Source organism: Bacteroidales bacterium (genome assembly GCA_026418905.1).
GTDB lineage: Bacteria > Bacteroidota > Bacteroidia > Bacteroidales > DTU049 > JAOAAK01.
Genome location: JAOAAK010000029.1, coordinates 1 through 57,671, shown reverse-complemented (window position 1 = coordinate 57,671; position 57,671 = coordinate 1). Strand labels below are relative to the sequence as shown.

Here is a 57,671-nt window from a genome sequence, read left to right as displayed (position 1 = left end):
CGTAAGAATCTTAAGTGGTTTTTATGGACTACTAAGACCAAAAGATACAGTGTTGCCTTATCGACTAGAGATGCATGCACCTATTCCTCAGCAAAAATTTAAAACTCTTTATGAATTTTGGGGTGATAAATTGATGAAAAGACTTGAAGAAGAGCTAAAATCTCATAGTGAACCATTGATTCTCAATCTTGCGTCAACGGAATTTGCTCAAGCTGTAATTCCCCATTGTCCACCAAATGTGAAAATTATAACTATAAATTTTCTCGAATGGCGTAATAGTAAGTGGAAAATTGTTCCAGTAAATGCTAAAAAAGCACGTGGTTATATGGTTAGCTATTTAGTGAAGAATAAAATAGACAAATTGGAAGGGGTGAAGGATTTTAAAGAAATGAACTTCGAATATTATGCTGCTGAATCTTCTGACAACGTAATGGTTTTTAGAATGAAACAAACTACCACAAAATAATTGCTCCTTAATACTCGTTTTCCCAAAAAAAACTTGGTGAGAAAATATTTTTGCTTTTTTTCATGTTTCATCTTCTTATTAATCAGGGGGCAAAACTATGTTACCACTGACATTGTACCTTATTTGGAGAAAATATCCATCGATCATATTGCTCAAGTTTTAACGTATCGTCTGGAAGTTTTAGAAACCACCATCGTCGATCAAATTTCAGAACAAACTTTTCAGTCTTTACAAGATACGTTTGCCTTATTGGAGCAACGACTTATGATCCAAAAGAAACCTTGGGTTTATGTATATATTTTCCCTTTCAGAAAGACTCCTGATGGTAAAATAGAGAAACTTGAAAAATATCACTTGCAAGTATACAAAAGCAATCAAATGCCTTCTGAGTTGACGGTTAAAACAAAAGTTTATGCAACGCAAAGTGTATTATCGAGTGGAAAATGGTATAAAATAAGCACAACAGACGGTGGCATACATCGCATTACTTACCAAGATCTTGTGTCGTGGGGAATAAATCCTACTACCATCAATCCAAAAAATATACGTATTTACGGAAATGGTTCTCGGATGTTACCTGAGAGAGTTGGTGAACCTTGGATTGATGATTTATACGAAAATCCTATTTATGTTTATGGTGAAGAAGATGGAAAGTTTGATCCAGGTGATTACATCTTATTTTTTAGTGAAGGCTTGTCTTATTGGAAATACAATGGAGCAAGGAGTTTTAATCATGAAACAAATCTTTATACTACCAAAGCGTATTTTTATCTGAATTTTGACAAGGGAGTGGGTAAAAGAATACAGATACTAGATGAAATGAACTTGCCCGCTAATAAAATTGCTGAAACTTTTTACGATTTTACCTTATATGAAAAAAACCAGTATAACTTGATCAAAAGCGGGAAAAATTGGTATGGCGATATTTTTGAATATCCTAATTTTTCTAAAAATTTTGTTTTTTCTTTTCCGAACATTTGTTTGGATTCGATGGCGATGGTTAAAGTTGCGATGGCAGCACGTTCAAATATTACTTCACAAGTAAAGGTTTCTGTCGGGTCATACCAGTCTACTATAGCTTTTTCTCCAGTGGGTGACTACACTACAGATTACGCTAAGACTAACATGGCTGTTTTAAATTTTATGCCTTTGGGTTCTAACGTAACTGTTCAAGTTCAATTCCAGAACAATGGTAATCAGCAGGCTCAAGCATGGTTGGACTATATTGAAATTTTTACTTGGCGAAAATTAATTATGAGTGGAACACAAATGGTATTTCGAAATCCAGATTTGGTAGGGGTGGGTAATGTTGTTGAATACCGTATTGGGTCTTCGCAATCAATACAAGTCTGGGATATATCCAATCCTCTTTTCCCAATGGAAGTCAAAGGTCAGTGGGTGAATGGTGTTTTTTCTTTTCGAGTTCAAAACGATTCTTTAAAAACTTTCTTGGCTTTTGATGGAACACAATTCCATAAGCCAGTCTTTGAAGGCGAAATACAAAATCAGAATTTGCATGGGCTTCCTCAAGTAGACTATATCATAGTGACACACCCTATGTTCTATCAGTTTGCACGTGAAATAGGGGAATATCATTTCTTGCATGATGGACTTTCATATGTGGTGGTTACGCCTCAGCAGATTTATGAAGAATTTTCTTCAGGAAAGCAAGATATTTCAGCTATTCGGAATTTTATTAAGATGTTTTATGACAGAGCACAGAATGCAGATGAATTACCCAAATACCTTTTGCTTTTTGGCGATGCATCCTATGATTATCTTGACATAACTTCAGGTAATACAAATTTTGTTCCCACATTTCAGACTCAAAATTCCTTGAGTCCTACATCTTCATATTTAACAGATGATTTTTTTGGGCTTTTAGATGATGGAGAAGGTCAAGACGCATTAGGTTCGTTGGATATTGGAATAGGTCGTTTTCCTGTAAAAACTGTGGATGAGGCCAAAGCCATGGTAGATAAGACAAAGAGATATTTGTTACGGGAGAAGTTGCCTTCTACTAATGGGAATTGTACAACTGCTGGATGTCCTGTTTCCAATTTTGCAGAGTGGAAAAATTGGGTTACTTTTGTTTGTGATGATGGTGATGGTAATTTACATTTTAATCAGTCTGAACGTTTGGCCAGGTATGTCGATACAACATATCATGTTTTTAATCTAGAAAAAATTTATTTACCTGCGTACCCACAGATCAGCACTTCGGGCGGTGAACGTGCTCCGGAAATGAATGAGGCTATCCGTCAGCGAGTTGAAAAAGGCGCTTTAATTGTAAATTATACCGGACACGGAGGTGAGGTAGGATGGGCGTTGGAGCGCATTCTTGATGTACCTACCATTCAAAATTTTGGGAATCGTTGTAATTTACCTTTATTTGTCACTGCAACTTGTGAATTTAGTCGTTTTGATGATCCTCAACGTACGTCTGCCGGCGAGTATCTTTTTTTAAATCCGAATGGGGGAGCGGTAGCATTGTTTACGACCACACGACTTGCATTTTCTTCCTTTAATGAAGCATTGAATAAATCTTTTTTTAAAAAAGCTTTTCAATTCCAGCAAGGATCTTATCCAGCTTTGGGTGAAATCATGATGTTTTGTAAAAATGATAATGGTAGTAGCAGTCCCCTGAAAAATTTTACGCTTCTAGGAGATCCTGCGGCAAAGCTAGCCATTCCCACAAATCGAGTTGTTGTTACAAAAATCAACGGAAAAGATACTTTGACGTTTAACGATACCATTAAAGCATTATCAAAAGTGTCGATCGAAGGTAAAATAGTGGATGCACAATGGCAGAATCTCTCAGATTTTAATGGTATTTTGTACGTGACTGTTTTTGACAAACCATCTACCTATGTAACACAATCGACTGAGCCTGGAGATTATCCTGCTCCATTTACTCTTCAGAAAAATTTGCTATATAAGGGAAGAGTCGAAGTCGATTCTGGAGAATTTAAGTTGGATTTTTTCGTACCACGTGATATCCAATATCAGTTTGGTTCTGGCCGTATGAGCTTTTATGCGGATGATGGACAATATCGTGAAGCAGTTGGGTGGTTTGAAAATTTTATTATCGGTGGCTCAAACGACACCATTATTGCCGATAACGAAGGACCTTCTATTGAGCTTTATTTAAATGATACCCTCTTCAGAGAAGGGGGTATTACAGACGAAAACCCGGTTTTATTGGTTCACTTGTTTGATGAACATGGAATTAATACTACAGGTAATGGCATTGGGCATGATCTGGTCGCTTACTTGGATGGTAATAGATCGGAGCCAATTGTTCTCAATGATTACTTTGAAGCTGATTTAAATACATATAAATCTGGTATTGTTCGTTATCCGTTACATGGTTTGTCTTTTGGCTGGCATACTATTACTGTTAAAGCTTGGGATAATCTAAATATTTCTTCGGAAAAACAGATTTCTTTTCAGGTAACTTCACAAAATAAATTGCTTATTTCCACGTTAAGTAATTATCCAAATCCCATGAATGATCATACGACTTTTGTGTTTGAACACAATCTAACTTGTTGTACGTTTAGTGCAATGCTAAGGATTTTTGACATGTATGGAAGACAGGTAAAGGTTTTTTCTGGTTCATTCCCAGTTCATGGCTATCGGACAGTTTTTTGGAACTGGGATGGCACTTCGGATTACGGGGAAGTTCTCCCTTCTGGACTATATCTGTACAATTTAACACTTGAAAATGAGGATATGAGAGCAAGTCGTTCGGGTAAGCTGGTTATCATCAAATAAAATTCGTAATATTGCAAAAAAGTTCAACATGAAATATTTTCCCCTTCTTTTGATTCTTTTTGTGAATGTTTTGATGACGAATGCCCAGTCCAATAGCAATTTGGTTCAGCAAGCATATAAACTAAACACCATCACCACGGCTGTTCCTTTTTTACTCATTGTTCCGGATGCTCGAGGAGGGGCAATGGGTGATGCTGGAGTCGCTTCAACTCCAGATGCAGCTTCTACTTTTTTTAATGCAGCTAAACTTCCTTTCATTACTCAACAACTTGGTTTTGAGGCTACATATACACCCTGGCTCAATCAATTGGCAAAAGATATTAACTTGAGTTATCTGACAGGCTTTTACAGACTTGATGATCAGCAGGCACTTGCAGGTTCTGTTCGATTTTTTTCATTAGGGGTGGTGAATTTTACCAATGAGCAAGGACAGGATATTGGTTCTTATAAGCCTAACGAATTTGCTGTAGATGCTTTTTACGCAAGGAAATTTACTGATCATTTTTCCATGGCAGTGGGTTTACGATATATTTATAGTAATTTGACCGGAGGTATTTATGTAGGGGGAGCTCAAACCAAGGCAGGCCAATCGGTTGCAACGGATGTTGACTTTTACTACACAACCGAAACTGAGTGGTTTAAAGTTCCCGTGGAAATTGGTCTCGGAGCAGCTATAACCAATATCGGAGCTAAAATTACATATACAGAAAATTATGAGAGAGCTTTTCTCCCTCAAAATTTGCGTTTAGGTCCTGGCTTTAAATTTAAACTGGATGATGTAAATATTTTGCTTTTTACTTTAGATTTGCATAAATTGCTAGTTCCTACTCCTCCCATATATTTGAAAGATTCTCTGAATCAAAATGTTTTGGATGATAATGGAAATCTGATTATTGAAAAAGGAAAAGATCCTGACAGAAGTATTGTTAATGCCATTTTCACATCTTTCTATGATGCTCCGGATGGATTTAAGGAAGAGTTTCATGAAATAAATTATTCGGTTGGACTTGAATACTGGTATGCCAATCAGTTTGCTCTGCGGGGAGGTTTCTTTTACGAGCATCCAACTAAAGGAAACCGAAAATTTTTTACTTTAGGAGCCGGTTTAAAATATAATGTGTTCGGACTGGATTTTAGTTATCTTATCCCTATTGAACAAAGGAATCCACTTGAGAATACGTTGAGATTTTCGCTTCTCTTCTACTTTGAGAAGGCAAAAAAATAATGAAGTTTAATTATCGCGTAGGTTTTGGTTTTGATTTACACAGGTTGGAAAAGGGTAGACCTCTTTGGTTGGGAGGAATTTTGGTGTCATCAGATAAAGGCTGTGTTGCACATAGCGACGGAGATGTTCTCATTCATGCTACTTGTGATGCTCTGTTAGGTGCGTTAGCTTTGGGAGATATCGGTATGTATTTTCCTGATACTGACATTGCCAACAAAGGAAAGGAAAGTTCTTTTTTTCTTCGAGAAATCTTAAAAATTCTCAGGCAAAAAGAAGCAGAAATTATTAATATTGATGCAACTATTATTTTAGAGAATCCATCGCTTAAAAATTATAAGTCAGAAATAGCCAAAAACCTAGCCGAATTGCTTGATATTCCAATGAATTCTATTTCTATTAAAGCTAAAACACATGAAAAAATAGGTGATCTTGGAAAAGGCAATGCTATAGCAGCTTATGTTATAGTCCTTGTATCAACCAAAATAAATTAATAATTTTACTAAAAATTTTTTAAATGAAAATAAAAATTATTCTGATCGCATTAATTGCATTATATTTCTACGTAGGAGGACAAACGGTCATACCGATAACTTCCAGCAATCTAGGACTGTACGATCAGTTGTTTATCGAAAATAAAGGGCAATGGGATCCTGATGTTTTGTTTTTTTGTCGAGCAGATGGTTGTGACATATGGATCACAAAACATGGGTTGAACTGTTTATTTTACCAGATCAAAAATCAAGAAGGCTCTTCAGAACTTGAGCGTTTAAGGACCAATCCAAAATGGGGAGATTCATTGCCTTTAGTGCAAAAGGAGTTTATAGGACATCGGATTTTGCTTACCTTTCATAATATCAACTCAAATTTAGTCGCCGAAGGATCTCAGAAAGTAGAAACGTATTTTAATTTTTTCACTGGATCCGATTCTACGAAACATGTCACCAAGGCAGGAGTATACAAAGAAGTAGCCATCAAGAATATTTTTGATGGAATAGATGTTCATTATTTTTTTAAGGGAGACACTTTGCATAGTAGATTTATCATACGATCCGACGCCAAATCAAGTGATATTAAATTTAATTTAACAGGCCAGGTTTACGATAATATTAAAGGAAATAAGCTATTTCTTAAGTTATCTTTCAAAGAAATTCCTTTTCTTGAATGGAATGTACTTCAAGATCAACAAAACATGACTTGTGAGTTGAAAAAGTCTGTGAATGAATATTTACTTATACCGCGTTCATACGAAAATGATAAATCCATTCAAGTGGATTTAACTTTTAGCCCACTCAGGGTAGAACATAGTATTGTTTTACGAGATATACATTTTAACAATGGTTCGTTATATCTCTGTGGTCATGGGCTTGCTATCATGTATGGCTCCAAAATAGGTTCGTTCACGCTCAGGGATGGAAAATTTTATGATACATATGTTTTAAAAATGAATTCAGTAACGAGAAAGATTGAGTTTGCAACTTTTATAGGAGGGGATGATCAAGAAGAAGGAAATGCATTGACTATTGATAAAAATGGAAATATTTATGTAACGGGAATCAGTTTTTCAAAAAACTTTCCAGTTACAGCATTTGCTTTTCAAAAAAAACTTGTGGGATTTAATGATATTTTCCTTACAAAATTGAACTCGACTGGATCCCAAATTTTGTTTTCTTCATACGCAGGAGGAGGATTTAATGATGAAGCCAATGATATCGTAGTTGATGGGTCTGGTAACATTTATTTAACAGGAATAACTACTTCCTGGAATTTTCCGGTCACAACGAATGCTTTTCAACCTAAACATCAGGCATCATTTGCAGATGCTTTTCTTATCGAATTTAATCCAGAGAACTTATCAATTGACTATGCCACCTATCTCGGAGGAGTGTTGAGGGATGATGCGATGGCCATGGCAGTAGATAAAAATGGTCGTTTGTACGTGGTGGGAAAAACCCAAGCTGAGGATTTTTTGGTAACACCAAATGCATATCAAAAACAAAAAAAATCCTATGGGGATGATATTTTTCTTACTGTCTTCGCAGATAATCATCAAGTCTTATATTCAACCTTTCTAGGAGGAAGTGGAGATGATGTTCCTTTGGATATGTTTGTGGATGATAGTGGGTACGTGTATGTTGGAGGTTACACATCTTCTTTGGATTTTCCCATTTTTGGTAAATGTTTCCAGGAAAAATTTGGAGGTGGTGAATACGATGGATTCTGCATTAAATTTCATCTAGAAAAAGGTTTGGTTAGTTCGACTTTTATAGGAGGTGAAGGCAACGATAGGGTAACGTCTCTAAAAGAAAATTCACAAGGTGAAATATTACTTACAGGACATACCTCTTCTTCGAATCTTGTTGCTATTTTAAAAGGAGGCCAACGTCAGAAAACTAAGGGAAAGGATGTGTTCGTTTTAAAGACGAATTCAAATTTTTCAGAAGCACTTTACACAGACTGCTTGGATTTTGAAAAGGTAGATGTATCAGCAGGAATGGTACTTGATCTTCTTGATAGAATTTTTATTTTGGTAAATTCCCATCCCACCTCAAACTTTTAAAAAGTTGGTTCAATTTGGCAAACGAAATAAGTTGTCGAACTTAAATTGATAAAAAAATCGATAAACATTTTCCCTCTATTATTATCATGCCTGCTATTATGTTTAACTGTTGTTGGTCAAAGGAATAAACGTGCCAAAACTACTATAAACCCAGTACCAGTAATTTTCTTTCCATGTATGATTCCATAGCATATCTAACACCTTCCCGCCCGAATCCACTGTCTTTCATGCCACCGTATGGCATGTGATCTACACGGAAGGTGGGTACATCGTTGATGATAACACCACCGACCTGTAATTGATCGAATGCCATTTGAATTTCATTCCAAGCATTGGTAAAAACTCCAGCTTGTAGGCCATACCTGCTGTTGTTAACATAACTTAGAGCTTCTTCAAATGTATGATATGGTTCAACGGTTACAACTGGTCCGAAGATTTCGAGCTGACAGACTTTCATTTCGTAAGAGGTGTTTGTAAGAATAGTTGGAGGAAATAGCCCTCCTTGACGTTTTCCACCTAAAAGTAGCTTGGCACCTTGATCTAGAGCTTCTTGAACCCATTCTTCGACGCGAATGGCATTATCCTCGTCGATCATGCTTGTGAAGTCTGTTGAAATATCCTGTGGAGGTCCTATACGTAATTTTTTCGATGCTGAAACAAAGTCGCTGATAAATGACTCGAAAATTGAATTATGCACATAAATCCGCTGTGTGTGAATGCAAACTTGACCTGCATACGAAAATGAGCCACTGACAATTTTGGGTATAGCTTTTGCTAAATTAGAGGATGGAGTAACGATAACACCAGCGTTTCCTCCTAACTCAAGAATAACTTTTTTCTTGCCTGCCATGGATTTCATTTTCCATCCAACTTCAGCACTACCAGTGAATGATAGTACTTCTGGTCGGGGATCTGTTACGAGCATTTGACCAATTGTAGCGGTTGCAGGAACAATAGAAACGACTCCTTCGGGCAATTCGGTTTGTGCCATTAATTCTGCCAAAAATAATGTACTAAGTGGTGTTTTGCTAGAGGGCTTAAGAACGATCGGACAACCTGCAGCAATGGCAGGTGCTATCTTATGAACAGCTAAGTTGAGTGGAAAGTTAAATGGACTGATACCTCCTACAACTCCTCGAGGGAACCACTGAACGATACCGGTTTTGCCTTCTCCAGCTGGTGTCCAGTCCAAACGTACATATTCACCCCCGATACGTTTGGCTTCTTCGGCAGCAATGCGAAAAACTTGAATAGCCCTGTCTACTTCTGCTAGAGCAAGTTTTAAAGGCTTAGCTGCTTCGCAAGCAATAATCATAGCGGCGTCGTTACGTCTATTCTCTAGTAAATGAGCAATGTTCATGAGAATGGTATATCTTCTATATGATGGAGTTTTCTTAAACACCTCGAAAATCTCAAAAGCTTTTTGAATAGCTTCATCCATTAGATCTTCCATGACAAGACAGGTTTCCCCTACGGGAGATGTATCGTAAGGATTTCGAATGATGATACGATTGCCGCTTTCGACAAATTTTCCCCCTATCCAGGGTTTAAAAAGTTTTATCATATTTAATCGAATAAGCCTGGTTGTACATTTTGTTTTTTTCTACCGAATAGAGCAAAAGCCTTATTGGTGGCTTCTCTTCCTTTTGGGGTTCGGTGTATAAAACCTTGTTGTATCAGATAAGGTTCATAGACTTCTTCAATGGTACCTGGATCTTCGGCTACAGCGACAGCTATAGAATTGAGCCCTACAGGACCCCCATTAAATTTTTCGACAATGGTGGAAAGTATGCGCACATCCATTTCATCCAGTCCATTAGGGTCAATATTGAGAGCTTGCAAGGCCATTTCAGTAATTGGAAGTGTAATAATTCCTGTGCCTTTAATTTGAGCGAAATCACGAACACGCCTAAGCAATGCATTAGCAATTCGAGGAGTACCTCGACTGCGACGGGCGATCTCAAAAGCTGCATTTTCGTCGATGGGAACTTGAATAATGTTGGCTGCCCGAATAATAATTTTTTTCAATGTTTCAGCATCGTAATAATCAAGTCTTGCTTGGATTTGAAAACGAGAACGCAACGGAGCAGTTAAAAGACCACTGCGTGTTGTAGCTCCGACCAAAGTAAAAGGATTGAGTTTTATTTGGACTGATCGTGCATTTGGGCCTGAATCAATCAAAATATCGATGCGAAAATCCTCCATGGCTGCGTAAAGGTATTCCTCAACAACAGGATGCAGGCGATGAATTTCATCGATAAATAAAATGTCGCAAGGTTCAAGTGAAGTAAGCAAACCAGCTAAATCACCTGGCTTTTCAATGACGGGTCCACTTGTAATTTTAATGTTAGTCCCCATTTCACGAGCCAAAATATGACTTAGAGTGGTTTTCCCAAGACCAGGAGGACCGTGTAAAAGTGTGTGATCCAATGGTTCACCTCTTTGCTTGGCAGCCTGTACGAAAATGATCAGATTTTCGACCACCTGTCTTTGCCCTAAAAATTCTTCAAATGAGGAGGGACGAATAAGCTTTTCAAATTCTCTTTCAGAAGCACTTAGTTTTGAAGCATCAGCTGAGAAAATGCGATTCATAGAAATTACTTTGCTTTTTCGATTTCATCGAGAATAAAATAATAATCATCCGATTGCATAGGGTATCGGTAACCACCAGCTCGAGATTTGTGAAGGGCACTCAAGACTTTTTCTCGGTCATATTGATGAGAAATATTAGCTTCTTCAAAAGTCACAGGTGATTCAATACAACGAAATAATGATTTAAAATATTCTATAATACCTTTTTTGCTTTGGACGTTAAATAGATTATTACTCAATTGCTGGACACGTTCTGGATCTTTGTTGTAAACCCAATTCAACCAAGCAGGATAAACCAATGAAAGTGTTGCACCATGAGGTAAATCGTAAAGTAATGAAAAAACATGGCCTATGCTATGAACGCCCCAATCACCGTATTTTCTACCAAGTAAAGTAAGTTGGTTAAGTGCTATGGTGGCTGTAAACATTGCTCTTGCTCTTAGTTCATAATTATGCAAGTTTTCTAGCAAATCAGGACCTATGGTTTGGATTTCTTGGATAATGTCAATAATCAACTTGTCCATTAAAGGTGAATCTCCAACGCCAAACCAAGCTTCTAATGCGTGAGCAACTATATCTGATAAACCATAAGCCGTGTAGTTTCTGGGAACGGAGAAAGTAAATTCCGGATTGAGTATACTTACTTTTGGATAAACTGCAGAGTTTTTAAATGAAGTTTTAATACCTTCTTCTTCATTCTGAACAACACTGAAGCAATTCATTTCACTTCCCGTTGCAGCAAGTGTAAGAACGACAATGATGGGTAAGGCCCGAACGGGAACATATTTTCCGGTAAAAAGATCCCAAGGATCCCCTTCATATTCAAAAGCTGCAGCTACAGCTTTAGCACTATCTATAACACTACCGCCCCCTACTGCAAGAATAGCATCTACCTTTTCTTTTCTTCCTATTTTTATGGCTTGGCGGACTTCATTAATGCTAGGATTTGACTTAATTCCCGAATAATCTATCCATTCGCATGAGCTTTCTTGAAGTTCGATGAGAATTTTTTCCAGGATGCCATTTTTTTCCACAGAACTTTTCCCACGAAGAAGCAAATATTTTTTTCCATATTGAGGCAAGATTTTTTTTAAGTTTTGATGGGCATCTTTCCCAAAATATAATTTTGTAAGGTTTTCCCAGACAAAATTTTCCATGTTGTTTTTTCGCAAAGTTAATCAAAATTAAAGTGCTTTCACATGTTTAATAACAGTTTTTAGTAATGACGTTCTGAAATGGATTAACTTTGTATGAAAATTGATGCTAGTATGACTGATAATGAAATATTAGCGAACATTGAACAAGCAGAATACAGGTTTGGCTTTGAAACGCCTGTGGAAATGGAGCTTTTTCCAAAGGGACTCAACGAAGACATTATCCGAAAAATATCTCAGAAAAAAAATGAACCTGATTTCATGTTGGAATTTAGGTTAAAAGCTTTTGAGATATGGAAAAATATGCCTCTACCCAATTGGGCGCATTTGAAAATTCCGAGTATTGATTTTCAAGACATTCGTTATTTTGCTGCACCAAAAAAAAATCAAGCAAACAGCTTGGATGAAATTGACCCCCAGATTCTTGAAACATTTAACAAATTAGGTATACCTCTAGAAGAACAAAAAATGTTGGCAGGAATTGCAGTTGATGCTGTATTTGACAGTGTTTCTGTAAGAACAACTATGCAGGATAAATTGAAAGAGTTGGGTATCATTTTTTGTTCCATTTCGGAAGCAATCAGAGAACATCCTGAACTCGTAAAGACTTATTTAGGCATGGCTGTTCCTTTACAGGACAATTTTTATGCGGCATTAAACTCAGCTGTGTTCAGCGATGGTTCATTTGTTTATGTTCCTCCAGGTGTTAAATGTCCCATTGAACTGTCTACATATTTTCGTATTAATGCACGAGAAACAGGACAATTTGAAAGAACGTTGATCATAGCAGATAAAGGTAGTTATGTTAGCTATTTAGAAGGATGCACAGCTCCCATGCGAGATGAACATCAATTGCATGCGGCGGTAGTAGAAATCATTGCATTAGATGAGGCTCATGTGAAATATAGTACCGTGCAAAATTGGTACCCTGGTGATAAAGAAGGACGAGGTGGTATTTTCAACTTTGTGACTAAGCGTGGATTGGCTAAAGGTTATCGAAGTAAAATTTCATGGGTTCAAGTCGAAACAGGTTCGGCCATTACATGGAAATATCCCAGTTGCGTCTTGATGGGGGATGAGAGTGTTGGCGAATTTTATTCCGTGGCTTTGACCAATCATCACCAACAGGCTGATACAGGAACGAAAATGATTCACATAGGAAAAAGAACACGTAGTACCATTGTCTCCAAAGGTATTTCAGCAGGATACGGAAACAACAGTTATCGGGGCTTGGTCAAGATTACAAAAAATGCAACTGAGAGCAGAAATTTCACCCAGTGCGATAGCCTCCTCCTAGGTAACAAATGTGGTGCTCATACTTGGCCTTATATTCAAGTGTTTAACAATTCCTCTATTGTTGAACATGAAGCAACCACTTCGAAAATATCTGATGAACAGTTATTTTATTGTCAACAACGTGGAATAGATAAGGAGTCAGCAGTTAACTTAATTGTGAACGGATATGCAAAAGACGTATTAAATCGTTTGCCACTCGAGTTCGCCGTTGAAGCACAAAAGCTTCTTGCCATCAGCCTCGAAGGAAGTGTAGGTTAAAAAAATTTTATCATGCTAATCATTAAAGATTTATTTGTTACAGTTGAAGAAAAAGAAATCATCAAGGGTTTTTCCTTGGAAGTAAAGGAAGGTGAAGTACATGCCATCATGGGCCCCAATGGCACTGGAAAAAGCACACTTGCCAATGTTATTGCAGGTAAACCTGGTTACGATATTAGAGGGACAATATTGTACAAAGGAAAGAATTTACTAGAAATGGATGTTGATGAAAGGGCCAGAGAAGGAATATTTCTAAGTTTTCAATATCCAGTCGAGATTCCTGGTGTTAGCATGATGACCTTCCTTAGTACTGCATTAAAAGAAAAAAGAAAGGCAGCTGGCTTACCACCTTTTTCTCCTTCTGAATTTCTTACATTTGTGAAGGAAAAGCGAAACATCATTGAAATTTCCGACGATCTTCTCAAAAGAAGTGTAAATGAAGGTTTTTCCGGAGGTGAAAAAAAACGCAACGAGATTTTTCAAATGGCAGTGCTTGAACCTGATTTAGCCATTCTCGATGAAACAGATAGTGGCCTCGATATAGATGCGCTTAAATTGGTGGCTTCAGCAGTTTCTAAAATGCGTGATGGCAAAAGGGCTTTTATTATTATAACGCACTATCAACGACTGCTCGACTACATAAAACCCGACTTTGTGCATATTATGCATGATGGCAGAATTGTTCAAACAGGTGATTATTTATTGGCACAGGAACTTGAGAAAAAAGGATATAACTGGATCCTTCAACTATCAAAATGATTGCCTATGTATCGCTTATTCGAAGATATAAAAAGGTGGACCGAACAAAATGGTGAAAATTTATTTGCCGGCACCGAACAAATACAGGCTTATCATACATTTCTTTCTCTTGGATTTCCAAATGCCAAACACGAGCAATGGAAAAATTTCCCTTTGGATGCAGTTTTAGATAAAGATTACCAAATAGCATTACGAGAAGAGCACAAAAAACTCAACCCTGCTGAATTTTTTTCTTGTAAGGTACATCATTTTGAAACTTTTCTGTTTTCGACTTATAATGGGGAATTTGCTTATGAGCATCAACCTCTTACTGTCTTTAAAAATGGGATTATAGCTGGTAGTTTAATGGAAGCTTACAAACGATATCCTCATCTCGTAAAACCTTACTTATTTCAGATTGCTCGTAACATGCATTCTCCTTTTGTAGCATTGAATTCTGCTTTCTTTCAGTCAGGTTTCTTTTTATATGTACCAATGGGTGTCAAAATTACTAAGCCTTTTCAGTTGGTAAATATCATTAATTCTTTGAATCCTGAAATATATCATTTACGCAATCTCATTATAATTGGGAAAGGTGCTGAAATAGAACTTCTGCAATGTGATGATAGTGTCCAAGATAAAAACAATCTAGTTAATGTTGTAAATGAATTTTTTATCGACGAAAATGCTAGTTGCAAGTTTATTAAACTTCAAAACAAGGATCTTGAAACCGCTCTTATTACAACTAGTTTTATTCACCAAGAAAGAAATTCGTATTTTCATTATGATCTTGTAACTTTCAATGCCGGAATAATTCGAAATGAGATGATTGTTGACCTCAATGCTAATAATGCTAAGGCAGAGTTAAATGGACTTTATTTGTTAGATAAAAAGCAAATTTTGGACACACATCTTTATGTCAATCATAATGCAGCAGGTTGTTATAGTCGTCAGAATTTCAAAGGAATTCTGGATGAAGAAGCTCGTGCTATCTTCAGAGGGCATATTAAAGTGGCTTCAGAAGCTCAACAAACCAATGCTTATCAGAACAATAAAAATATTCTCTTAACCCCTACGGCTCAAGTTTTTTCAGAACCTTTTCTTGAAATCTATGCCGATGATGTAAAGTGTTCGCATGGCTCATCTGTGGGCAAACTAGATGAAGAAGCTATTTATTATCTTAAGCAAAGGGGTATTTGCGAAAGAGATGCTCGGCTTATTTTGATGTATGCATTTGCTCATGAGATCATTGAAAATGTTGAGCCAGAAGTATTAAAAACTCAGCTTGAAAGAATGGTAGATAAAAGGCTTAGAGGTGAACTACATCCCTGTTCACTTTGTGTATTACATTGTGTCGAGAAATCTTTTGAATTTAGGATTACTCTATAAAAGAGTAAAAAATCTGTGTGAAAAAATTTGTCTAAAAAATTTTTTCATTAAAATATAACTTCTATAAAATAAATTTTAATATTTTTGCGTGGGGTGTCACAGGTGAAGCCGTATCACCTAAAAAAAACGGGGCGTTTCCTGAAAAGCCATATAGAGTAAGGAAATTTAAAACCAATTATTATGGGAGGAATTTTAGGTGCATCAATGGCCTTTATTGTGTTTTATCTAGCTATCATTATTTTGATGATAGTTTCCATGTGGAAGATTTATGTAAAAGCAGGTCAACCTGGGTGGGCTTCAATTGTACCAATTTATAATCTTATTATTCTTCTTGAAATTGTAAAAAAACCTATTTGGTGGATTATTCTTTTATTAATACCTTTCGTGAATTTTATCATTTTGATAATTTTATATCACAGACTTTCTTTGTCTTTCGGGAAGGGTGTAGGATTTACGATTGGACTAATTTTTTTACCGTTTATATTTTTCCCTATTCTTGCTTTTGACGGATCAACATATACTCCTCTTCAGCAGTAAAAATTTAAGTGGCACCCCTTTTTACTATTTTAGCTTTTAGTTTTATTTGTATTTTTCATGATAAGTGGAGTAATGTTTATTTTGTTTTTCCTCATTCCATCGATTGTTTTTGCTTTATGGGCATCTGAAAAGCAGATAAAAATTTGGACTGTTTTTGTGCCTTGCTTGAGGGTAAAGGCTTTTTGTACTATTCTTGTAGTTTCAAAAATTAAGTGCTTATTGTTGTTTACGCTGGAAGGTTTTATCATTCTCAGTGGGCTATATTTTTCTATACCTTTATTAATAAAGTTGCATGTTTTTTTACAAATGTTTTTTTTTATTTTGTGGTTATCAACTATGATTTTGAATATTTTTTTACTTCCTGAAACAGCAAAATTTTTTGCTAAAAATTCTTATTCTCTTGTTTTTTGGATCGAAGTACTTGTTTTTCCCTTTCTTTATTTTCCATATCAATACTTAACAAGAAAAAATCAATACTTAACAAGAAAAAAAATCAAATAATTCACTTTTTATAATTTTACAAAAAAACATTCTGATATGATTCGTTTGATTAATATAATCATGTTCGTATTTATCTTTATTCTTAGTTGGTCTCAAAATCAGCAGTCTTTTTATAAGGGTTGTTTAATAGCTAAATTTAATGATGAAAATTCTCTTAAATTGTTTAATGATAATAATCGAATTCTTCTTGATCAGTTAAAGGTGAAAGAAATTAAGGTTCTTTTTCCTTGGTCACGGGCATTTAGAGATTCAACTATATACAAACATCCTGCGGCATCGTCTATTCGTAGAATGGTGGAAATTGTTTTAGATACCAACATGGATCTAAATTTTGCTATATCTAAACTTATGAAAACGAATTTTTTTGCATATGTGGAAAGATTTCCAATACTTGAAAATTTATATACCCCTAATGACGCTTACATTTCCAATCAATATTACCTTCAAAAAATCAAAGCATATCAAGCTTGGGATATTTGGAAAGGAGATACGAACACAGTAATAGGGATTGTGGATACAGGCATCGATTTCACACATCCAGATTTATGGGCATCAGTAAAACATAATTATGATGATCCTATAGATGGTCAAGACAATGACAACGATGGGTTTGTGGATAATTATCGAGGTTGGGATTTTGGAATGAACGACAACAATCCTCAGTATCAAACTTTAGGGCATGGAGTTCACGTGAGTGGTATAGCTGGTGCGACAGTTGATAATCAGTACGGCATGGCTGGTGTAGGATTTCGTTGTAAAATATTGCCAGTTAAAATAGATAATGCTTATGGTAGTTTAACAGGAGCTTATGCCGGTGTCATTTATGCTGCAGAGCATGGAGCAAAGGTCATAAATTGTTCTTGGGGTAGCACTATTTTCTCTCAGTTTGGGCAGGACATTGTAGATTACGTCACAGAAGTGTGTGGTTCGCTTGTTGTAGCTGCTTGTGGGAATACAGGTGGTGAGGCGACATATTATCCTGCCTCATATCGATATGTCTTAAGTGTAGCAGCGACAGATATTAATGACCATAAGTGGAGCAATAGTTCCGTTAGTCGTTTTGTAGATTTAGCAGCACCAGGAAAAGACATTTACTCTACATGGCCGGGTCCTGGCTTTGTTTTCTCATCGGGTACATCTATGGCTGCTCCTATGGTAAGTGCTGCTGCTGCTTTAGTTAGTTCGTACTTCCCCCATCTTACTATGTTACAAGTAGCTGAACGCCTCCGGACAACGGCCGATATTATTGATACCCTGCCTTTAAATTTGCCCTATCAGGGCAAACTAGGGAAAGGCCGTTTGAACATTTACAGGGCATTGACAGATCCTTTTAATAAGCCATCTATTCGACTTCTATCTTATAGCTTCACTGATCATAATGATGAATTTTTTATGCCTGGTGATACTGTTGGGTTAATATTAAAATTAATGAATTATTTAGCCCCGACGACCAATCATTTTTTTGCTTGCATTTCGACGACAGCATCGAATGTAACCTTGCTAATTGACACGTTGCAAATAGGAATTTTACAAACATTACAGGCTTATGAGAATAGTATTATGCCTTTTACAATTAAACTTAATAATGTTCAGCCTAATCAGGCTATACATATTAAAATTGAGTTTATAGATCCTGTTTTATCTTACCGAGAAACAGAATATGTCACTTTGATAGTTAATCGAGATTATTTAAATTTTAACATCAATAAAGTTAATGTAACTGTAACAAGCAGAGGCAATTATGCTTACAATGATTATCCTTATTGTTTGCAGGGGGATGGTTTTCGTTTTCAGAATTCTCCTTCATTAGTACAGATGTTTGGATTGGTGGCTGGATCCTCGACGGTAAAAATTTCGGATAATTTATATGGTGTTTCCTCTGTTAGTAATGATTACGAAGCAATTGATTTTGTTATATATGAAAATCCTCCGAGCAAAGCAGATCAAGTTCTGATTTCTCATTTTTCAGATAGTTTAGCTACTAATCCTAACTACATAGAAATTTACCAAAACACTTATGGTTATCAACAAGCAAGTGATGATAATTATTTTATCTCCACTTACAGTATAGTCAACAAACACAATCAATTGTTACAAAATTTTTATGTAGGTTTTTTTGCCGATTGGGATATTGCTGCTTATTCAAATAACCGTTCCCTTTATAATTCAAACACAAAATCACTGATCACTTTTGATTTAGATTCGACCTATTTTGTTGCTATGAAAATCCTTGATCAGAACAATACGTTTGCTTATGCTTGCGATTTAAACGGATGGGGAGGGAGTATTACTCTCACTGATGGATTTACTGAAGTTGAAAAGTACACCATGTTGCAGACCAATCGATATGCTGCTGGCATGGACATCAAAGGTAATGATGTAGCGGCGATGGTTAGCTGTGGCCCATTTAGTCTACAACCATTCGATACGATTAGGGTTTCTTTGTTGATTCTTGTCGGGAAAAATTATCATCAGACCATTTCTTCCGTGCAGCATGCAACAGATCGTTTTTTCAATCCTGATCTTTTTTTGAGTGAGACAATAAATCAAAAATTGTTCTTTTATCCTAACCCGGTTTCGACACAAGAAATTTATTTCCAAATACCTGTTCGGTCACTATATCAAGTGGATTTATTTACCCCGCAGGGAACAAAATTAACCGGTCTTGTGTGGCTTTACGATAATGTCCTTAAATTACCCGCCCTATCTCCTGGAATTTATTACTTGGTATTGCACAATGATCACGAAAAGAATGTGTTACCACTACTTATAATCCAATAGTGTTCATGAATTCAGCTGTGTTAAAGGGATACGTTGTCGTCCCATATTTTTTTAATAGTTTATCGGATAAAGCCCTCAAAGAGGGAAAAAGAATGGCTCAAGTTTTTGGTTCCCATCTTATAATTTTTGGTTGCGGAAGTAGCGATGAAGAACGGTATTTGCTTTCTAGTCTTGCTGGCACATTAATCAACGATCATTATTCTGTAACATCATATTTGGTTGAGAAAAACAAATGGAAAAAAATGTTTTATCATTTTTCTTCAAACTACGATGTTGTCATGTTGATTTATGCGCATAATACTAACATGACTCAGACTGGTAGAAATCTGAGAAAAGAAATTTCATCTCTTAGAAGGCAAAGATCACCTTTTTTGATGGTAAACGAACGTGTTTCGTTCAATGATTATAGTAAAATTGTATTGATGATTGATTTTTCTCCACTTGAAAAAGAAAAAATTTTATGGGCAAGTTATTTTGCACGGAAATATCATTCTTTAATCTACGTATTGGTGCCTGAGCCTAAAGATATGTTTTTGAAAGTAAAGATTCAGAGTAATCTTCAGAGCCTCGAAAAATTATACAACAATCTTTCGTTGTCATATGAAATCGTATCTCTGCGAACGTCCTATGGTAAATCGGTTTCAGAGGGATTGCTTTTCGCTAAGAATATTCAAGCAGGATGTTTTCTTCATCTGACATCTGGAGGACGAGATATTTTTAGCATTTTAGAGGGAGATACCGATGTAAGAACTATTCGAGAAGCAGTAGATATACCCATTTTATGCATCAATCCACGTGATGATTTATATGTGTTGTGTCAATAATTTTTTTCTAGTGGAGTTAAAAATTTTATTTTTGCAAAAACACAACTTATGGTGAAAAGAATAGTGCAATTGGTTTTATTGCTGATCATTGTAGCGCTAGTTTTTTTGATTTATAGATCAATAGAGACTCCCATTCGTTTTTCAAATGAAAAAAAAGCTCGTGAACAAGTGATCATTCAGAGGCTCAAGCAAATACGGATGATTCAAGAATTGTATAACAAAATGAACAATAGATACATCCCAACGTGGGATAGTTTAGTTTTGTTTTTGAAGCAAGGTAAAGTTCCTTTGTTGAAAATTACTCCTCGGCCTGGTGATACATTACTCATTAATCCTATAATTGATACCATTGGTTATGTGAGTGTTATAGATACACTCTTTAAAAACCAGTCTATAGATATTGAAAAATTACGATATATTCCATTTTCTGATATAAATGGTGCTAAACCTGATACATTTACGATGAAAACTGATCGCATAAAGAAAGGGGAAATTATGGTGAGTGTTATTGAAGTTGTTGCTCCTTTTAAGTCTTTTCTTAAAGATTATGATCTGAAGAAGTTTAATGTTAATCCTGATGAAGGTTTGAGATTTGGCTCTCTTACTGAACCCACGGTGGATGGAAATTGGGAATGAAATATTCTGGATTTGAATTAGAAAATGTTAAGATAATTCCGGGTAATAAGATTAAAAGAATTTCGCTTTTTACAGAAGATGGTTTTTTTTATTTCGAAGTAAACATTGGCACAGGTGGTATTTTTTTCAAAAGAGCTTTTTTTCAGCCACTGGATGAAGCATTTTTTTTTCTAGAAAAAAATCCGTGTGAGGTTTTTTCTTTTTACAGGCCGAATTCTATGTTGGTTCCTGAAGAACTTGTTTTAAGTTATGATTTACACTCAATTTATTCTTTAGCAAAAGATGTTTCAGCAAGTATACCTTTAGAAAAATACTTTATTGAGGATATATCTGCTTATCTGGTCACTCATGTGCCATCCCAGCTTTCAAGAATTTCTTCAGATGTGAAAGATTATACATTTTTTTGGTTGAAGCATGCTTTAAAAAATTATCTAAAGTCTTCGTTTCAAAATGCTTATGCTATAATATTTTTATTTAATGAGTATATGACATTACTTGTGTTAGATCATGGTAAAGTAAAAATTTTTAATCATTATTATGTACAGACTTTAAGTGAGTTTTGGTATCAATTCTTTGGTGCCATCCAAACTTGTTCTTTGAATGAATCACCTTTACGTGTACTGATTTCTGGTGACGTAGTTTCTAACGATGAACGTTTCTTATTTCTGAAAGAGAAGAATTGTGATCCTGAAATTTTAAAGGGAGTTGAGACAGATGACGATCGGTACCTTCCTTTTTCGTCTGTTTTTTGGTGTCTGAGGGATTTATGCGTATAATTGGTGGAAAGTTCGGGGGGCGATACATCCCGCTGCCCAATTCACTTCCGGTCAAACCCACAACGGCTGTTGCAAGGGAGGGATTGTTTAACATTTTACAGCATCGTTACGATATCAGCAACACTATAGTATTTGATCTTTATGCTGGAACAGGTTCGATTTCTTTAGAATTTATCTCTCGCGGTGCTAACAAAGTCTTTGCAGTAGAAAAAAATCCTTTGTTAGTTCGGCATTTGAAAAAAATCAAAAAAGAATGGAATTTGAATAATTTTTACGTGACTTTTAAGGATGTTCATTTTTTTTTACGTTTTACGAAACTTAAAGCTGACATTATTTTTGCCGATCCTTATTATCATGATCGTTATTTAGAGGAAATAATTCAATATGTATTTGAGAGACAGCTTCTTATGAAGGATGGAATCCTAATTGTTGAACACTCGAAGGAGAAAAATTTTTATAAACATCCAAACTTCATCGAAGAAAGAAAGTATGGCAAAGTTCATTTTAGTCTTTTCATGAATAAAGACATATAATACTAAAGTAATTAAATTTTTATTTAAACTTAATATAAATTAAAGAGATTTGGTTGAAATCGCCCATTAAGTTTGTTTTTATGTTTGTTATTGGTATAAATTTGCTCAAAGTAAAAAGAAAACATATGTCAAATGTAGCAGAATTGGTTAAAAAATTGGTCGAAAAATACGGCAAACACAGAAGTAGTTTGCTTCCTGTGCTGCAAGGAGTAGTTGAAGTAAATCGGTACTTAAGTCAGGAGGCTCTGGTTGAGGTTGCAAAACAAATGGATATTCCTCCTGCAGATGTGTATGGTACAGCAACATTTTATTCTTTTCTCGATACTGTACCTCGGGGAAGAAACATAATTCGCGTTTGTAAGACTATTTCGTGTGAAATGGCTGGCAAGGAACACATTGTCAGAGCTTTGGAAAAAACCTTGAAGATCAAAATGGGTGAAACCACGCATGATGGAGAATTTTCATTGCTTTACACCAATTGCATTGGATGGTGTCATAAAGGACCTGCAATGTTGGTCAACGACGAACCATATACCGAACTTACATCCCAAAAAGCTATTGAAATTATTGAAAATTATATGAGTAAATCAAAAAACTAAATATTTATGGCACATTTGAAAAAAGTAGATATTATATTTAGTAAAGAATGCAGTCCCATTGATGTTTTAGATAAAGCACTAACCACTCCTCGAGAACAGGTAATTCAAATGATCATTGATAGTGGTTTAAGAGGTCGTGGCGGTGCTGGATTTCCAACGGGACTAAAATGGAAATTTGCTGCAGCTGCTCCTGGAGATGAAAAATATGTAATTTGTAATGCAGATGAAGGGGAGCCAGGAACTTTCAAAGATAGGAAAATATTAGATGAGGTTCCCGAGAAATTGTTTACGGGAATGGCTGTTTGTGCTTATTGCATTGGTGCTCAAAAAGGTTACATTTATTTACGAGGAGAATATAAATATTTGATGAAGAATCTACAACCAAAACTGGATATATTTAATGATCAGTTAAAACAACGGAATTTCCCATTTAACATTGAAATTCGTTTAGGAAGTGGTGCTTACGTGTGTGGTGAAGAGACAGCTCTTATGGAATCCATTGAAGGATATCGTGGAGAGCCTCGCAACAAACCTCCATTCCCAACCACTGCAGGACTTTTTGGAAAACCTACGGTGATTAATAACGTCGAAACACTTGTTTCGGTCATCATGATTTTAAGAATGGGCGTAGAGGAATTTAAGAAGCTAGGTACCACGGATTCAAGAGGTTCGAAAGTGTTTTCGATATCTGGAGATACACCTAAGGCTGGTATTTATGAACTAGAAATGGGGATGAAAGTAGCTGATTTTGTTGAAGAGTTTGGCGACGGTGATACCAAGGCTGTTCAAATTGGTGGTGCATCAGGTTTTTGCGTACCAAGAAAAAGGTTTAATGATACAATCATAGGTTTTGAAGGAGTACCTACTGGAGGATCGATGATGCTTTTCAATTCATCTCGATCCATGTACAATGTACTTAAAAATTACCTTGAATTTTTTGTAGAAGAGAGTTGCGGGCAATGTACTCCTTGCAGAATTGGGACCCAGCAGTTGCTCAAAGGGATTGAAGCTATCAAGAAAGGTGAAAAAGAACCTGAATACTTAAATGAACTTAAAAAATTAGCTCAAACCATGCGTGTGGCAGCCAAGTGTGGATTAGGACAATCTGTGGCTAATCCATTTATTTCCATCGTCGATAACTTTAAAGAAGAGATTATATATTAAAATTTTAAGGATATGGTTACCGTAAAAGTGAATAATATACCTGTCAATGTTCCCGAAGGAACAACCATTCTCGATGCAGCAAGATTAGCAAATTTTAAAGTTCCAACTCTATGTTATCATCCTGATTTGAGTGTGGCAGGTAATTGCCGTGTGTGTGTGGTGGAGGTTAAAGGTTCTCGATTGCTCTCTGCAGCTTGTGCAACACCTGTCGCTGAAGGAATGGAAATTTTTACTCATAGCGAACAGGTTCGTTCTGCGAGAAAACATGTCGTTGAATTGCTTCTTTCAGAACATAATGCAGATTGTACTAAATGTTTCCGAAACGGCAATTGTGAGTTGCAAACACTTGCTGCTGAATACAGGATTGGTTATCATTTGTTTCTTGATTTAGTGAAGGAAAAAGATAAAATTCCAGACATCAGTTCTCCTTCCATACAAAAGGACAATAGTAAATGCATCCGTTGCCAGAGATGTGTAAGAACATGCAGTGAACTGCAGGCAGTCACAGCTCTTGCTGTTATAGCTAAGGGGGACCATCAACACATTGGAACTTTCTTTGATATGCCTATGAATGAAGTGGTATGCACCAATTGCGGGCAGTGTATCAATCGTTGCCCGACAGCTGCTTTAACTGAACGTTCTTACATTGAAGTTGTTTGGGATTACATCAACCATCCAGATTATCATGTGGTAGTACAAACAGCTCCTGCTGTTCGTGCTGCTCTTGGGGAAGAACTTGGCTTTGAACCAGGTACTCGCGTGACGGGTAAAATGGTAGCAGCTTTGAAACACCTTGGCTTTGATGGCGTATTGGATACGGATTTCACAGCTGACCTAACTATTCTTGAGGAAGGTACAGAATTACTAACAAGACTAAAGAAAGCTTTGGTGGAAAAAGATACCAATGTTGCACTACCTTTGTTTACTTCTTGTTCACCTGGCTGGATTAAATTTATTGAACACATGTTTCCTAATCTTCTAAAGCATCTATCAACATGTAAATCTCCTCAACAGATGTTCGGCGCATTGGCTAAAACATATTACGCTAAGAAACGTAATATCGATCCAGCAAAAATTAAAGTGGTATCTATCATGCCATGCACGGCCAAGAAATTCGAAGCAGAAAGACCTGAAATGCGAGATAGCGGATATCAAGATGTAGATGTTGTTCTAACAACCAGAGAGCTTGCCATGATGATCAAACAGGCAGGGATTGACTTCGTCAACCTTGAAGATATGCCTTATGACAATTTGATGGGGACTTCGACAGGTGCTGGAGTAATTTTTGGAGCTACTGGAGGCGTCATGGAAGCTGCTTTACGTACCGCTTATGAAATTGTGACAGGGCGAGAAGTGCCGTTTGCTAATCTCAACATTACACCCGTACGAGGCATGGAAGGCGTACGCGAAGCAACTATCAAAATCGAAGGAACATTACCAGAATGGAGTTTCCTTGAAGGTGCTGAGGTCAAAGTTGCTGTTGCCCATGGATTAGCTAATGCTAAAAAATTGATGGAGGCCATTGAACAGGGCAAAGCAAGTTATCATTTTGTTGAAGTTATGGCATGCCCCGGTGGTTGCTTAGGAGGAGGTGGTCAACCCATTCCTACAAGTCTTGACATTCGTAAGAAAAGAGCAGAAGCAATTTATGCAGAAGACGAGGGACTGCCTTTGCGAAAATCGCATCAAAACCCAGAAGTACTTCAGCTTTACGAAGAATTCCTTGGCAAACCTAATAGTCATGAAGCTCATGAACTTTTGCACACTCATTATAAACCACGTAAAAGATGGTAACAAAAAAGGCTGGCTTTTAGCCAGCCTTTTTTATTTTATGTAGGTAAAAAGTTAAAAAGGCCAAAATTCATTGCTAAACCAAATTTTTTCTTTAAGCTGTTCATCAAGTTTAAGTAAAATTTCATAATGGGTATTTTCCCATCGAGCTAGGTATTCAAACATTTCTTTGATGTGAGGATCAATGGCCTCTTTTGCTTGTTTTTTGTAAACCTCGATCGATTTGGTTTCTAGTTCGATCGCAGCACTGATAGCAGCTCCTTCAAAGCTGGCAGCTTCAATTTTGTCTTTTAAATTAGTATTAATAATAAGTTCAGTAAGAGTACTCACTTCTTCTTTAAGGTCCAGTTTAACGAAATTTTTGTTTTTTAAGAAACTTTTTAGTTGTTCCGATAAAAAGGCAGCATGCATAGCTTCTTCCTCGGCCATAAGTGAAAAAATTCTTTTCACATCAGGATCGGGAGATTTATGAGATACTTCGTTGTAAAGGGCTTGCCCTCTTTTTTCCATCAAAATGGCTTCTTTCAAAACATCTTCAGGTGATTTCATGCTTTAATTTTTACAAATATAATTTTATTTATTTGTTCATTCTGTTATTAAATTCTTTCAAGGCATTATCAAGAAATTGAATAAAATTATCTACGTTGAGATCATAAGCCTTGGGTTCAACTAGGTCATGACCGGCAGTATCTAATATTACATAATATGGTTGAGCATTAATTTTATATCGGGTCACTTGTAAGTCGGCATATTTTTTTCCAATGGTTTTTTTGATTTTTCCATCGTAAGTAGATTTTACCCATTCATTTTCTGGAAGCTCTGTTTTATCATCTACATAAAGAGCACAAACTATGAAATTGTTTTTTAATCTTTTTAATACTTCTGGATGGCTCCAAACACGGGCTTCCATTTCTCGACAGTTGACACAGCCATGTCCGGTAAAGTCAACAAAAACTGGTTTTTGCAATTTTTTCGAACATCGTAAGGCTTGTTCAAGGTCGTGATAACCTTGAAGGCCATGTGGTAATGGAGGGAGAATGTCTTCATACTTGGGTTTTTCACAAAGTTTGTATAAATCACTTTTTTCCGGATTTGCATTACCCATCATCGAAAGTTGTACCTGTATTTCTTCACGAATGATGCGTTGAATGTCGAAATCATGAGTTTGTTGAGGGGGGAGGTAACCTGAGAGAGCTTTAAGTGGTGCACCCCACATACCTGGAATAAGATATAAAACAAAGCTAAAGGTTACAATGGCGAGCATGAGTCGTCCAATAGAAATGTGATCGGTTTTGTCATCGTGTTTGAAGCGGTATATGCCTAAATAGTACATGCCTAAAAGGGAAAAGATAACTATCCAAATGGCAAGGTATACTTCACGATCAAGCAACCGCCAATGGTAAACTTGATCTGCTACAGAGAGGAATTTGAGTCCCAGAGCAAGTTCAAGAAAACCCAGTGTGACCTTGAACATGTTCATCCACCCGCCCGATTTAGGTAATTTTTCGAGCCATTGAGGAAAATATGCAAAAATTGAAAATGGTAAGGCAAAAGCAATAGAGAAAGCAAGCATCGTAATGACAGGTTCCCAAATATCTCCCTGAAGCGATTTTACTATGATAGTCCCTACAATAGGACCTGTGCAGCTAAAGGAAACAAGCACTAAAACCAATGCCATAAAAAAAGTTCCCAGCATTCCACCACGATCAGCGTTTCTATCGGCTCGATTTACCATCCAGTGGGGCAGGACTATTTCAAAAGCTCCGAAAAACGAAAGAGCAAAAATGAAAAAAATTAGGAAAAAAATGATGTTAGGTAACCAGTGAGTGCTGAGCCAATTAAAGATATCGGCTGTTACACTCTCTCCTCCAAAAAGATACGTAATCCCAATAAGGAAGGCAATAGGGAGTGTATAAAGTGCTACGATATTAATGCCAAAAAAAGTTGCGTTAAAGCGAGCTCTGATTTTGCTGCCTTGATTGCTTTTGAGGAAAAAGGATACGGTCATTGGAATCATGGGGAAAACGCAAGGTGTAAGAATAGCCAATAATCCCCAAATGATGGCTTCCAGAATGATTCCCCAAATAGAACGCTTTGGACGAACGACATCGATCGTGCCACGACTTGTTTTCTGATCATGATTCAGGGTTGTGGATTTGTCAGAAGAAACTACCGTATGAGGTGTTTTTCCCTGAGAGGATATTGTGTCTTTATCTTTTGACACAACATTTAAAGTTGCTATTTTATACTGGGAACCATCAATGGTGAAAGAAAAATCAACTTCTTGGGGAGTAATACAGGTAATGTTGTTGCATGCCATGAATTCTACAGTAGCTTCTACTGTAAACTTCTCATTACTTAGAATTTTAATAGGTTGAACGAATGTAGCAGAATTCTCATAAAACTTAATGTTCATCTCGAATGTGCTGTCGTACCCATCATGAGCCTTAGTTACAGGATAAACTTTACCGATTAACGTGAAGTGTTTTCCTGGTTTGACAGAAAAAGTCGTTGGAACAGGACCTCCTGGTGGAACATCCTGAGCATATAAATGCCATCCAGGATCTATGGTGGCTTTGAATACCAAATGTGCAATAGAATCGTTATGCTTTTGAACGTATGATTTCCATTTGACGGGTTGAAGAATTTGACTTTTTACAATAAGACAATTAAAAATAATGAGAACAACTGCAAGTGTTTTTTTCATGAAATTCATTTTAATACACAAAGTTATATATTTTTATAATTCCACAGGATGGCTTGGGAGGGCACTTCTTGAATTGCAACCTGCTGTGAGATCCGCAAGCCTATGACCCAAATAATATGATGGTTGGAAATCATCACATACGTTTTATTTCTTTCCCAAATTGGAATTTTTGAGTCAGTGAGAAAATCAGATACTTTTTTTTGTCCTTTCATCCCAAGTGGTTGAAAATAATCACCTGCCTTCCATTTTCGAACAAGAATCGGAAATTGTAGTTTGCTCATATCCATGCAGGCTTGATAGGGATTTCTCGGTATCTCATTTAAACTCTGAATGGTGACTTGGGTAGCTTCGAGAAAAAAAGGCAAATGAGATGTAGAAAGATCTTCGTCAATATAGTATAAATCGATGCTATCCGTGGTTTGATCTAGTTTTTCTACGTATAAAAAATCGTGATGAATATAAAAGATATTGCCATTTTTGATAAAGCGTCGAGGTTGTAAGGAAGAAGATAAGATTTTTTCAGCCCAATTTGGATCGCCATTCATGGATAGTAAGAATTGTTTAAGTAACCAAATAGAAAAAGGGTGTTTTCTAAGTTTATTTAAATTTAACGTTCGATCGTCGATCATGCAAAATTCTAATTCTCGATGGATCGCATATTTTAAGAATGAGCTTGTTTCACGCAAATAGTTTAAACTTTGATAAAAGTTTTGACGAAAATTAGGAAAATAAAAGTCAATTTTTGGTAAAATATGATTTCTCCAAATGTTTCGTTGATATATGTCTTGTTGATTACTTCGATCATTTCTAAAAATAATTTTTCTTTGATAAGCATATGATTCAAGTTCCTTGCGTGAAAAGTTCAATAAAGGTCTATAAATATAGTCGGAAATCTTTTGAAAGCCAGTTAGTTTGAACAGATTTCCTTTTTGGTGAAGAGCAATGAAGAATGTTTCAATCAAATCATCCTTATGATGTGCAGTGCAAATAAAATCTGCTTTTTCCTGTTCGAGGATTTTTTTAAAAAAATCGTATCGTACTTTGCGGGCAGCTATCTGAATGCTTAGACCATGTTGTTGAGCAAAACTGTGCAAATCTATATGTTTGACGAAAACAGGTTGATTTCTTTCCGAAGAAATTTTTCTAACAAGTAGTTCATCTTCTTCGCTTTCTTGTCCCCGGAGTTGATAGTTTACATGGGCTACAATAACCTGAAAACCTGCACGAGTAAATAGTTCCCACATGGTCATGCTGTCCAGACCCCCGCTAACAGCAAGTAAATATTTTCTCGATCCGTAGTCAGGTATGTCGGAAGAGATATGCTTGAGAAAAATTTCATATATATCTTTTGACATAAAAAATGCACGTTAAACGATCAAAGTTAACATGTTTTATACGAAAAGGTATATTCTATATTCGTGAAAAATCTCGTAATTTTGAAAAAAATATTATGGAAACATTGAAGGAGATTTTAAAACCCGGAATTGTGTATGGAGAAGGTTTAAGAAAATTGTTTGCATATGCTAAAGAGAAAGGATTTGCTTTACCTGCTGTAAATGTGACCAATTCGAGTACTATTATAGCTGTCCTAGAGGCAGCAGCACAGGTCAAGTCGCCTGTCATTATTCAATTTTCCAGTGGTGGAGGTCAGTTCGTTGCTGGAAAATCTATTCATAATGACAACTATGAAGCTAGTATTGCTGGTGCTATAGCTGGAGCTCATTTAATTCACCAGCTGGCACCGCTCTATGGAGTACCGGTAGTCATTCATACCGATCATGCAGCTAAAAAGCTACTACCTTGGGTAGACGGTATGATCAAGGCTGGAGAAGAATTTTATCAGAAACATGGTTATCCTCTTTTTTCAAGTCATATGTTAGATTTAAGTGAAGAAACACTTGAAGAAAACGTTGCTATCAGCAAAAAATATCTTGAAAAAATATCAGCTTTGGAAATGTTTTTGGAAATTGAACTTGGCGTGACAGGAGGTGAAGAAGATGGGGTAGATCATACAGGAATAGAAAATGCTCGTCTTTATACTCAACCCGAACATGTTTTTTATGCGTATACGGAACTGATAAAAATTTCTCCCAACTTTACGATTGCAGCTTCATTTGGAAATGTTCATGGGGTTTACAAGCCCGGTAACGTTGTCCTTCAGCCCGTCATCCTAAAAAACAGTCAAAATTATATTGTCGAAAAATTACAACTGACAGAAACAAAACCCGTGTCCTTTGTTTTCCATGGCGGTAGTGGTTCAAGTAGGGAAGAAATCCATGAAGCAATATCATATGGGGTTGTCAAGATGAACATTGATACTGATACTCAGTGGGCTTATTGGGAAGGAGTTTTAAATTATTATAAGAAGTATGAAGCTTATCTTCAAGGGCAACTTGGTAATCCTGAAGGTCCTGACAAACCTAACAAAAAATATTATGATCCTCGAGCCTGGCTTCGTGAGGCCGAAAAGTCCATGGTAAAACGTGTCGTGCAGGCTTTTGAAGATCTTCGATCCTTAAATGTTTTAGCTTAACTCAGTATATAGAGCTTGTGAAAGATTGAAATTTTTTTAGAGCAACACACTTTGATAGAAGGAGAGCAATGTTATGAGTTAAATTGGTGGGAATTCTTTTTTTAACGTTATATTTTGCTGGATGTAAAATTAAAGTTCTTGTTTCATGGCTTATTCTGTTTTTTTGTCGAACTATAGTTGATCATTTAAGCTTGGATGGTGAACAAGCATGAATGAGAAATTCGCATAAATAAAATAAAAAACACTCAGTCTTGGATCATAATGTATGATGAAGTGATTTTAAGAAAAAAAAGCTGTCACACATGTGACAGCTTTTTTGTGTTAAAGACGCGAAGTTTTATTGTTTTATTATTTTCCGTACAGAGAGAATATCTCCATTTGTTGTGGAAACCTTTATAGTGTACAATCCACTAAGCATCCCTTTTACTGAAATTTGATTTATATTATTCTCTAATAACTGTTGGTGTATTTCGCGTCCTGTAATATCGTAGATCTGAAGTATGGCATTATTAACATGATCTAGTTTGATACTGAATTCGTTTGAAAAAGGATTTGGATAGATAATGACGTGTTCTGAATTTTCGATTGGAATTAGGGAAGCGGGTATAGGGTCTTCAAATTCAAATGAAGACAAATCTGGGTTAGCATCTCGAGGATTACCGTTAATATCGAAGGGTACGTTGAAATATACTTGAGGTAAATTAGGATCAATTAATGGACTATTTTCATAGACGTTGAAAGCTGATTTATAATCAAAATCAAGTGGTGAAAGATTTGTGCTTGGTAATGAAACAAATAAGGGGTTGGAAGTGAGGATATTTGATTTATAATGAGGCCAGCCAAACTCAACTAGTGAATTGGTTATATCGAGGCTTATACCAGAATCATAGTAAAATATCCCATCAGGGGTATTATTTGAAGTAAATTTAGGTCCGTTATCCCAAAAAACAGAATTTGCAACTTTAACATCGACTGCAGCATGTCCATAATTCGCCATTAGATAGAATAAACGTCCAGGATAAGCTAAAGAAGTTAAATTGTTTTGCATATAAGTACAATTTTGAATAATAACTTCTACTGGATTAGATGTCCAGAATCCCTTAGCAATGAGACCAGTACCATAATTTGAGAAATTATAATACATCATGCAATTAATCATGACTAACTTAGCTGCTCCATACGGACAAATTACAGCACCAGCATCCCCACCGTAATTATCAATAAAATATGAATCTTTAACATAAACTGTGTCATAATTTACAAAATTATTTACAGTAATGGCAGGCCCACTATAGTTTCTCCAGAACATACAATTTTTTATGGTAGGGCTGGAATTGACGATGGTGATGGCAGAACCGGCTATAGATTGCTGGCCGGGAAAATGAATGAATCCTGGAATCCAACCAACAGCACCATTATTTTGCATGAAAAGTAAATTTGACAAAATCGGAGAAGCATTCTCTTTAAGAAAAACTGCGCCAATCACTTTTTGATTTCCATAATTTGGTAATGTTGTATCTAAATAATAAGCATGTTTAATGACAAAATTGTCTAGTAATGTGGCAGATGTTAGTGGTGTTACATTGCGGACAATTGAATAAGCATTATCTATGATATACGAATCACTTATTTGAGCACCACCTGGCCATGGAAAGTAAGAGGGGTCATTTTGTTTTATATCAGCTGAGAGAATAGATGGATGCATATTCAAATCTTGATAACTTGTGTCACCTTCTTGTCCAGGTAAACCTTGAAACGATCCTCTAACTTTTACTCCTTCTTTAAGTACGAAGGTTGACCAACGAGAAGAATCAGTATAAACAAAAGCTGAGTCGTAGATTGGAATATATGTTCCTTGTGCGACCCATACTTCATCGCCAAACTGACTATCGTTGATAGCAGCTTGCAGATCTCTGTATGCTTCGTTATCATTCCATGAATAAGGTCCTTGGTATCCACCACCTTGAAGACCTGTTGTTTTGACGTAACGGATGGTTTGACCCCATAAGGTCACAAGAACCATCATTCCCATTGAAAATGTTAATAATCCTTTCATACTCTTAAATTTTAAAGTTGAACATAATTCTACTCAAAATTAAACTGAATTTAAATAATATATGTTTAATGTAATAAATATCATATTAATTATTGTTTATAAAAATTTTTTATATACATGAAAAAGTAAAATCCTTAAGTAAATATTCTTCATATTTGTTTTGTTTCGTATGAAACTTTTAAATGATATGTAATTAATGATTTTAGCTCTGGATCAATGATAACTGTGTTTGAGGTTGCTAGGTGTTATTTTGCTTAATAGTACGACATTTCAAGTTTTTGGGTTTAATACATGAAAAAGGTAAAAGCTACTCTCCTCTTTTTGCTTTATCTATTTTTTAAGAATTAGGTGGGATTTGGTTTTGTTAATGAGAACGTCCACGTACCAGAATATTAACCTTTTGTAAATGATATTTACAGATCCATTCATCATATTTAATTATTCGTCTACACCCAGAAATGATAATATTTTTCATTTAAAATACAGCAAATCCTTTCTACTGTTGAAATTTATTAAAAAAAGTAAAATTCTTTGAAAATCAAGTACTTTTTATATCATTCTCTCTCTATAGAAAGTATTGTTTCTATGATTCAGATAAAAAGGTTGTAATGTTCAGTGTTTGACGGACAGGTCCGACCTCCTATTGCTAAAGATAAATAGAATCTGAATATTTCTTACTTTCATGAAGTTGTTAGCGTATATTAAATAAGGTATGGTCGTTTCTAATTTCTCACATATATTTAAAGGAATGTATAGCACTTCGACTATTTTTCAAAAATCTTTGTGTTTGTATTGCTCAAACTATGCTACTGTTTATACTTAAATTTGCCCCATGGTTATGCGAAGGATCTATCTTTCTCTTTCTTTTTAATGCAACATGATAGATTTTTAGGGTTACCACCATATTTTTTTAAGCTAGTCTTTCAAACGATGCATGATAACAAAATAAAAAGTTTTTACCGATAATGAACAGAAATATCTTTTTTTAACCTGGGTTTTTTTTCATTGATGTGGTTGCTAATTCACGACGTCATCATCTTCCCATTCTGATGTAGTTTCTGTGATGTCTAGGACCTTTTTTGCTTCCGATTCAGGGAGAGCTTCAATGTTTTTGAGCTTTGCATTGATTTTTCGAGTTCTTGTACCAACGAGTTTTTCAATTTCTTCACCTGCTTTTTCTATTTTATCTTTTGCGCTGTTTAAAACTTTTTCAAAGTTACTAAATTCGGTTTTGACGGCTTGGAGAAGTTTCCAGACCTCAGTACTGCGTTTTTCGATTGCCAGGGTGCGGAAACCCATCTGCAAGCTGTTAAGCAAAGCAGCCAATGTACTGGGGCCGGCTACAATTATGTGATATGTTTGTTGTAGTTCCCTCAACAAGTCTGAATCTCGGACAACTTCAGCATAGAGTCCCTCAAATGGCAAAAACATAATAGCAAAGTCGGTAGTATGAGGCGGATAAATGTATTTTTGATTAATGTCTTTGGCTGCATTTTTAATAGCTGTCGTGAGGAGGTTTCTGTGTGTTTGAATGTCGCTACTATCCCCATTTTCGTAAGCATCTAAAAGATGGTGGTAAACATCTAATGGAAATTTAGAGTCGATAGGTAGATAGACAGGTTTATTTTGCTCGTCTTTACCCGGTAAAATGATAGCATATTCCACCACTTCACGTGAATGGGGCTTTGTGGCTATGTTTTTATCATATTGTTCTGGAGAGAGGATATTTTCGAGAATAGCACCAAGTTGAATTTCACCTAAAATTCCGCGTTGCTTGACATTGCTCAGAACCTTTTTGAGATCACTTACATTAGATGCCAAACTTTGCATTTCCCCAAGTCCCTTGTGTACTTGTTCAAGTCGCTCGCTCACGAGCTTGAATGAGTCATTGAGCCGTTTTTCTAGAGTGTTATGGAGTTTTTCGTCGACAGTCGCACGCATTTCTTCTAGTTTTTTGTTGTTCTCTTGCTGTATGCTTTCGAGTTTTTTTTCAACGGTTTCACGAACTTTTTCCAATTTATGTTCAGTGTCTTGGCGCATTTGTTCGTACTGTCGGACAAGATCCGAAAATTTTTGAGCGTGATATGTATTGAAATCTTGAAAACTCTGAATAAGAGTCTTTTGAAACATTTCTAGTTGACGGTGAATATCATCTTTGTTGAGCGTAAATTGTTGGGAAAGTTCGGTTTTAAACTGGGTCATGTTTTGCCCAAGTTCAAGCCGATTGTCTTTCAAGGATTTTTGTAGTTCGTCTCGATTTCTAGCGAATTCATCTCGTTGTAGTGTATCAATTCGTTGAATGCTTTCCAACACCTTTTCGAACTGCTTTTGATAATAAAAGACAAAAACTATTAAAACTACAATTAAAACACCTATTAAAATATAGGTAACCATTTCGTTTTTTGCAATTTACAACATTTCTTAATACTACAAACCAACGCGCGTTATATTTTAGCAATTAAGGTTTTATATTTGCCAAAAATCCGAATGGTATCCATTGAGGTAGATGGTATTAGTAAGTCTTTTGGTTCTTATAAAGCCTTAGATCATGTAACCTTAAGCATAGGTAAAGGAAAAGTATTTGGTTTGCTTGGCCCCAATGGTGCTGGCAAAACGACACTTATTCGTATTCTTATGCAGATTTACGCTCCTGATGAGGGAGAAGTTCGCATAGATGGGAAAAAACTTTCTCCAGATCACATGGGTTTAATGGGGTATTTACCTGAGGAGCGCGGACTTTATAAGAAGATGACTGTGGGCGAGCAAGCTCTTTTTTTTGCACAGTTAAAAGGAATGAATCGTTCAAAAGCTGAAAAAGAGCTTAAAAAGTGGTTTGAAAAATTTGATATTCTTTCGTGGTGGAATCGCAAAGTGGAAGAACTTTCTAAAGGAATGGCTCAGAAAGTGCAATTCATTATTACAGTTGTTCATCGTCCGAAACTTATTATCTTCGACGAACCGTTCAGTGGATTTGATCCTATTAATGTTGAACTTCTTAAAAACGAACTTCTCAACTTACGTAACGACGCTACCATTCTTTTTTCGACTCACGATATGAAAAGCGTCGAAGAACTTTGTGATGAAATTGCTCTTATCAACAAATCAAAAATTATTTTAAGTGGTGAAGTAGGTGAAATAAAAAAACGTTTTAATACCAATGTTTTTGCATTTCGTTTTCAGTATGAAGGAAAACCAGAAACTTTTTTTACTCATGGAACTGAGATTAGATATCTACAGAAAATGAAGGAGTTTTGGGAAGCTATAATTTACATACCCGATCAAAATAATTTAAAACAAATCTTGCAAAACATAGTTCAACAAGGATATTTATTGGCCTATTATGAAGTATTACCATCATTTCATAGTATTTTTATAAGTCAGGTAACAGGTCAACCCATCAATGAAGTTATAAAGTATGAAAAAAATTGGTCTTATCATTTGGCGTGAGTTTATTACTCGAGTGAGGAAGCCTGTATTCATTATTATGACTATTTTGGGTCCCATTTTAATGGCTTTGCTTATCGTTGTGCCTATTTATCTAGCTCAGCTGTCTGACCAGCCAAAGGAAGTGGCGGTAGTTGATGAAACAGGATTGTTTTATGGGAGATTCCCTCAACTTAACTGGCTTAAATTCAGTTATCCTGCCATGGACGTAGAAACTCTCAAATCCAATTTGAAGAAATCTTCATACGATGCTATTCTTTATATTCCCACTTCTGTAATCAATGGCCCTGCCAATGTTCGTCTGATCATGAAAAAGGAGTTGGGTTTTCAGGTGCGAGAGATCATTAAAAGTGTTATAGCTTATGAGTTGAAGTCTCATCGTCTTGCACTTGCCGGAGTTGATAAATCTTTGTTGAAAGATATCGAAGTCAGCGTAAACATCGATTCTTACGTTGTGAGGGGTAAGAATGAAGAGATGAGTTTTTCAGATTTGAGATATTTTATTGGGTTTCTCGCTTCTACATTGATCTATATTTTTATCATCATTTATGGTTCTATGGTCATGCGTGGCGTAATTGAGGAAAAATCTAGTCGTATTGTAGAGATTCTTGTAAGTTCCGTGAAGCCATTTGAACTCATGATGGGAAAAATTGTGGGAATCGCTTTGGTTGGACTGATGCAATTTGTTTTATGGATCATTCTGACTTTTACTTTTGTCATGGGTATCAAAACTATTGATCCATCCTTGTTTACTTATCGTGAACCTGTCAAACTCGAGTTAAAAAACAAAGGACTAACCCCAGAAGAAGCCCAGGCAATTCAGCAAAACATAGAACTTTCACAAAGCCAGTTAAATCAAATACTCGAAGGGATCAGGCATATTGAATTTGGAAATATCTTGGGAGCATTCCTTTTTTATTTTGTCTTTGGTTATTTGCTTTATGCGGCCATGTTTGCAGCCATAGGATCGTTGGTAGATAACGAAACTGATACTCAACAGTTCGTATTGCCTATAACAGTTCCTCTTTTGTTGGGCATTATAAGCATTAATTTCGTGCTCAACAATCCCGATGGGCCTGTTTCGTTTTGGTTGTCCATCATTCCATTTACGTCTCCTATCAGTATGATGGCTCGAATTCCATTTACACCTCCAGTTACGTGGTGGCATTTTATACTTTCAGCTGTTTTATTGATTCTGTTTTTTATTTTAACAGTTTGGCTTTCGGGGAAGATTTATAGGACAGGAATTCTTTTATATGGAAAAAAGATCACATGGCGTGAAGTTTTCAAATGGTTTTTACGATGAGGGATTTAGATGAAATTTTTTTTACCAGTATTTCTGAGAATTGATTTTCGTTAATAAAAAGTATGAGGCATGTTGGGCTAGTTCCCCAAGCCAAAGTCTTTATAAGTACTGCCACAACTTTCTTGAATTGTTTTTCGAGATTCTTGCAAAAACACTGAGCGAAATACATATGATCAGAAATTTTTTCCAATTTAATTGTAACAGTATGATAATTTTTGAAATATATAGCTTCTTTATTACATACAAAAAAACATTTTTTACAAGTTGTACATTTTTCAGGGAGAATTATTATTTTGTCACTTTGTCGGTCAAAAATCAGAGCGTTTTCTTTGCATGTTCTAACGCAATCGCCGCATCTTCTACATCGCGACATGTTTATCACGGGTGCTTCTTGATCAATAACGAGCGCTTGTTGTGAGGATTCATGACTTGTGACTGGGTCAAAAAGTGGAGCATTTCTTAAAAAATATACAAAGAGAATGTTTTTTTCTGTTTTATTACGTTTTTTTTCTTCTAGGACATTTTGTACATGTATTAAATTTTCAGTTTCACTTTCTTTAATAATAATAAATTCGACATTATCAATTTGCATGTATGTGTGATTTCAATAATAAAATGCTGCCGATTGAGTTAATTATTTTAATTTTAGGCTTTAAAAATACGAAATATGAGAATATTGTTCTGGATAATTGCTTTTACTATGATAATTAATAACGTATGTTCCCAAGATTACCAGGATTTGCGATTGATGCGCTTCCCTACCATTTCTGATAAGTACATATCTTTCACCTATGCAGGTGATATTTACATTGTTTCTAAGGAGGGAGGGATGGCAAGAAGATTGACTTCTGGAGACGGGTATGAGATGTTTCCGCGTTTTTCGCCTGATGGTCAGTGGATTGCATTTACAGGACAATATGATGGTAACACAGAAGTGTATGTAATGCCAGCCGAAGGTGGCGTACCTAGGCGTTTAACTTTTACAGCAACTCTTTCAAGAGATGATGTTTCTGATCGAATGGGGCCCAACAACATTGTCATGGGGTGGACACCCGATGGAAAAAAAATTATTTTTCGTTCGCGTGGTAAGAGTTTCAATGATTTTATAGGGCACCTTTTTATGGTATCACTGGATGGTGGCATGCCTGAACAATTGCCACTAAGCACTGGAGGTTTCTGTTCATTTTCTCCGGATGGCAAGAAACTCGCATTTAATCGTGTTTTTCGAGAATTTCGTACGTGGAAGTACTACACCGGCGGAATGGCTGATGATATCCGTGTTTTTGATTTTACAACAAAGAAGGTTGAAAAAATTACCGATAATATTCATCAGGATATTATTCCTATGTGGATTGGTGATGAAATTTATTTTATTTCTGATCGAGATCGAACCATGAATCTTTTTTCGTATAATGTAGTTACTAAAGAAACCAGGAAGGTAACAAATTTTACGGATTATGACATTAAATTTCCTAGTTCTAATGGAAAGGAAATAGTTTTTGAAAAAGGAGGATATCTGTATATTTTTGATCCTAAAACGCAACAAGTAAAAAAAATAACTGTTAGCATTGCTAATGACTTTAAGTTTTCTCGAACATCTTTAATTGATGCAACGCCTTATATCCAGATGGTAAGTCTTTCACCCCGAGGAGAAAGATTAGCTGTGGTTGCTCGAGGAGAAGTCTTTTCTGTTCCTGCCAAAAGTGGTGTAACAAGAAATCTGACAAAAAGTTCTAATTCAAATGATCGTAATGCTGTATGGAGTCCTGATGGAAAAACTATAGCATTTCTCAGTGATAGGTCAGGTGAGTTTGAAATCTGGACTGTCTCTGCCGATGGAAAGGAATCACCGAAGCAAATTACCAAAGGAGCCGATACCTATTATTATTCTTTGCTTTGGTCTCCCGACGGAAAAAAAATACTATTCAACGACAAGAAACTACGTCTACGTTATGTTGATGTAGAAACTAAGAAAATATTTGATGTAGCTCAAAGCGGCGTATGGGAGTACACCAGTTTTAATTGGAGTCCTGACAGTAAGTGGATTGCCTACACCGAACCTCAGAAAACTGGAATGAACCAGGTTATTCTTTACGAATTAGCGACAGGCAAGAAAATCGAAGTTACTAATACGTGGTATGAGTCTTACCATCCTTCTTTTAGCTCGGATGGTAAATACCTCGTTCTCATAAGCGATAGAGATTTCAATCCTGTGTATAGCCAAACTGAATGGAATCATGCTTATACCAATATGTCGAAGGTGTATCTTGTTATGCTTTCTTCGAGGGTTCCTAATCCTTTGGCACCAGAAAATAATGAGGAAGGTGAAAAAACGAAACCTAATGATGTGAAATCGGGTTCTGAAAAATCGGATAATTCAGTCATTACTGTTGAGGTAGACCCAAGTGGAATTCAAAGTAGAATCATAGCACTTCCTATCAAGCCATCAAACTATTGGAATCCAACCATGATTGACAAGCAAATTTATTATTTACGAAAAGGTGAATTTGAAGAAAAAGCTACTCTTCTGATGTATGACCTGGAAAAAAGAAAGGAAATTGAGATTACCAAAGCAGATGGTTATGAAATATCGCGCGATGGTAAAAAGATGATGATAGTTCAGGACAAGAAGTATTATGTGATAGATTTGCCAAAAGGTGAAGTAAAGCTTGAACAACCAGCACCTTTCGACGATCTCAAGTGTATGGTGAATCGACAAGAAGAATGGAAACAGATTTATTACGAAGTATGGCGCCAAATGAGAGATTTTTTCTACGTTCCCAACATGCATGGGGTAAATTGGGAACAAATCAAAGAAAAATATGCAGTTTTATTACCATATGTCAACAACAGACATGATCTGAATTACATCATAGGTGAAATGATTGGAGAATTAAATGTAGGACATGCATATATTGGTGGCGGTGATGTACCTAAACCTCCGAGAATAGAAATGGGTTTATTAGCTGCAGATTTTGAAAAGTCAGAAGGTGGTTACTTTAGGGTTAAAAGCATTTTGAAAGGAGAAAACTGGTCTGAAAGACTTCGTAGTCCTCTGACAGAAGTAGGGGTTGATGTAAAAGTTGGAGATTATATCCTTTCCATAGATGGTGTTTCTACTACTGAAGTAGCAAACATTTATGAATTGCTTACTGGCAAAGCAAACAAATTGGTAGAAATTTGGGTAAATTCTGCGCCAAATTGGAATGGAGCACGAAGAGTGGTAGTCAAACCACTTTCGTCTGAAGCTGATTTGATTTATCTAAATTGGGTTCAAAAAAATATTGAATATGTAGAAAAGAAGACCAATGGTCAAGTTGGATATATTCATATACCCGACATGAGTGTCGAAGGATTGAATGAATTTGCTAAATACTTTTATCCTCAGCTGAATAAAAAAGCTCTTATTATTGATGATCGAGGTAATGGAGGAGGAAATGTTAGCCCTATGATCATGGAACGGTTGATGCGAGTTCCAACTCGGGCTAACATGGCTAGAAACGTAACTGTTCCTGGCCAAACACCAACAAGGCTCATGCTCGGGCCTAAAGTGGTACTTATAAATCAATATTCTGCATCGGATGGTGATCTGTTCCCTTATGCATTTAAAAAACACAAGCTTGGAAAAGTAATCGGTGTACGTTCTTGGGGAGGAGTTGTGGGGATTAGAGGTACTCTCTATTTTGTTGACGGAACTGTTTTGAACAAACCTGAGTTTGCAAGTTATGACATAGACGAAAGTAAATGGATCATAGAAGGATGGGGTGTTGATCCTGACATCGTGGTTGATAATGACCCTTATGAAGAGTTCATGGGTAAAGATGCTCAGTTAGATAAAGCAATCGAGGTCATCCTGGAAGAGTTAAAAAATTACAAACCAATTCCTCCTATTCCTGAACCACCCGACAAATCTCGTTAAGATTATGCGTTTGCAAAGAAAAGTTTTCAATTTCTTTTATCAGAAAAAAAAACAACATTTTCATAGACATATTCAGGGTATTCCTTACTACGAAGCTAATTCTCTGCTATTGGTAGTGGATTATAAAAGAGCTGAGGACATTGACATTTTCTATAGGATAGGAACTCAATTAATTTTTGATAATAAAGACTACCTGATGCTCTTGTGGACAGAACAAAAAAAACAATCTTTACCTTTTCCCGACAGTCATCATTATTTACTTATTGGACATGAAGATTTTACTTTTCTCAAGACTCCAAAAAATGACCATCGATTTTTTTCTCTTTTGCAAAAACCTTTTGATTTATTTATGGATTTAACCAGATTAGTAGAATTACCTTTGCTTTGGATTGCTGAGTTTAACCATGCGAAATTAAAAATTGGTTTTAATAAATTTTCTTCACCTGTATTTGATGTCAATATTCACGATACTTTTTCGAGGGATTTGACTGCAGAGGAAATTTTTCGTATATTTGTACAGTATTCAAATTGGTTGAAAGTTCAAAAAAAACTTTAATATGGAAGAAATATCATTGCAAGGAACAGGCGTTGCGCTAGTGACACCTTTTAATGAAGATTTATCCGTAGACGAAGAGGCGTACTTACGACTTGTGGAATATGTTGTCGAAGGTGGGGTTGATTTTCTCGTCCTTTTTGGAACAACCGGAGAATCTCCTACGGTTCTTTTACAGGAGAAGGAACGTATTCTAAAAAAAGTTGATGCTTTACTGCACGGCAAAGTCCCCATAGTTATAGGTTTTGGAGGGAATAATACAAGCGAATTGGTAAAACAAATTAAGGCCTTCGATTTTACAGGTGCTTCATACATTTTATCTGTTGTTCCCTATTATAACAAACCCTCTCAGGAAGGGATGATTGCTCATTTTCAGGCTGTAGCTGAAGTTTCACCTTTGCCAGTGATTCTATATAACGTTCCTGGAAGAACAGTTGTAAATATGGAACCTGAAACTACTATCATGCTTGCAAATAGTTCTCCAAAATTTGTGGCTATTAAAGATGCAACAGATAATGTTGATAAATTCATGAGTTTAATGGCAAAAAAACCTGTTTCTTTTAAGGTTTTTGCAGGAGATGATGCATTGACTTTCCCTTTTCTAGCGTTGGGGGCGCATGGAACCATTTCAGTGATAGCCAATGCTTATCCTTCATTTTTTTCTAAAATGGTGTCCGCTTGTCTGAAAAATAATTGGGAAACAGCTCGAAAATACCATTATATGATTTTACCATTGTTGCATACTTTGTTAACAATGGGTAATCCTGCTGGAATTAAAGCTATTTTATCTATGAAAAATTTGATCAAGCATCAATTTCGTTTACCCCTTGTTCCACTGCCTGAAGAAAAAATACGCATATTAAAAAAAGCTGTTGACGATTTCGAAAATGCAACAAAATATGAAAATGTTAAATAGAATAATTGCTGTAATTCTTTTCTTTTCTCTGACTTTTTCGGGGGTTGCCCAGGAATTAGATAAACTTTTTGATGGTAGAGTAGAAATTTATTTTCGCTTTCCTCGCGAATCTGTGAACACCTTACAGACCAATATTTTCTCCATAGTAACTATTGATCAGATCGATTCTCAGTATTTTTATGCCTACGCAAATAAAAGACAAATGGCTCAGTTTCTTTCCCTCGGTTTACCTTTTGAAAAACTTACACCTCCCAGTATGTTGCTTAAGCTTTCGCAACTTAACATGAAGAAAAAAACCATTATTCGAAAAAATACTCAAACAACATGGAACTTTTATCCTACGTACAGCAACTATTTGAGCATCATGCAACAATTTCAATCAACCTATCCAGGTATTTGTAAGATTGATACCATAGGCTATTCAGTTCAGAACAGATTAATTCTTGTGGCTAAAATCAGCGATAACGTTGCTATGGATGAAGCAGAACCCAAAATATTTCTCTCCAGTACTATGCATGGCGATGAAACAACAGGATATGTTTTGCTTTTACATTTGATTGATTATTTGTTGAGTAATTATGGTACTTTGCCAAGGATAACGAATATTGTGAACAATGCTCAACTTTACATCAATCCACTTGCTAACCCTGATGGAACTTATGCGGGAGGTAATAATACTGTGAATGGAGCAACACGGTATAATGCTAATGGGGAAGATCTGAATCGCAATTTCCCCGTCCCAGATGGGTCGCAGGGTGATGATGGCACTTACGCTCAGGAGATTGAGACGCAAAAATTTGTTCAATTTGCCAAGAAACACAATTTTGTGGTTGGGTTTAACTATCATGGTGGAGCCGAATTGGCAAATTATCCTTGGGATTATAAGACTGCAGACCATCCAGATAGGGCTTGGTTCGTTTACGTAAGTAAAGAGTATGCAGATACAGCTCAATTTAATAGCCCTGCTGGTTATTTCGACGATAACAATCCTGGATCTGATTATCCTGGTGTCATCGAAGGTGCCACATGGTACATTGTGAAAGGTTCTCGGCAAGATTTTAGCAATTATAACGGGCATTGTCGAGAGGTAACACTTGAAATTTCGTCGACTAAATTGCCTCCTGCTTCTAGTCTTGAAAACTATTGGAATTATAATTATCGATCTATATTAAATTTTATAGAGCAAGGAATGTACGGCATACGAGGCATAGTTACCGATGCTTGTACAGGGCAACCTATTAAGGCTTTGATAACTATACTTTCCCATGATGCTGATTCTTCGCATGTATATTCCTCCCCATTGCACGGAGATTATTATCGTCCCATCATTGCTGGAACATGGAATATGTCAGTATCTGCTCCTGGTTATCAAACTGCTACCATTAATAACGTGACTGTTACCAATAAATCTGTGGTTGTGCGAAATGTGTCTCTTATACCAAATTCTCCAACAGCTAATTTCATTGCCAACAAAACTTACACTTGTGATGGAAAGATTCAATTTACCAATACAGGGACTTATCCTCAGGGTAGTACATTTTTGTGGAGTTTTGGTGATGGAAGTACCTCGACCGACGAACATCCTTTTCATGAGTATACGCAAAACGGGACATATACTGTAAAGCTTAAAATTACATCTTGTGCAGGCATTGATAGCATGGTTAAGGTAGGATATATTGTCGTCGATCGTCCTGACCAACCAGTGGTTTTGGGTGATACCATTTGTGGAGGGCAATCAGCAACTTTAACTTCTACGGGTAGTGAGCCACATTGGTTTTCCTCACCTGGAGGTCAAGAGTTATATGTAGGGAACACATGGATCACTCCACCTATCTTTCAAGATACTACTTTTTATGTGAGTGACTTCATTACTGAAAATTATCAGGGAGGTAAACCCGATAGTGCTGGAGTTGGAGGCTACTACACTTTTACTACTCAGCATGGCCTAGTTTTTTCATGTACAGAGCCTGTAACTTTAAAAAGTGTTACGGTTTATGCTAATTCTGCCGGAAACAGAACCATTACCCTCAAAGATGAGAACAACAATACTGTCTGGACACATACAGTCAATGTTTCAGCAGGCATGAACGTAATTAACATTCAGAAACCCCTTCCAGTAGGAAATAATATGAAGCTTCTTGGCCCTCCCGTTCCAAATTTATTTAGAAATGGTTCCAATACTGCACCAGATTTACCTTATCCTTACAACATCGGTAATGTAATTAACATTACTTCAAGCACAGCCACTACTTCTCCTTATAAGTATTACTATTATTTTTATAATTGGGTTATCGAGAAAAGTTGTCAGTCGGCTTATGCGGAAGTGCCTGTGAAAGTTAACCCTTTGCCTATTGCAAATTTTTACCATGAATTGGCGGGAAACATAGTTAGTTTCTACAATACTTCACAGTATGCAACGTCTTATTATTGGAATTTTGGCGATGGAGTTGTTTCAACTTTACCAAATCCTGTCCATGAATACAATCATCCAGGTCAGTACGAAGTATACCTTGTTGCATCCAATAATTGTGGCAGTGACACATTAAAGCAGTTGATTGATGTAATTTCATCAGAAGAAGAAGTAATATTATTTCTTGTTTTTCCCAATCCCGTAGAACACTATTTGAACATCGAGAAAGCTGAAGAAATAACTTATCTTGAAATTTTGACAATCGATGGGAAAATTCTTTTCAAAACTCGAAATATGGGAGCTCAAACTCTAAGCATAGATTTTTCATCCTTCGAAAAAGGACTATATATGTTAGTGTTGCATGCAAAAAATAAAACTCATCAATTGCTGATCCAGAAAAAATAATATGTATCGTTATGCTATTGAGCTAAGTTATAGAGGTGACGAATTTTGTGGTTGGCAGAGGCAGAAAAACGCACGTTCAGTGCAAGAAGAACTAGAGGAAAAGCTAGAAATTTTTATTCATCAAAAAACGACAATTACTGGATGTGGAAGAACAGATACAGGGGTTCATGCTCGTTATTATGTAGCACACGTAGACCTACATCACCCTATTGAAAACATATGCGACTTTATTTATCATTGGAACGCGGTTTTGCATAAACACATAGTTGTCCACAACATGCATCCTGTTGCGCCACGATGGAATGCTCGTTATTATGCTATTTCGAGAGAATATCGTTATTTTATATGCCGAAGTAAAGACCCTTTTTTATATCAATTTTCGTGGTATTTTCCGGCAGAACTTGATCTAGAGAAAATGAACAGAGCTGCTGCTTTACTCATTGGTAGGCATGATTTTACTGGATTCGCTAAAAAAGGCGGAGGACAGAAAACAGGAATATGTCATGTCCAAAAAGCTTTTTTTTCCGAACGAGAAAATTGGCTGATTTTCCAGATTGCTGCTGATAGATTTCTTAGAGGTATGGTAAGAATTATAGTTGGGACCCTCATCGAAGTAGGCAAAGGTAATATTTCGTTTGACGATATTCAAATAGCTCTTGACACCAGAACTCGGTTATCTCAAGTGACAATGGTTCCATCTCATGCACTATTTCTTTGGAATATCATATATCCTGATTTTCCACCAAGTAAGCAAAGCAATATAGAAACATCGTTAAATAATCAAATTTTTACGATGTTTTTTGATTAAATAAAAAATAAAAAAACATTCACTCATATCATTTTTTTTTTTACTTTTGGCAATTGAAAAAGTTCAAAATATGAAAATTCTGGTTGCTACGGAAAAGCCATTTGCTTCATCAGCAGTTAATGCAATACGCAAGGTAGTAGAGGATGGTGGTTTTGAATTTTTATTATTAGAAAAATATACAGATAAACAACAGTTGTTGGATGCAGTTAAGGAAGTTCATGCACTTATCGTGAGGAGTGACATAGTAGATGAAGAAGTTGTAGCAAATGCTCCAGAATTAAAAATAGTAGTACGGGCAGGGGCAGGGTATGATAATATTGATTTGAATGCTTGTACGAAAAGGGGCATTGTCGTTATGAATACCCCAGGTCAGAACAGTAATGCTGTGGCTGAATTAGCTATAGGCATGATGATTTATATAGCTAGAAATAAATTTGATGGATCTAGCGGAACTGAACTTCGTGGAAAAACACTCGGATTGCATGCTTATGGTTACGTAGCTAGAGCTCTAGCACGTATTGCTAAAGGGTTTGAAATGGAACTCATGGCATACGATCCTTTTATTGATCAAAAAGAAATAGAGAACGATGGCGTAAAGGTAGCTAAATCTATCGAAGAATTGTATTCTTCTAATCAGTATGTTTCACTTCATATACCAGCTAATGATCAAACCAAAAAGTCCATTAATTATTCTCTACTCTCTTTGTTACCTAAGAATGCTGTTCTTGTTAACACGGCAAGAAAGGAGATCATTCATGAAGAAGATTTACTCAGAATTTTTGAAGAACGTTCAGATATAAAATACGTTAGTGATGTGATTCCTGATCAAGTTGATGTATTTGTTAACAAATACGGTAATCGAATTTTCTTTACACCTAAGAAAATGGGAGCTCAGACTTCTGAAGCAAATAACAACGCCGGAATTGCAGCTGCCCATCAAATTGTTCGATTTTTTAAAGAAGGAGACACAACATTTCAGGTTAATAAATAAAAAACACTAGATTATGGAAAACAGAAGTTTTAACTTTTTCCGCTTTGAAGATTTGAGAGTTTATCACAAAGCGTTGGATTTTAGCCGTTTCGTCAACGGTATGTTGAAGAGCATTCCAGGAGATGACGTACTAGACCAGACAAAGCTTGCATTTTCAAAATCTGCTCTGAACATATCTGTCAATATTGCAGAGGGAAGTGGTCGAAACAAAAGTCAGTTTATTTATTACTTAAAAATGGCTAAAAGTTCCATACGCGAATGTGTGGTTTATTCTACATCTTTGCTGAACGAAGGCTACATTTCTCAAGAAAAATTTGATGAAAGTAAGCAGTATCTTATTGAACTATCTAAAATGGTAGGGGCTTTAATTACTTCGTTACAGCGTGGGCCACGCCGCAACTATGAACCCCAAACCGATGCTGACGAAGAAGAAGATCTTCCCAATTTATCAGAACATAATACTTAAAATAGGTTTAAGATGGCAATATTGCGTCCGTTTAAAGGTCTAAGGCCTCCTAAGTCTATTGTATCCATGATGGCCGCAAGACCTTATGATGTGTTGAATTCAGAAGAAGCTCGCATTGAAGCTGAAGGAAATCCTTATTCTTTACTTCATATTACTCGACCAGAAATTGATTTTCCTCCTGGCAAAGATGAGCATGATCCAGATGTTTACGAAAAAGCAAGGGAAAATTTTATTAATTTTCAAAAAGCTGGGTGGCTTTTACAGGATGACAAGCCGTATTTATATATTTATGCTCAAACCATGTGGGGAAAAACTCAATATGGGATTGTGGGGTGTTCTAGCGTTGATGATTACTTTAATAACGTCATAAAAAAACATGAACTCACTAGAAAAGACAAGGAAGAGGATAGAATGAAACATGTTCGGGTTACCAATGCTAATATGGAGCCTGTCTTTTTTGCTTATCCTTCGTTGCCTGAATTAGACAATTTAGTAATAAATTACGCTAAAAATCACGAACCCGAATATGATTTTGTAGCTCCAGATGGTGTTGGTCATCATTTTTGGGTTATTCGAGAAGAAAACATTATTAGCCAAATCGTAGACTTGTATGCTACTTTACCTTGCGTGTATGTGGCTGATGGTCATCATCGAACAGCTGCTGCAGCTCTTGTCGGCAAAGAAAAAAGAGAACAAAATCCTGGCTATACAGGCAATGAAGAATTTAATTTTTTCATGTCGGTGAATTTTCCAGACAACCAACTAACTATCATAGATTATAACCGGGTAGTAAAAGATCTCAATGGTTTAACAGTTGAAGAATTTATCAAAGCTCTGGAAAAGGATTTTCTAGTTGAATTGAAGGGAGAGGAACCTTATAAACCAGAATCCCTGCACACTTTTGGAATGTATATTGATGGCAGATGGTATGCTTTAAAGGCTTACCCTCACACATACGATGAAAATGATCCTATTGGTAATCTTGATGTCACCATTCTCTCGATACATGTATTGGATAAAATACTAGGTATTAAAGACTTAAGAACAGACAAAAGAATTGATTTTGTTGGTGGGATACGAGGCTTGGGAGAGCTAAAGAAGCGTGTTGATAGCGGTGAGATGAAGGTTGCATTTGCTTTATATCCCGTTTCCATGAAGCAACTTATGACCATTGCTGATGCGGGACAAATTATGCCTCCTAAGACAACTTGGTTTGAACCAAAACTGCGAAGCGGTCTTGTTGTTCATTTGTTAGATTAAATCATTCAGCTTATTGTGATTTAGTGAGCTCGTGAAAGATTTCTTCGAGGCTTGTTTTTCTGTGTTGAAGTGAGATGATGGTGAGTTTCTTTTCTACAGCATAATTAAAAAGTAATTTGCTACATTCGTCAGGACGTGATGTGCTAATTTCGTATAGCTGATTGTCTTTTTTATGAACGTAATCCACAAATTTCAGTTGCAGTAAGTCATTGACGGGAACGTTTTTGTCAAATTCAACAACAATAAGATTTTGTTGTTGCTGAATCGATCGTAAATCCTGGGGAGAACCATCGGCTATAAGTTTTCCCTTGTGAATAATGACGACTCTATTACAGATAGCTTCGACTTCTTGCATTATGTGAGTAGAGAGGAGAATGGTTTTCCTTTTACCTAGTTGTTTGATGAGTTCACGTATCTCGATAATTTGATTGGGATCAAGACCGCTTGTTGGTTCATCAAGAATTAGAATAGGAGGGTCATGAATAATGGCCTGGGCGAGGCCAACTCTTTGTTTGAACCCTTTGGATAAAGCTCCTATTTTCTTATGAGCTTCGGGTTCTAATCCAGTGATTTCGATGATTTCTCGCACTCTTTGGGATTTGTTTGATATTTTGTAAATACCAGCTACAAACATTAAAAATTCAGGTACGTGCATATCGTAATAGAGTGGATTATTTTCGGGAAGATAGCCAATCGAACGTTTTACGGCCAAAGGTTGTTTTGAAATATCGAAACCTGCTACAATGGCTTGTCCTGATGTAGGGGAAATATAGCCTGTCAATATTTTCATTAAAGTAGATTTACCAGCACCGTTGGGTCCAAGTAATCCTACAATTTCTCCACTACTTATACTCAAAGTAATATCATCTAGGGCTTTTTGTTGACCATAAACTTTAGTAATATGTTTGATTTCAATAGACATAAAATTTTTTTCAAATTTAGAAAAACCTATAACCTGTAATGTTATACTAGTAATATTATAAAAGTTTTTTTGTTTGAAAGAAATATTATATTTTTGACAAAAATTGCCATATGTTTAAAACATACGTAATACCCAGCATTGTTGAAGTAAATCAACTCGAGTTAAATCAGATTGCTCCCGATTTAATCAACGGCTTGCGAATTTTCGACGAGTTTAACCAAGGATATTTGATTGGTAATTTGGCTTTATCCGAAGGCTTGTCTCCTCAGAAAATGATCAACAGCTCACCTGATGATAGGGATTATAAATTGTTGGCAAAGAGCGCTCTTTTGCTTGCTTCTGAAGAATCTAATACAGCTATTTACTTGACTACTGGTTTTCCTTCTGTAACTTATCAAATTTATAGAAACAAGGCAATTGAATTGCTGCAAACAAATCATCTGGTTAGATACGATGCTAATGTTTTTTCAAACAAAGGGATTCAGGAAAAGGAAATTCCAGTAGCAAAAGTATTTGTTTTACCTGAATTAATGGGTTCTGATATTTTTATAAGGGCAGCTTCGAGTGAAAAGGTAGATTCATATTTCTTATTAAGTTTGGGATACGGAACTTTTGAAGCTGCCCTGAGTATCGAAAGTGGTATTGTCCAGAGAACAGTTGTTTCGACCGCTGGGATAAGATATGCTGTGATAAATGCAGCCAGAGAGCTAATGAAGAATCATTATGTTGGGCTTAAGACGGAACATCAGTTTGATTTCGGTTTCAGAGAAGGAAGAATTGTCATTAACAGAGAGAATATTTCACTAGTTGATCTCAGGAGAAAACATCTGCAGCAATATTACTTGCAGGTTATTTCTCCTTCACTTGCTAAGGCTTTTACTGATGCAGATTTTGCTCGTGCTAATGCTATGTTCATTGTGGGTGGGGGAGCTTATTATAGTGACCTCATTGCAATGTTTCAGCAAGAATTTGGTAAAATTATGCCTATTAAAGTATTACCTGAACCCACTTTAACAGCCTCCAAGGGCTTTGCTATTTACAGCAAGCGTCAGGCTGAAAATGCTAATGTTATGCAGGTGGGATTAGATATCGGTAATGCCAATACGGTAGTGACTATTTTACAAGAAGATGTGTTTAAACAGTTTGCATAAAAATTTAATTTTTTATTAAACCCTCAGAAATGAGGGTTTTTTTATTTTATTTGACTAATTTTGTCAAAAGCTCACGATTTAATTTCGATGCATGATTCAGAAATTACACTATGGAAATCTTGTTTGGTTTAATATTGCTCATCCTACGGATGAGGATTATGATTTTCTTTCAGGTAATTTTGAATTTCACCCTTTAGATATTGAAGATTGTCGTACTCGGCAGCAACGATCAAAAATAGATATTTATGATGACTATTATTTTCTCATTTTACATTTTCCTTATTTTGATAAAATCAACCGTTTCATAAAAATTAAGGAAATCAAAATTTTTTGGGGAAAAAATTACATCATAACCGTTGGCAATACACATTGGATTATTCGTGATTTGTTTGAAGAAACGCAACTAAAAGTAGAACAAGGAGAAGAGGTTGATTATCTTATTTCGTCCGATAAGACTTTGTATGTGATCATTGAGTCTCTTCTCAAAGAAACTTTGCAAGTTCTGACAAGAGTTGAAAGCGAGATCGATAACATCAATCGTTACATGTTTTCAAAAAATGCTGTAAAAATCATCGAGAAAATATCTTATACCCGAAGGAATATTATTCTATTAAATACGACTTTTAAACCTCAGTTGCGTGTTATTCAGCTTTTTGAATTAGGTAAAGTGAAAGGCTTCGAGCCCGACATGGAAGAATACTGGGGAAACATTGCCGACTATTATCAAAGGATTATGGATATGATCGAAGATGATCAGGAGCTTATTGAAGGGCTTGCTAAGACGATTGATTCTATGCTCGTAAACAGAACGAATGAAATTGTAAAAATCCTCACGATGATCAGTACCATCATGCTGCCGTTAACATTCATTACCGGTGTGTATGGAATGAATATCCTCTTGCCTTTTCAAGAAGATACATGGGCATTTTATTATGTAGTAGGTTTTATGCTATTTGTGGCGGCTTTTATGCTCTTTGTGTTCAAACGGAAGAACTGGATGTAATTTTTCTTAATGAATAAAAAAACGATATTTTCTGTTCTTATTTTCCTTTTCCTTGTTCTTGTGTGGGGAAGCTCATTTATTTTAATCAAAAAATCTTTGCAATATTTATCACCTTTGTCTGTAGGAATGCTTCGAGTTTTTTTTACTTTTATTTTTTTAGTTCCTGTCTTTTTTAAATATATTCGGCAAATTAATGTACATACGTTTTTTTATGCTTTATTGGCAGGTTTTGTGGGGAATTTTTTTCCTGCGATTTTGTATGCATTCGCTCAGAAAGGAGTGGATAGCTATGTTGCTGGTGTTTTAAATAGTACCACTACCTTGTTTGCACTAATCGTAGGTATTTTATTTTTTAAATTTCGCTCAAACTGGATACAATGGATAGGTGTTATGATTGGATTTTTAGGAGTCATAGGATTATTGCTGTTTGCCGGTGATCGCAACGTAAGTTGGAATTTGTTTCATGGTTCAATGATAATTTTGGCAACCATCATGTATGGTTTTAACTTACACATAATTAAACGCTATCTTTCTTTTCTTCCTTCTCCTGCTATTGTCTCAATAGCTTTTTCACTTCCGGGGCTAGTTTCTTTGATTGTTTTATCTCTAGGCGACGGAGAAAAAATTATTCTAAATCAGGATGCGTGGCAAGGAGTAATTTACGTTTTAATTTTAGCTTGGCTCGGTTCAGCTATAGCTTTGATTTTGTATTATTATCTTATTAAAATAGCTTCCGTTATATTTTCTGCTTCTGTCACGTATGTTATGCCCATTGTGTCATTGTGTTGGGGAATATGGGATGGCGAACGCATAGGTCTGACACATATTTTGATGATATTTGTGATATTATGTGGCGTCTTTTTAGCTAACTTGGATGTATTTTTTCGAGATTGTAATAATAAGATTGCTTTTTTGAAAATATTTACTGCAAATAAACAATAATGTTTCTCAAACTTAATAGAATAATCAAAATACCTACAATTAACATGGCTTTATATGGAGGAATCTTGTGAATAAGAAAAGCAGCCATAGGTGATGCAATCATTCCACCTAAAATAAGTCCTAAGATAATTGGCCAATTGCTTAAACCAATCATGATGGTAAAAGTTCCTGAAGCTACGAAAGCAATAAAAAATTCAGCAGCGTTGACACTCCCAATGGTTTTTCTAGGACGATTCCCCATCCCAATTAACGTGGTGGTAACGATAGGTCCCCATCCACCACCACCAGATGCGTCAAATAAACCTCCCAAAAAAGCAAGTGGTATGACACCTTTTAGAGTTTTCTTAAAGAAAAACATTTTGAAACTTTTCAAAATAATCACTACACCCATGATCATTAAATAGATAGAAATGAAGGGAATGGCATTTTTTCCATCAAAGGAACTTAGGATATAAGCTCCTATAATCGCCCCTACAATTCCAGGAAAGATAAGCTTGAGAAAAAGTTTTTTATCAATATTTCCGAATTGCCAATGAGACAACCCTGAAGCTCCCGTCGTGAATATTTCTGCAAAATGAATACTAGCACTTGCTGTTGCAGGTGAAATCCCCATGCTTAATAAGAAAGTATTCGAACTTACTCCATATGCCATTCCAAGAGTACCATCTATGATTTGAGCGATAAAACCCACCAAAAGGGAAAGAAAAAAAATAGAACTGTTCAATGATTGAATCAGTTGCTTCGTGTTATTCCAAGTAGCTTCGCTTCCCCAAAAATAAATACTACTTAAAATCAGTAAAATAAGTGCTAATGCTACTATGAGTCCGAAAAGGTAAAATCTCAATAGTCTTCTGAACGACACAACTTCAGCTCTCGAAGATTTCATTTTTTTGCAAAAATATATAATTTATATTAGATAAGTAGACATTATATAGATTTTATCATGAGAAAAATTGACTACATTAGCACAAAATCTTTTTGATGAAAAGGAAGAAAAAAATTTTTGTTCTCGATACGAATGTCGTCTTACATGACTATCGTTGCATTTATAAGTTTGAGGAAAACGATCTGGTAATCCCTATTGTGGTACTAGAGGAACTTGATAAGCTGAAAAAAGGATCTGATCTCATCAGTTACAATGCAAGAGAATTTACACGTGAATTAGACAAACTTGCCGGCAAAAGATTTTTTAAAGATGGCGTCCCTTTGGGAAAAGGACTTGGAAAGCTGTATGTAGAAACGGGTAAAGAATTCTCAAAAAAATTAGCTGAATCTTTTCCCGAAAAGACACCTGATCATCGAATACTTGCCATTGCTGATTTTTTGTCTTCAACTTCGACGACGCCAGTTATTCTTGTTACGAAAGACATCAATTTACGAATGAAGGCCAAATCACTTGGTATTGAAGCTGAAGACTATGAATCCGATAAAGTTCAGAATCTTGATCAAGTGACGGAAAAGGTACCTGTGATTGAAGGAATTCCTGAAAAATTGATTACAGCCTTATACCAAACCCAAGAAGGAATACCATGGTCAGAATTTAAATTTTCTTTTCCTCCTGTCGCACATCAATACCTTATTCTGAAGAATCAGAGAAAGAGTGCACTCGTACATTATGATGATGAGACAGGCTATGTACAGCGTGTAGAAAAGAAAAAGATTTTTGGTATAGAGCCACGCAACGCTGAACAAACATTTGCCATAGATGCATTGCTGCGCGACTCAGCCCAACTTGTAAGTCTTACAGGTAGAGCCGGTACGGGAAAGACTCTGCTTGCATTGGCTGCAGCTCTTCACCAACGGAAATATTTTAACCAGATTCTCGTAGCCCGTCCAATTGTTCCGCTTTCCAATCGAGATTTAGGATATCTGCCTGGAGATGTTAAGGAAAAAATAGCTCCTTATATGCAACCCCTGTTTGATAACCTCAATGTTATTCGTTATCAATTCAAGACCAATTCTTCTGAAGTTAAAATTATCGATGAAATGCTTAAGAACGAAACTCTCATCATAGAGCCTTTGGCATATATCAGGGGAAGAAGTCTTTCGAATGTTTTTTTCATCATTGATGAAGCTCAAAATCTGACTCCACATGAGGTCAAAACCATCATAACTCGCGCTGGAGAAGGGTGCAAATTGGTTTTTACCGGTGATATTGAGCAAATAGATTCACCATATTTGGATAGCAAATCCAATGGATTGACTTATATGACCGATCGCATGAAAGGCCAATCTCTGTTTGCCCACGTCAATTTGATTAAGGGCGAACGTAGTTATTTGGCTGAATTAGCAAGTACGTTGTTGTAATCTTAATACTTCATGGACAAATCCATAATTGCTCTGGTGGTATTCATATTGACCTATATTGGAGTTATTTTTACTCACCTTCTCTGGGTAAAATTTAGACAGACCATCGGCAGCCTTTACGGGAGCTATAGCGATGGTATTGTTGGGTGTAATGAGTTTTGAAGAAGCTATTGCTGCTATTGATTTTTCTAAGTTGTTATAGTATTTGGAGTTAGATTTGAATAATACCGTGGTAGTTATCTCTATTCCTAGGATCTATTTCAGTTTGTCGCACATCGTAACCTTTGCTGAATTAATAATGAAATGAACAGTGATACTTATTTTGTTTCATTATTCGTGGTGATTCATCGACTAATAAATGTAAGGAGGCTGGATGTTTATGGTGGAAGTTCATGCTTCGGATTTGCTATGGCTTTCGATGGCTTCTGCTGCAACATTGGCTGGCAATGCAACCATGGTAGGAGCAATTGCTCATCTTATCGTTGTTGAAGTTGCCACTTGTCAAGGAATTCGCATTTCATTTGTGATATTTTTGAAAACTTTCTTGATTTTAACTTTACTTACGATGCTCATACCTGTGGCTGTTTTAGGGTTTGAATGGTTCATGTTTTCTTGAGATTTTTTGGAACATTTCATCAAATATGAATAACTATTTTAATGAGATATGATAGGGGACGCAAACATAAGTCATGAATCATTGGAGCAGAAAAATTGAAATATTTTAAAAAAATTAGGGTTTGCTGATAGGAGATTGGAAAAATTTTATAAGAATACTCACTGTTACTTGATTTTTCATTGAATATTTTCTCGAATCCAAATAATATTTACGACGGAAGGATGATCATTAAGGAAATCATCTTACGTTTATAATTGAGAAAAGCAAAGTTCTCTTGTTGAAAAAACTGTGTAATAGATAAGGATAAACCTTTAAATGGTCGGACGCAAATGAAAATATGACTTAGAAGAAGTAAAAAAATAAATACCAACTAGGCATGTTAAGTCACAACGCTTTATAAGGAAAAAGAAGTCAATACAAACCATGTAGGCATGTAGGTGAGAATGCCCAAGGAATGACTACCGTTTGCAGAGAGCTTTGAGTCGAATTCAGGTAGTAAGCAGCTCTGAAGGAAAACGAGACGAAAGAGAGCAGGACAAAAGCTTGACAAGAAAATGTTTGGTTATAAGCAGTAATAAAAGATTAAGAAGCTAAGTCATGTAACTATTTTTCTTTTATTTACCAAGAAGGAAGTTAGTACAAATTCTTTCGTATTTGTTAGCAAACCATACCGAAACGTTAGAGGATAGGTGGTGCAAAGGCAAGGCGCTCCATAAATTTGGTATAGGATAAATATTAGTCATTATCAGTGCCCAACATCGTGGTATGAAAAGAGATAGATTTTAAATGACATGAACGAAATTCTTAAAATCGATAAATTTTTAGTTGGAAGTTAAATCATATAATTATTTTTTTTATTTTTGCTCACCAAAATTAAGTTTATATGAAAAAGTTAATTGTTTTTTTGTCATTATTAGGGTTTTTAGTATCGTGCACAACCATTAGTAGGATTATGCGTGAGCCACAAACCAGGTTGGAACTTGAACGAGAAGATTTGGAGCTTTCTCCACAAGTTACAGCTGAGGCTACAACCACAAAAATTCTAGGTGTTGATTGGGCTCGTCTGTTCATATCAAAGGAAGCAAGTACAGAAAAAGATGGATTTATTCCTTTTTCCATTGTAAATATACCTGTGATAGGAAATGTCTTGCTTGATAAAACAGCCAATTATGCTCTGTACGAACTCATGGAAAAAAATCCGGGTTACGATATAGTTCTATATCCTCAATACGAAATTAAGAACCTCAAACCTGTAGGTATTCCCATTGTAGTTATAACTACTGCAAAAGTCACTGCACGCCTAGCAAAAATTAAGTAAATGAAGTGATGAATAAAGGTGTTAAAAAGCCATCTTTGGATGGC

At 36.0% G+C, this 57,671-nt stretch carries 44 protein-coding genes and 1 pseudogene (1 of these 45 running past the window's edge); 34 read left to right on the top strand and 11 right to left on the bottom strand.

From position 1 onward, the window contains the following. The 5 genes in view from N2Z72_05700 to N2Z72_05680 are tightly spaced (at most 36 nt apart) and all read left to right on the top strand, a layout consistent with a single transcriptional unit that may run on beyond the window. Nucleotides 1–466: the 3' portion of a YaaA family protein gene (locus N2Z72_05700; GenBank protein ID MCX7697173.1), read on the top strand. 314 nt of this gene lie to the left of the window's left edge; the window shows 466 of its 780 coding nt (coding positions 315–780); its start codon lies beyond the left edge, outside the window; it ends in the stop codon at nucleotides 464–466. A 36-nt stretch (nucleotides 467–502) separates the two neighbouring features. After that, complete coding sequence (gene porU / locus N2Z72_05695) at nucleotides 503–4,243, top strand: type IX secretion system sortase PorU (protein ID MCX7697172.1); 3,741 nt, start codon at nucleotides 503–505, stop codon at nucleotides 4,241–4,243. 28 nt (nucleotides 4,244–4,271) lie between these two features. Further along, nucleotides 4,272–5,468 carry a type IX secretion system outer membrane channel protein PorV gene (gene porV, locus N2Z72_05690; protein ID MCX7697171.1) on the top strand — a complete coding sequence of 399 codons (1,197 nt, stop codon included), beginning with the start codon at nucleotides 4,272–4,274 and terminating at the stop codon, nucleotides 5,466–5,468. Next, nucleotides 5,468–5,959, top strand: a complete 492-nt coding sequence (gene ispF / locus N2Z72_05685; GenBank protein ID MCX7697170.1) for a 2-C-methyl-D-erythritol 2,4-cyclodiphosphate synthase — start codon at nucleotides 5,468–5,470, stop codon at nucleotides 5,957–5,959. Before porV ends, ispF begins: the two co-directional genes overlap by 1 nt. Before the next feature lie 23 nt (nucleotides 5,960–5,982). After that, nucleotides 5,983–8,025 carry an SBBP repeat-containing protein gene (locus tag N2Z72_05680; protein ID MCX7697169.1) on the top strand — a complete coding sequence of 681 codons (2,043 nt, stop codon included), beginning with the start codon at nucleotides 5,983–5,985 and terminating at the stop codon, nucleotides 8,023–8,025. Between the two features lie 142 nt (nucleotides 8,026–8,167). Here the strand turns inward: N2Z72_05680 and N2Z72_05675 are convergent, their stop codons facing one another. The 3 genes from N2Z72_05675 to N2Z72_05665 are packed head-to-tail and all read right to left on the bottom strand — an operon-like array spanning nucleotide 8,168 to nucleotide 11,774. After that, complete coding sequence (locus tag N2Z72_05675) at nucleotides 8,168–9,589, bottom strand: aldehyde dehydrogenase family protein (GenBank protein MCX7697168.1); 1,422 nt, start codon at nucleotides 9,587–9,589, stop codon at nucleotides 8,168–8,170. A gap of 2 nt (nucleotides 9,590–9,591) precedes the next feature. Continuing rightward, the gene (ruvB, locus tag N2Z72_05670; protein MCX7697167.1) at nucleotides 9,592–10,617 is read right to left on the bottom strand and encodes a Holliday junction branch migration DNA helicase RuvB; all 1,026 of its coding nucleotides are present in this window, start codon (nucleotides 10,615–10,617) and stop codon (nucleotides 9,592–9,594) included. A gap of 5 nt (nucleotides 10,618–10,622) precedes the next feature. Beyond that, a complete protein-coding gene (locus N2Z72_05665) occupies nucleotides 10,623–11,774 on the bottom strand; it encodes an iron-containing alcohol dehydrogenase (protein MCX7697166.1) in 1,152 nt (383 codons plus the stop codon). 93 nt (nucleotides 11,775–11,867) lie between these two features. On the opposite strand from N2Z72_05665, the gene sufB reads away from it, so the two are divergent. The 4 genes from sufB to N2Z72_05645 all read left to right on the top strand — a co-directional run bounded on the left by sufB (nucleotide 11,868) and on the right by N2Z72_05645 (nucleotide 15,989). After that, nucleotides 11,868–13,325, top strand: coding sequence for a Fe-S cluster assembly protein SufB (sufB, locus tag N2Z72_05660; GenBank protein MCX7697165.1), 1,458 nt, complete (start codon nucleotides 11,868–11,870; stop codon nucleotides 13,323–13,325). Nucleotides 13,326–13,337: 12 nt separating this feature from the next. Then, nucleotides 13,338–14,084: a Fe-S cluster assembly ATPase SufC gene (sufC, locus tag N2Z72_05655; GenBank protein ID MCX7697164.1), complete on the top strand. Its 747-nt coding sequence runs from the start codon at nucleotides 13,338–13,340 to the stop codon at nucleotides 14,082–14,084. 6 nt (nucleotides 14,085–14,090) lie between these two features. Next, on the top strand, nucleotides 14,091–15,452 hold the full coding sequence (gene sufD, locus N2Z72_05650; GenBank protein ID MCX7697163.1) for a Fe-S cluster assembly protein SufD: 1,362 nt from the start codon (nucleotides 14,091–14,093) through the stop codon (nucleotides 15,450–15,452). 180 nt (nucleotides 15,453–15,632) lie between these two features. Next, a complete protein-coding gene (locus N2Z72_05645) occupies nucleotides 15,633–15,989 on the top strand; it encodes a DUF5684 domain-containing protein (protein MCX7697162.1) in 357 nt (118 codons plus the stop codon). A 29-nt stretch (nucleotides 15,990–16,018) separates the two neighbouring features. Here N2Z72_05645 and N2Z72_05640 read toward each other — a convergent pair whose 3' ends face one another. Next, nucleotides 16,019–16,237, bottom strand: a complete 219-nt coding sequence (locus N2Z72_05640; protein MCX7697161.1) for a hypothetical protein — start codon at nucleotides 16,235–16,237, stop codon at nucleotides 16,019–16,021. Between the two features lie 601 nt (nucleotides 16,238–16,838). Between N2Z72_05640 and N2Z72_05635 the strand changes: the two are divergent. From N2Z72_05635 to N2Z72_05600, 8 genes and pseudogenes are all read left to right on the top strand, one after another. Continuing rightward, nucleotides 16,839–17,729: pseudogene (locus N2Z72_05635) on the top strand (S8 family serine peptidase). Between the two features lie 1,547 nt (nucleotides 17,730–19,276). Then, nucleotides 19,277–20,095 (top strand): hypothetical protein, encoded by an 819-nt coding sequence (locus N2Z72_05630; GenBank protein MCX7697160.1) that lies wholly within the window; start codon nucleotides 19,277–19,279, stop codon nucleotides 20,093–20,095. Between the two features lie 48 nt (nucleotides 20,096–20,143). Next, nucleotides 20,144–20,731 carry a hypothetical protein gene (locus N2Z72_05625; GenBank protein MCX7697159.1) on the top strand — a complete coding sequence of 196 codons (588 nt, stop codon included), beginning with the start codon at nucleotides 20,144–20,146 and terminating at the stop codon, nucleotides 20,729–20,731. After that, nucleotides 20,728–21,507 (top strand): DUF3822 family protein, encoded by a 780-nt coding sequence (locus tag N2Z72_05620; protein MCX7697158.1) that lies wholly within the window; start codon nucleotides 20,728–20,730, stop codon nucleotides 21,505–21,507. The genes N2Z72_05625 and N2Z72_05620 overlap by 4 nt, the downstream gene beginning before the upstream one ends. After that, on the top strand, nucleotides 21,498–22,040 hold the full coding sequence (locus tag N2Z72_05615) for an RsmD family RNA methyltransferase (protein MCX7697157.1): 543 nt from the start codon (nucleotides 21,498–21,500) through the stop codon (nucleotides 22,038–22,040). Before N2Z72_05620 ends, N2Z72_05615 begins: the two co-directional genes overlap by 10 nt. A 125-nt stretch (nucleotides 22,041–22,165) precedes the next feature. Next, on the top strand, nucleotides 22,166–22,639 hold the full coding sequence (nuoE, locus tag N2Z72_05610; protein MCX7697156.1) for an NADH-quinone oxidoreductase subunit NuoE: 474 nt from the start codon (nucleotides 22,166–22,168) through the stop codon (nucleotides 22,637–22,639). Between the two features lie 6 nt (nucleotides 22,640–22,645). Further along, complete coding sequence (locus N2Z72_05605; GenBank protein ID MCX7697155.1) at nucleotides 22,646–23,803, top strand: hypothetical protein; 1,158 nt, start codon at nucleotides 22,646–22,648, stop codon at nucleotides 23,801–23,803. A 12-nt stretch (nucleotides 23,804–23,815) separates the two neighbouring features. Next, on the top strand, nucleotides 23,816–25,597 hold the full coding sequence (locus tag N2Z72_05600) for an NADH-dependent [FeFe] hydrogenase, group A6 (GenBank protein ID MCX7697154.1): 1,782 nt from the start codon (nucleotides 23,816–23,818) through the stop codon (nucleotides 25,595–25,597). A gap of 51 nt (nucleotides 25,598–25,648) precedes the next feature. Here N2Z72_05600 and N2Z72_05595 read toward each other — a convergent pair whose 3' ends face one another. From N2Z72_05595 to tilS, 3 genes are read right to left on the bottom strand one after another with little or no spacing between them, the layout of a single operon-like run. Beyond that, nucleotides 25,649–26,143, bottom strand: coding sequence for a ferritin family protein (locus N2Z72_05595; GenBank protein ID MCX7697153.1), 495 nt, complete (start codon nucleotides 26,141–26,143; stop codon nucleotides 25,649–25,651). A 28-nt stretch (nucleotides 26,144–26,171) separates the two neighbouring features. After that, on the bottom strand, nucleotides 26,172–28,301 hold the full coding sequence (locus N2Z72_05590) for a protein-disulfide reductase DsbD family protein (GenBank protein ID MCX7697152.1): 2,130 nt from the start codon (nucleotides 28,299–28,301) through the stop codon (nucleotides 26,172–26,174). A gap of 23 nt (nucleotides 28,302–28,324) precedes the next feature. Beyond that, a complete protein-coding gene (gene tilS, locus N2Z72_05585) occupies nucleotides 28,325–29,656 on the bottom strand; it encodes a tRNA lysidine(34) synthetase TilS (GenBank protein ID MCX7697151.1) in 1,332 nt (443 codons plus the stop codon). 95 nt (nucleotides 29,657–29,751) lie between these two features. Here tilS and fbaA point away from each other — a divergent pair, with 95 nt between their 5' ends. Then, on the top strand, nucleotides 29,752–30,834 hold the full coding sequence (gene fbaA / locus N2Z72_05580) for a class II fructose-bisphosphate aldolase (GenBank protein ID MCX7697150.1): 1,083 nt from the start codon (nucleotides 29,752–29,754) through the stop codon (nucleotides 30,832–30,834). Between the two features lie 337 nt (nucleotides 30,835–31,171). Here the strand turns inward: fbaA and N2Z72_05575 are convergent, their stop codons facing one another. Together N2Z72_05575 and rmuC are read right to left on the bottom strand one after the other, a co-directional pair. Then, a complete protein-coding gene (locus tag N2Z72_05575) occupies nucleotides 31,172–32,890 on the bottom strand; it encodes a T9SS type A sorting domain-containing protein (GenBank protein ID MCX7697149.1) in 1,719 nt (572 codons plus the stop codon). A gap of 1,017 nt (nucleotides 32,891–33,907) precedes the next feature. Next, the gene (rmuC, locus tag N2Z72_05570; protein ID MCX7697148.1) at nucleotides 33,908–35,284 is read right to left on the bottom strand and encodes a DNA recombination protein RmuC; all 1,377 of its coding nucleotides are present in this window, start codon (nucleotides 35,282–35,284) and stop codon (nucleotides 33,908–33,910) included. A 93-nt stretch (nucleotides 35,285–35,377) separates the two neighbouring features. Between rmuC and N2Z72_05565 the strand changes: the two genes are divergently transcribed. From N2Z72_05565 to N2Z72_05520, 10 genes are all read left to right on the top strand, one after another. Next, entirely contained in the window at nucleotides 35,378–36,337 is a 960-nt protein-coding gene (locus N2Z72_05565) for an ATP-binding cassette domain-containing protein (protein ID MCX7697147.1), read from the top strand. Next, on the top strand, nucleotides 36,306–37,640 hold the full coding sequence (locus N2Z72_05560) for an ABC transporter permease (protein ID MCX7697146.1): 1,335 nt from the start codon (nucleotides 36,306–36,308) through the stop codon (nucleotides 37,638–37,640). Before N2Z72_05565 ends, N2Z72_05560 begins: the two co-directional genes overlap by 32 nt. A 667-nt stretch (nucleotides 37,641–38,307) precedes the next feature. After that, entirely contained in the window at nucleotides 38,308–41,559 is a 3,252-nt protein-coding gene (locus N2Z72_05555) for a PDZ domain-containing protein (GenBank protein MCX7697145.1), read from the top strand. Between the two features lie 4 nt (nucleotides 41,560–41,563). Beyond that, the gene (locus N2Z72_05550; protein ID MCX7697144.1) at nucleotides 41,564–42,115 is read left to right on the top strand and encodes a hypothetical protein; all 552 of its coding nucleotides are present in this window, start codon (nucleotides 41,564–41,566) and stop codon (nucleotides 42,113–42,115) included. A 1-nt stretch (nucleotide 42,116) separates the two neighbouring features. Next, nucleotides 42,117–43,028, top strand: a complete 912-nt coding sequence (gene dapA, locus N2Z72_05545; protein ID MCX7697143.1) for a 4-hydroxy-tetrahydrodipicolinate synthase — start codon at nucleotides 42,117–42,119, stop codon at nucleotides 43,026–43,028. After that, the gene (locus N2Z72_05540; protein ID MCX7697142.1) at nucleotides 43,018–45,843 is read left to right on the top strand and encodes a M14 family zinc carboxypeptidase; all 2,826 of its coding nucleotides are present in this window, start codon (nucleotides 43,018–43,020) and stop codon (nucleotides 45,841–45,843) included. Before dapA ends, N2Z72_05540 begins: the two co-directional genes overlap by 11 nt. Before the next feature lies 1 nt (nucleotide 45,844). Then, nucleotides 45,845–46,651 (top strand): tRNA pseudouridine(38-40) synthase TruA, encoded by an 807-nt coding sequence (truA, locus tag N2Z72_05535; GenBank protein MCX7697141.1) that lies wholly within the window; start codon nucleotides 45,845–45,847, stop codon nucleotides 46,649–46,651. Between the two features lie 70 nt (nucleotides 46,652–46,721). Then, nucleotides 46,722–47,642, top strand: coding sequence for a 3-phosphoglycerate dehydrogenase (locus N2Z72_05530; GenBank protein MCX7697140.1), 921 nt, complete (start codon nucleotides 46,722–46,724; stop codon nucleotides 47,640–47,642). Nucleotides 47,643–47,655: 13 nt separating this feature from the next. Next, nucleotides 47,656–48,108 (top strand): four helix bundle protein, encoded by a 453-nt coding sequence (locus N2Z72_05525; GenBank protein ID MCX7697139.1) that lies wholly within the window; start codon nucleotides 47,656–47,658, stop codon nucleotides 48,106–48,108. A 12-nt stretch (nucleotides 48,109–48,120) separates the two neighbouring features. Continuing rightward, nucleotides 48,121–49,368, top strand: a complete 1,248-nt coding sequence (locus tag N2Z72_05520) for a DUF1015 family protein (protein MCX7697138.1) — start codon at nucleotides 48,121–48,123, stop codon at nucleotides 49,366–49,368. A gap of 10 nt (nucleotides 49,369–49,378) precedes the next feature. Here the strand turns inward: N2Z72_05520 and gldA are convergent, their stop codons facing one another. Further along, on the bottom strand, nucleotides 49,379–50,290 hold the full coding sequence (gene gldA / locus N2Z72_05515) for a gliding motility-associated ABC transporter ATP-binding subunit GldA (GenBank protein MCX7697137.1): 912 nt from the start codon (nucleotides 50,288–50,290) through the stop codon (nucleotides 49,379–49,381). Between the two features lie 110 nt (nucleotides 50,291–50,400). On the opposite strand from gldA, the gene N2Z72_05510 reads away from it, so the two are divergent. The 3 genes from N2Z72_05510 (at nucleotide 50,401) to N2Z72_05500 (ending at nucleotide 53,386) form a co-directional block, all read left to right on the top strand. Further along, nucleotides 50,401–51,441, top strand: a complete 1,041-nt coding sequence (locus tag N2Z72_05510; protein ID MCX7697136.1) for a hypothetical protein — start codon at nucleotides 50,401–50,403, stop codon at nucleotides 51,439–51,441. A 91-nt stretch (nucleotides 51,442–51,532) separates the two neighbouring features. Beyond that, a complete protein-coding gene (locus N2Z72_05505) occupies nucleotides 51,533–52,444 on the top strand; it encodes a magnesium transporter CorA family protein (protein ID MCX7697135.1) in 912 nt (303 codons plus the stop codon). A gap of 9 nt (nucleotides 52,445–52,453) precedes the next feature. After that, nucleotides 52,454–53,386 (top strand): EamA family transporter, encoded by a 933-nt coding sequence (locus N2Z72_05500; GenBank protein MCX7697134.1) that lies wholly within the window; start codon nucleotides 52,454–52,456, stop codon nucleotides 53,384–53,386. On the opposite strand, the gene N2Z72_05495 is transcribed toward N2Z72_05500, so the two are convergent. Then, entirely contained in the window at nucleotides 53,367–54,272 is a 906-nt protein-coding gene (locus tag N2Z72_05495) for a sulfite exporter TauE/SafE family protein (protein MCX7697133.1), read from the bottom strand. The genes N2Z72_05500 and N2Z72_05495 overlap by 20 nt on opposite strands. Nucleotides 54,273–54,367: 95 nt before the next feature. Here N2Z72_05495 and N2Z72_05490 point away from each other — a divergent pair, with 95 nt between their 5' ends. The 3 genes from N2Z72_05490 (at nucleotide 54,368) to N2Z72_05480 (ending at nucleotide 57,627) form a co-directional block, all read left to right on the top strand. After that, nucleotides 54,368–55,693 carry a PhoH family protein gene (locus N2Z72_05490; protein MCX7697132.1) on the top strand — a complete coding sequence of 442 codons (1,326 nt, stop codon included), beginning with the start codon at nucleotides 54,368–54,370 and terminating at the stop codon, nucleotides 55,691–55,693. Nucleotides 55,694–56,072: 379 nt separating this feature from the next. After that, the gene (locus N2Z72_05485; GenBank protein MCX7697131.1) at nucleotides 56,073–56,309 is read left to right on the top strand and encodes a hypothetical protein; all 237 of its coding nucleotides are present in this window, start codon (nucleotides 56,073–56,075) and stop codon (nucleotides 56,307–56,309) included. 883 nt (nucleotides 56,310–57,192) lie between these two features. Beyond that, complete coding sequence (locus N2Z72_05480) at nucleotides 57,193–57,627, top strand: hypothetical protein (GenBank protein MCX7697130.1); 435 nt, start codon at nucleotides 57,193–57,195, stop codon at nucleotides 57,625–57,627. The last annotated feature ends 44 nt before the right edge of the window (nucleotides 57,628–57,671 follow it).

Bases quoted from the DNA above. Each gene is read 5' to 3' on its own strand.
- sufD (MCX7697163.1), top strand. From the start codon at position 14,091: ATGTATCGCTTATTCGAAGATATAAAAAGGTGGACCGAACAAAATGGT.
- N2Z72_05485 (MCX7697131.1), top strand. From the start codon at position 56,073: ATGGTGGAAGTTCATGCTTCGGATTTGCTATGGCTTTCGATGGCTTCT.
- N2Z72_05630 (MCX7697160.1), top strand. From the start codon at position 19,277: ATGAATTCAGCTGTGTTAAAGGGATACGTTGTCGTCCCATATTTTTTT.
- nuoE (MCX7697156.1), top strand. From the start codon at position 22,166: ATGTCAAATGTAGCAGAATTGGTTAAAAAATTGGTCGAAAAATACGGC.
- N2Z72_05605 (MCX7697155.1), top strand. From the start codon at position 22,646: ATGGCACATTTGAAAAAAGTAGATATTATATTTAGTAAAGAATGCAGT.
- fbaA (MCX7697150.1), top strand. From the start codon at position 29,752: ATGGAAACATTGAAGGAGATTTTAAAACCCGGAATTGTGTATGGAGAA.
- N2Z72_05555 (MCX7697145.1), top strand. From the start codon at position 38,308: ATGAGAATATTGTTCTGGATAATTGCTTTTACTATGATAATTAATAAC.
- N2Z72_05600 (MCX7697154.1), top strand. From the start codon at position 23,816: ATGGTTACCGTAAAAGTGAATAATATACCTGTCAATGTTCCCGAAGGA.
- ispF (MCX7697170.1), top strand. From the start codon at position 5,468: ATGAAGTTTAATTATCGCGTAGGTTTTGGTTTTGATTTACACAGGTTG.
- N2Z72_05495 (MCX7697133.1), bottom strand. From the start codon at position 54,272: ATGAAATCTTCGAGAGCTGAAGTTGTGTCGTTCAGAAGACTATTGAGA.
- N2Z72_05520 (MCX7697138.1), top strand. From the start codon at position 48,121: ATGGCAATATTGCGTCCGTTTAAAGGTCTAAGGCCTCCTAAGTCTATT.
- sufC (MCX7697164.1), top strand. From the start codon at position 13,338: ATGCTAATCATTAAAGATTTATTTGTTACAGTTGAAGAAAAAGAAATC.
- N2Z72_05615 (MCX7697157.1), top strand. From the start codon at position 21,498: ATGCGTATAATTGGTGGAAAGTTCGGGGGGCGATACATCCCGCTGCCC.
- N2Z72_05530 (MCX7697140.1), top strand. From the start codon at position 46,722: ATGAAAATTCTGGTTGCTACGGAAAAGCCATTTGCTTCATCAGCAGTT.
- N2Z72_05575 (MCX7697149.1), bottom strand. From the start codon at position 32,890: ATGAAAGGATTATTAACATTTTCAATGGGAATGATGGTTCTTGTGACC.
- N2Z72_05645 (MCX7697162.1), top strand. From the start codon at position 15,633: ATGGGAGGAATTTTAGGTGCATCAATGGCCTTTATTGTGTTTTATCTA.
- ruvB (MCX7697167.1), bottom strand. From the start codon at position 10,617: ATGAATCGCATTTTCTCAGCTGATGCTTCAAAACTAAGTGCTTCTGAA.
- N2Z72_05550 (MCX7697144.1), top strand. From the start codon at position 41,564: ATGCGTTTGCAAAGAAAAGTTTTCAATTTCTTTTATCAGAAAAAAAAA.
- N2Z72_05540 (MCX7697142.1), top strand. From the start codon at position 43,018: ATGTTAAATAGAATAATTGCTGTAATTCTTTTCTTTTCTCTGACTTTT.
- N2Z72_05595 (MCX7697153.1), bottom strand. From the start codon at position 26,143: ATGAAATCACCTGAAGATGTTTTGAAAGAAGCCATTTTGATGGAAAAA.
- N2Z72_05490 (MCX7697132.1), top strand. From the start codon at position 54,368: ATGAAAAGGAAGAAAAAAATTTTTGTTCTCGATACGAATGTCGTCTTA.
- N2Z72_05500 (MCX7697134.1), top strand. From the start codon at position 52,454: ATGAATAAAAAAACGATATTTTCTGTTCTTATTTTCCTTTTCCTTGTT.
- N2Z72_05620 (MCX7697158.1), top strand. From the start codon at position 20,728: ATGAAATATTCTGGATTTGAATTAGAAAATGTTAAGATAATTCCGGGT.
- N2Z72_05590 (MCX7697152.1), bottom strand. From the start codon at position 28,301: ATGAAAAAAACACTTGCAGTTGTTCTCATTATTTTTAATTGTCTTATT.
- N2Z72_05625 (MCX7697159.1), top strand. From the start codon at position 20,144: ATGGTGAAAAGAATAGTGCAATTGGTTTTATTGCTGATCATTGTAGCG.
- truA (MCX7697141.1), top strand. From the start codon at position 45,845: ATGTATCGTTATGCTATTGAGCTAAGTTATAGAGGTGACGAATTTTGT.
- dapA (MCX7697143.1), top strand. From the start codon at position 42,117: ATGGAAGAAATATCATTGCAAGGAACAGGCGTTGCGCTAGTGACACCT.
- rmuC (MCX7697148.1), bottom strand. From the start codon at position 35,284: ATGGTTACCTATATTTTAATAGGTGTTTTAATTGTAGTTTTAATAGTT.
- N2Z72_05680 (MCX7697169.1), top strand. From the start codon at position 5,983: ATGAAAATAAAAATTATTCTGATCGCATTAATTGCATTATATTTCTAC.
- porV (MCX7697171.1), top strand. From the start codon at position 4,272: ATGAAATATTTTCCCCTTCTTTTGATTCTTTTTGTGAATGTTTTGATG.
- N2Z72_05640 (MCX7697161.1), bottom strand. From the start codon at position 16,237: ATGATAAAACCTTCCAGCGTAAACAACAATAAGCACTTAATTTTTGAA.
- N2Z72_05665 (MCX7697166.1), bottom strand. From the start codon at position 11,774: ATGGAAAATTTTGTCTGGGAAAACCTTACAAAATTATATTTTGGGAAA.
- N2Z72_05675 (MCX7697168.1), bottom strand. From the start codon at position 9,589: ATGATAAAACTTTTTAAACCCTGGATAGGGGGAAAATTTGTCGAAAGC.
- N2Z72_05510 (MCX7697136.1), top strand. From the start codon at position 50,401: ATGTTTAAAACATACGTAATACCCAGCATTGTTGAAGTAAATCAACTC.
- sufB (MCX7697165.1), top strand. From the start codon at position 11,868: ATGAAAATTGATGCTAGTATGACTGATAATGAAATATTAGCGAACATT.
- gldA (MCX7697137.1), bottom strand. From the start codon at position 50,290: ATGTCTATTGAAATCAAACATATTACTAAAGTTTATGGTCAACAAAAA.
- N2Z72_05560 (MCX7697146.1), top strand. From the start codon at position 36,306: ATGAAAAAAATTGGTCTTATCATTTGGCGTGAGTTTATTACTCGAGTG.
- N2Z72_05565 (MCX7697147.1), top strand. From the start codon at position 35,378: ATGGTATCCATTGAGGTAGATGGTATTAGTAAGTCTTTTGGTTCTTAT.
- N2Z72_05480 (MCX7697130.1), top strand. From the start codon at position 57,193: ATGAAAAAGTTAATTGTTTTTTTGTCATTATTAGGGTTTTTAGTATCG.
- N2Z72_05505 (MCX7697135.1), top strand. From the start codon at position 51,533: ATGATTCAGAAATTACACTATGGAAATCTTGTTTGGTTTAATATTGCT.
- N2Z72_05525 (MCX7697139.1), top strand. From the start codon at position 47,656: ATGGAAAACAGAAGTTTTAACTTTTTCCGCTTTGAAGATTTGAGAGTT.
- tilS (MCX7697151.1), bottom strand. From the start codon at position 29,656: ATGTCAAAAGATATATATGAAATTTTTCTCAAGCATATCTCTTCCGAC.